General features: G+C 64.0%; 50 protein-coding genes (2 of these 50 running past the window's edge). 42 read left to right on the forward strand and 8 right to left on the reverse strand.

Going from position 1 to position 57,075, the window contains the following annotated elements:
* The 15 genes from KIO74_RS18535 to KIO74_RS18605 form a co-directional block, all read left to right on the forward strand.
* Positions 1-47, forward strand: the end of a protein-coding gene (locus tag KIO74_RS18535; protein WP_213333238.1) for a TetR/AcrR family transcriptional regulator. Its footprint begins 604 nt before the window's first position; 47 of the gene's 651 nt are visible here — the last part of the coding sequence; its start codon lies off the left edge, out of view; its stop codon occupies positions 45-47.
* A gap of 86 nt (positions 48-133) precedes the next feature.
* Positions 134-931, forward strand: coding sequence for an ABC transporter ATP-binding protein (locus tag KIO74_RS18540; RefSeq protein WP_213333239.1), 798 nt, complete (start codon positions 134-136; stop codon positions 929-931).
* Entirely contained in the window at positions 928-1,707 is a 780-nt protein-coding gene (locus tag KIO74_RS18545; protein WP_213333240.1) for an ABC transporter ATP-binding protein, read from the forward strand. The genes KIO74_RS18540 and KIO74_RS18545 overlap by 4 nt, the downstream gene beginning before the upstream one ends.
* A gap of 19 nt (positions 1,708-1,726) precedes the next feature.
* On the forward strand, positions 1,727-2,926 hold the full coding sequence (locus KIO74_RS18550; RefSeq protein WP_213333241.1) for an ABC transporter substrate-binding protein: 1,200 nt from the start codon (positions 1,727-1,729) through the stop codon (positions 2,924-2,926).
* A 2-nt stretch (positions 2,927-2,928) separates the two neighbouring features.
* Positions 2,929-3,792: a branched-chain amino acid ABC transporter permease gene (locus KIO74_RS18555; protein ID WP_213321598.1), complete on the forward strand. Its 864-nt coding sequence runs from the start codon at positions 2,929-2,931 to the stop codon at positions 3,790-3,792.
* A gap of 4 nt (positions 3,793-3,796) precedes the next feature.
* Complete coding sequence (locus tag KIO74_RS18560) at positions 3,797-4,696, forward strand: branched-chain amino acid ABC transporter permease (protein WP_213333242.1); 900 nt, start codon at positions 3,797-3,799, stop codon at positions 4,694-4,696.
* The gene (locus KIO74_RS18565; protein ID WP_213321596.1) at positions 4,693-5,187 is read left to right on the forward strand and encodes a GAF domain-containing protein; all 495 of its coding nucleotides are present in this window, start codon (positions 4,693-4,695) and stop codon (positions 5,185-5,187) included. Before KIO74_RS18560 ends, KIO74_RS18565 begins: the two co-directional genes overlap by 4 nt.
* A gap of 32 nt (positions 5,188-5,219) precedes the next feature.
* A complete protein-coding gene (locus tag KIO74_RS18570; RefSeq protein WP_213333243.1) occupies positions 5,220-6,458 on the forward strand; it encodes a metal-dependent hydrolase family protein in 1,239 nt (412 codons plus the stop codon).
* Between the two features lie 22 nt (positions 6,459-6,480).
* The gene (locus tag KIO74_RS18575) at positions 6,481-7,704 is read left to right on the forward strand and encodes an ABC transporter substrate-binding protein (protein ID WP_213333244.1); all 1,224 of its coding nucleotides are present in this window, start codon (positions 6,481-6,483) and stop codon (positions 7,702-7,704) included.
* Between the two features lie 37 nt (positions 7,705-7,741).
* A complete protein-coding gene (locus KIO74_RS18580; RefSeq protein WP_213333245.1) occupies positions 7,742-8,635 on the forward strand; it encodes a branched-chain amino acid ABC transporter permease in 894 nt (297 codons plus the stop codon).
* Complete coding sequence (locus tag KIO74_RS18585) at positions 8,635-9,522, forward strand: branched-chain amino acid ABC transporter permease (protein WP_213333246.1); 888 nt, start codon at positions 8,635-8,637, stop codon at positions 9,520-9,522. The genes KIO74_RS18580 and KIO74_RS18585 overlap by 1 nt, the downstream gene beginning before the upstream one ends.
* Entirely contained in the window at positions 9,519-10,277 is a 759-nt protein-coding gene (locus KIO74_RS18590; protein ID WP_213333247.1) for an ABC transporter ATP-binding protein, read from the forward strand. Before KIO74_RS18585 ends, KIO74_RS18590 begins: the two co-directional genes overlap by 4 nt.
* Complete coding sequence (locus KIO74_RS18595) at positions 10,274-10,990, forward strand: ABC transporter ATP-binding protein (RefSeq protein WP_213333248.1); 717 nt, start codon at positions 10,274-10,276, stop codon at positions 10,988-10,990. Before KIO74_RS18590 ends, KIO74_RS18595 begins: the two co-directional genes overlap by 4 nt.
* 168 nt (positions 10,991-11,158) lie before the next feature.
* Entirely contained in the window at positions 11,159-11,881 is a 723-nt protein-coding gene (locus KIO74_RS18600) for a haloacid dehalogenase type II (protein WP_213333249.1), read from the forward strand.
* 27 nt (positions 11,882-11,908) lie between these two features.
* Positions 11,909-12,403, forward strand: coding sequence for an Lrp/AsnC family transcriptional regulator (locus tag KIO74_RS18605; protein WP_213333250.1), 495 nt, complete (start codon positions 11,909-11,911; stop codon positions 12,401-12,403).
* Positions 12,404-12,443: 40 nt separating this feature from the next.
* On the opposite strand, the gene KIO74_RS18610 is transcribed toward KIO74_RS18605, so the two are convergent.
* Complete coding sequence (locus tag KIO74_RS18610; protein ID WP_213333251.1) at positions 12,444-13,916, reverse strand: NAD-dependent succinate-semialdehyde dehydrogenase; 1,473 nt, start codon at positions 13,914-13,916, stop codon at positions 12,444-12,446.
* Positions 13,917-14,202: 286 nt separating this feature from the next.
* On the opposite strand from KIO74_RS18610, the gene KIO74_RS18615 reads away from it, so the two are divergent.
* The 16 genes from KIO74_RS18615 to KIO74_RS18690 all read left to right on the forward strand — a co-directional run bounded on the left by KIO74_RS18615 (position 14,203) and on the right by KIO74_RS18690 (position 33,487).
* Positions 14,203-14,550 carry a tRNA-binding protein gene (locus KIO74_RS18615; protein WP_249731060.1) on the forward strand — a complete coding sequence of 116 codons (348 nt, stop codon included), beginning with the start codon at positions 14,203-14,205 and terminating at the stop codon, positions 14,548-14,550.
* 30 nt (positions 14,551-14,580) lie between these two features.
* On the forward strand, positions 14,581-15,876 hold the full coding sequence (gene gabT, locus KIO74_RS18620; protein WP_213333253.1) for a 4-aminobutyrate--2-oxoglutarate transaminase: 1,296 nt from the start codon (positions 14,581-14,583) through the stop codon (positions 15,874-15,876).
* A gap of 163 nt (positions 15,877-16,039) precedes the next feature.
* Entirely contained in the window at positions 16,040-16,798 is a 759-nt protein-coding gene (locus KIO74_RS18625; protein WP_213333254.1) for a FadR/GntR family transcriptional regulator, read from the forward strand.
* A gap of 74 nt (positions 16,799-16,872) precedes the next feature.
* Positions 16,873-17,856, forward strand: coding sequence for a substrate-binding domain-containing protein (locus KIO74_RS18630; protein WP_213333255.1), 984 nt, complete (start codon positions 16,873-16,875; stop codon positions 17,854-17,856).
* Positions 17,857-17,970: 114 nt separating this feature from the next.
* Positions 17,971-19,869 (forward strand): sugar ABC transporter ATP-binding protein, encoded by a 1,899-nt coding sequence (locus KIO74_RS18635; RefSeq protein ID WP_213333256.1) that lies wholly within the window; start codon positions 17,971-17,973, stop codon positions 19,867-19,869.
* A gap of 20 nt (positions 19,870-19,889) precedes the next feature.
* Positions 19,890-20,867: an ABC transporter permease gene (locus KIO74_RS18640; protein ID WP_213333257.1), complete on the forward strand. Its 978-nt coding sequence runs from the start codon at positions 19,890-19,892 to the stop codon at positions 20,865-20,867.
* A gap of 13 nt (positions 20,868-20,880) precedes the next feature.
* Positions 20,881-22,821: a D-apionate lactonase family protein gene (locus KIO74_RS18645; protein WP_213333258.1), complete on the forward strand. Its 1,941-nt coding sequence runs from the start codon at positions 20,881-20,883 to the stop codon at positions 22,819-22,821.
* Positions 22,822-22,871: 50 nt separating this feature from the next.
* A complete protein-coding gene (gene denD / locus KIO74_RS18650; protein WP_213333259.1) occupies positions 22,872-23,861 on the forward strand; it encodes a D-erythronate dehydrogenase in 990 nt (329 codons plus the stop codon).
* Positions 23,862-23,863: 2 nt separating this feature from the next.
* Positions 23,864-25,120, forward strand: coding sequence for a 3-oxo-tetronate kinase (gene otnK, locus KIO74_RS18655; protein WP_213333260.1), 1,257 nt, complete (start codon positions 23,864-23,866; stop codon positions 25,118-25,120).
* Complete coding sequence (gene otnC / locus KIO74_RS18660) at positions 25,117-25,764, forward strand: 3-oxo-tetronate 4-phosphate decarboxylase (protein WP_213333261.1); 648 nt, start codon at positions 25,117-25,119, stop codon at positions 25,762-25,764. The genes otnK and otnC overlap by 4 nt, the downstream gene beginning before the upstream one ends.
* On the forward strand, positions 25,761-26,549 hold the full coding sequence (locus tag KIO74_RS18665) for a hydroxypyruvate isomerase family protein (RefSeq protein WP_249731061.1): 789 nt from the start codon (positions 25,761-25,763) through the stop codon (positions 26,547-26,549). Before otnC ends, KIO74_RS18665 begins: the two co-directional genes overlap by 4 nt.
* Complete coding sequence (locus KIO74_RS18670; protein ID WP_213333262.1) at positions 26,546-27,310, forward strand: SDR family NAD(P)-dependent oxidoreductase; 765 nt, start codon at positions 26,546-26,548, stop codon at positions 27,308-27,310. Before KIO74_RS18665 ends, KIO74_RS18670 begins: the two co-directional genes overlap by 4 nt.
* Positions 27,311-27,750: 440 nt before the next feature.
* A complete protein-coding gene (locus tag KIO74_RS18675) occupies positions 27,751-30,081 on the forward strand; it encodes a TonB-dependent hemoglobin/transferrin/lactoferrin family receptor (RefSeq protein ID WP_213333263.1) in 2,331 nt (776 codons plus the stop codon).
* Between the two features lie 18 nt (positions 30,082-30,099).
* Positions 30,100-30,819, forward strand: a complete 720-nt coding sequence (locus KIO74_RS18680) for a ChuX/HutX family heme-like substrate-binding protein (protein WP_213333264.1) — start codon at positions 30,100-30,102, stop codon at positions 30,817-30,819.
* Positions 30,820-30,836: 17 nt separating this feature from the next.
* Entirely contained in the window at positions 30,837-31,751 is a 915-nt protein-coding gene (locus KIO74_RS18685) for a ChaN family lipoprotein (protein WP_213333265.1), read from the forward strand.
* Positions 31,748-33,487: an ABC transporter ATP-binding protein/permease gene (locus KIO74_RS18690; RefSeq protein WP_213333266.1), complete on the forward strand. Its 1,740-nt coding sequence runs from the start codon at positions 31,748-31,750 to the stop codon at positions 33,485-33,487. Before KIO74_RS18685 ends, KIO74_RS18690 begins: the two co-directional genes overlap by 4 nt.
* Before the next feature lie 97 nt (positions 33,488-33,584).
* Here KIO74_RS18690 and KIO74_RS18695 read toward each other — a convergent pair whose 3' ends face one another.
* Positions 33,585-34,961 carry an MFS transporter gene (locus KIO74_RS18695; protein ID WP_213333267.1) on the reverse strand — a complete coding sequence of 459 codons (1,377 nt, stop codon included), beginning with the start codon at positions 34,959-34,961 and terminating at the stop codon, positions 33,585-33,587.
* A 941-nt stretch (positions 34,962-35,902) separates the two neighbouring features.
* Between KIO74_RS18695 and KIO74_RS18700 the strand changes: the two genes are divergently transcribed.
* From KIO74_RS18700 to KIO74_RS18715, 4 genes are all read left to right on the forward strand, one after another.
* Entirely contained in the window at positions 35,903-36,934 is a 1,032-nt protein-coding gene (locus KIO74_RS18700; RefSeq protein WP_213333268.1) for an LLM class flavin-dependent oxidoreductase, read from the forward strand.
* A 168-nt stretch (positions 36,935-37,102) separates the two neighbouring features.
* Positions 37,103-37,423 (forward strand): hypothetical protein, encoded by a 321-nt coding sequence (locus KIO74_RS18705; RefSeq protein ID WP_213333269.1) that lies wholly within the window; start codon positions 37,103-37,105, stop codon positions 37,421-37,423.
* Positions 37,424-37,487: 64 nt separating this feature from the next.
* Positions 37,488-38,138, forward strand: a complete 651-nt coding sequence (gene msrA, locus KIO74_RS18710; protein ID WP_213333270.1) for a peptide-methionine (S)-S-oxide reductase MsrA — start codon at positions 37,488-37,490, stop codon at positions 38,136-38,138.
* Positions 38,139-38,247: 109 nt separating this feature from the next.
* A complete protein-coding gene (locus tag KIO74_RS18715; RefSeq protein WP_213333271.1) occupies positions 38,248-38,748 on the forward strand; it encodes a TIGR00645 family protein in 501 nt (166 codons plus the stop codon).
* A gap of 162 nt (positions 38,749-38,910) precedes the next feature.
* On the opposite strand, the gene mepA is transcribed toward KIO74_RS18715, so the two are convergent.
* Positions 38,911-39,891 carry a penicillin-insensitive murein endopeptidase gene (gene mepA / locus KIO74_RS18720; RefSeq protein ID WP_502762119.1) on the reverse strand — a complete coding sequence of 327 codons (981 nt, stop codon included), beginning with the start codon at positions 39,889-39,891 and terminating at the stop codon, positions 38,911-38,913.
* A gap of 304 nt (positions 39,892-40,195) precedes the next feature.
* Here mepA and KIO74_RS18725 point away from each other — a divergent pair, with 304 nt between their 5' ends.
* Complete coding sequence (locus tag KIO74_RS18725; RefSeq protein WP_213333272.1) at positions 40,196-41,287, forward strand: ATP-dependent DNA helicase; 1,092 nt, start codon at positions 40,196-40,198, stop codon at positions 41,285-41,287.
* Positions 41,288-41,523: 236 nt separating this feature from the next.
* Entirely contained in the window at positions 41,524-41,997 is a 474-nt protein-coding gene (locus KIO74_RS18730) for a DoxX family protein (RefSeq protein ID WP_249731063.1), read from the forward strand.
* Positions 41,998-42,070: 73 nt separating this feature from the next.
* Here KIO74_RS18730 and KIO74_RS18735 read toward each other — a convergent pair whose 3' ends face one another.
* Complete coding sequence (locus KIO74_RS18735) at positions 42,071-44,353, reverse strand: NADP-dependent malic enzyme (protein ID WP_213333273.1); 2,283 nt, start codon at positions 44,351-44,353, stop codon at positions 42,071-42,073.
* 155 nt (positions 44,354-44,508) lie between these two features.
* Between KIO74_RS18735 and mutS the strand changes: the two genes are divergently transcribed.
* A complete protein-coding gene (gene mutS / locus KIO74_RS18740) occupies positions 44,509-47,304 on the forward strand; it encodes a DNA mismatch repair protein MutS (protein WP_213333274.1) in 2,796 nt (931 codons plus the stop codon).
* A gap of 37 nt (positions 47,305-47,341) precedes the next feature.
* On the opposite strand, the gene KIO74_RS18745 is transcribed toward mutS, so the two are convergent.
* A complete protein-coding gene (locus tag KIO74_RS18745; RefSeq protein WP_213333275.1) occupies positions 47,342-47,911 on the reverse strand; it encodes an NUDIX hydrolase in 570 nt (189 codons plus the stop codon).
* Between the two features lie 213 nt (positions 47,912-48,124).
* Between KIO74_RS18745 and KIO74_RS18750 the strand changes: the two genes are divergently transcribed.
* The 3 genes from KIO74_RS18750 (at position 48,125) to olsB (ending at position 53,164) form a co-directional block, all read left to right on the forward strand.
* Entirely contained in the window at positions 48,125-49,663 is a 1,539-nt protein-coding gene (locus tag KIO74_RS18750) for a YifB family Mg chelatase-like AAA ATPase (RefSeq protein WP_213333276.1), read from the forward strand.
* 106 nt (positions 49,664-49,769) lie between these two features.
* On the forward strand, positions 49,770-51,866 hold the full coding sequence (locus tag KIO74_RS18755; RefSeq protein WP_213333277.1) for a response regulator: 2,097 nt from the start codon (positions 49,770-49,772) through the stop codon (positions 51,864-51,866).
* 359 nt (positions 51,867-52,225) lie between these two features.
* Positions 52,226-53,164 (forward strand): l-ornithine N(alpha)-acyltransferase, encoded by a 939-nt coding sequence (gene olsB / locus KIO74_RS18760; protein WP_502762120.1) that lies wholly within the window; start codon positions 52,226-52,228, stop codon positions 53,162-53,164.
* 19 nt (positions 53,165-53,183) lie between these two features.
* Here olsB and KIO74_RS18765 read toward each other — a convergent pair whose 3' ends face one another.
* The 3 genes from KIO74_RS18765 to KIO74_RS18775 are packed head-to-tail and all read right to left on the reverse strand — an operon-like array spanning position 53,184 to position 56,028.
* Entirely contained in the window at positions 53,184-54,092 is a 909-nt protein-coding gene (locus tag KIO74_RS18765) for a Rossmann-fold NAD(P)-binding domain-containing protein (protein WP_213333279.1), read from the reverse strand.
* Positions 54,089-55,438 (reverse strand): tRNA epoxyqueuosine(34) reductase QueG, encoded by a 1,350-nt coding sequence (gene queG, locus KIO74_RS18770; RefSeq protein WP_213333280.1) that lies wholly within the window; start codon positions 55,436-55,438, stop codon positions 54,089-54,091. Before queG ends, KIO74_RS18765 begins: the two co-directional genes overlap by 4 nt.
* A complete protein-coding gene (locus tag KIO74_RS18775; protein ID WP_213333281.1) occupies positions 55,336-56,028 on the reverse strand; it encodes a glutathione S-transferase family protein in 693 nt (230 codons plus the stop codon). The genes queG and KIO74_RS18775 overlap by 103 nt, the downstream gene beginning before the upstream one ends.
* 465 nt (positions 56,029-56,493) lie before the next feature.
* Between KIO74_RS18775 and KIO74_RS18780 the strand changes: the two genes are divergently transcribed.
* A protein-coding gene (locus tag KIO74_RS18780) for an undecaprenyl-diphosphate phosphatase (RefSeq protein WP_213333282.1) crosses the window boundary here: on the forward strand, positions 56,494-57,075 show its 5' portion. It continues 222 nt past the right edge of the window; 582 of the gene's 804 nt are visible here — the first part of the coding sequence; the start codon lies at positions 56,494-56,496; its stop codon lies beyond the right edge, outside the window.

A 57,075-nucleotide genomic window follows, 5' to 3' on the forward strand; every position in this document is an offset into this window, starting at 1 on the left:
CCGTCGTGGCCTCTTCGCCGGTCATACGGCGGGCGGCCCGAAGCTAGAAGTCTGCGCATACCCAAGCAGTGCACTTCGTGGGTGTCAGAGTCATAGCGCGTGTTTCGCGCGGTTAAGAACACGTTGGGGGACCATGCAAACACAGGAGCTACGAGGGCCGAGCGCGCCGGCGTATCCACTTGCCGTGGAGAATGTCCGGTTATCCTTCGCCGGTCTGAAGGCGTTGGATGGCGCCTCGTTCCACGTTACGCCCGGTATCGTGACCGGTCTTATCGGCCCCAATGGCGCCGGCAAGACGACGATGTTCAATGTCATATCGGGGCTTTATCGTGCCGATGCCGGGTCGATCTCCTTCATGGGTCAGGCCATCGAGACGATGAGCCCGCACCGGATATCGCGTCTCGGTCTCGTCAGAACCTTCCAGATCGCCCGCGGCTTTCCGAAGCTCACGGTGTTCGAGCATCTCATGGTCTATGGCGCCCGCCAGCCCGGCGAGCGGTTGCTGACGGCGGTTTTCGGCTCGGCTGAAGCGCGCCGGCGCGAGGCCGAGCTGTCCGAGAAGGCGCTGGCTGTTGCCGCGCGCCTGCGTCTTTCCCACGTCATCGACAACAAGGTCACCGATCTCTCCGGCGGGCAGAAAAAACTGCTCGAGATCGGCCGGGCGCTGATGGCCGACCCGCGCATGATCCTGTTCGATGAGCCAGCCGCCGGCGTCAATCCGACATTGGCGGAGGAGATCGGCGATCAACTTCTGCTTCTGGCCGAGGAGGGCCTGACGGTTCTGCTCATCGAGCACGACATGGCCCTGATCGAGCGCATCTGCCGCCGTGTCATCGTCATGGCGCAAGGCCGCACATTGGCGGAAGGCAGTTTCGAGGACGTCCGCAATAATGCGGAGGTGCAGGACGCCTATCTCGGAGGCCGGCGATGAATGCCCACAGGAGCCTGATCGAGGTCACCGGCCTCGTTGGCGGCTATGCCTCTGCCGAGCAGATCGTCAAGGGTGTCGCGATGGGGGCGGATGCGGGGGAACTCGTCACCATCATCGGCCCCAACGGCGCGGGCAAGTCGACCGCGTTGAAACTGATTTCCGGCCTGCTGCGTCCCGCGCAGGGGCATGTCTATATCAACGGCGAAGACGTCGCCGGGCAGTCCCCGCAGGCGATTGCGCGGGCCGGGCTTGGCTTTGTCCCGCAGGAACGCAACATCTTCGGTTCCCTCTCGGTTGCCGAGAATCTGGAGATGGGTTGCCGCTTCGAGCGTGGCGCGTTCAAGGAACGGGCGGCCGAGGCCTATGCGCGCTTCCCGATGCTGGCAGACAAGCGCCGCACGGCGGCGAAGAGCATGTCCGGCGGGCAGCGGCAGATCCTCGCGATGGCGATGGCGCTCATGGCGAAGCCGCGGGGCTTGCTGCTCGATGAGCCGACCGCGGGCCTCAGCCCGAAGGCTGCCCACGAATTATTCGACTATATCAGGCGTATCGCGGCCGAGGGCATCGCCATTCTGATGGTGGAGCAGAACGCGCTGGAATCGTTGTCGGTGTCCGATCGGGCCTATGTGCTCGTGGATGGCCGCAACCATCTGGAAGGCACGGCGGATGCCGTCGCGAATGATCCAGATATTCGCCGGCTCTTCCTTGGCGGACGCAGCACGAACGGAACGCAATCCGGTAACGACAAGCCGGCGGGCACGGATGCGCAGACGTAATTGTGGTGGAGGGTGAACCATGAAGATTGATTTCACGCGTCGTAGTTTCCTTGGAACGAGCATGCTCGCCGCCGGCACGGTGGCGATGCCGGGAATCCTGCGTGCGCAGGAGGGCCCGATCAAGCTTGGCACGTTGACGCCGCTGACCGGCTCGGGCGGCGCCTATGGGCCGGTGATGGCCGAGACCGTGAAGAAGGCCGCGGCCGAGATCAACAAGGCGGGCGGCGTGCTCGGCCGCGAACTCGTCATCATCTCCGAGGACGACCAGACCAATCCGGAAGCCGGGCTGCGCGCTGCGCGCAAGCTCATCGACGTCGACAAGGTCTCGGCGATCATGGGCACCTGGGCTTCGTCGGTGACGACGGCTGTAGCGCCGGTCTGCTGGCAGAGCGGCGTGTTCCTCACGACGGCGTCGGGCGCTGACTCCATCACCAAGCTGCCGCACCAGGGGTTCATCATCCGGACTCAGCCGAATACGACCTTGCAAGGTCGCAAGTTCGGCGAGTTCGCGCTCGAACTCGGTGCGAAGAACGTCGCATTCGTGTCGCCGCAGACCCCCTTCACCGATTCCCAGTATGCGGAGCTGAAGAGGGCGGTCGAAGCCGCGGGTGGCAAGACGTCGATCCTCATCTACGACGACAAGAAGACAACACTGCGCACCGAAGTGGACCAGGCGCTGCGGGGCAAGCCCGACGCGATCGTGATGGGCGGTTACACCACCGACACCGCGGTCTTGGTGCGCGATCTGTACAGGGCTAACTACAAGGGCAAGCTGCTTGGGTTCGGCTATGCGGTGAACAAGCAGCTGGTCGATGCTCTACCGCCGGATGTGAGCGAGGGCATCGTCACCCTGTCGCCGTCGGCCGCTGAGGGCACCAATGGCTACAAGCATGTGGTCAAGTTGCTGGGGATCGATTCGCCGGACACTTACAGCTGCCAGATCTATGATCACGTCAATCTTGTCTCGCTGGCCATGGCCGCGGGCAAGGGCACAACCGGCGCGGTCATCAAGGACAATGTTCGCAAGATCGCGCAAGGCGGCGGCGAGAAGGTCGATAACGCGGTCGATGGTCTGAAGCTCGTCGCTGCCGGCACTAAGATCGACTATGATGGCGCCTCTGGCCCGTGCGATTTCACCGATATCGGTGACATCCAGGATGCCCAGTTCCGTTACGAGCAGATCAAGGGCGGCAAGATCGTCCTCCTGAAGATCGCGTAACCATGGATGCGGTCCTCCAGGCGCTGATCAACGGCATCATCTCCGGGACGCTTCTTGCCGTCCCGGCGCTAGGCTTCAGCGCGATCTTCGCTGTGCTCCGCTTCCCCAATTTCGCCATTGGCGCATTGGCGACGGCGGGTGCCTATTGTGCCTGGGTGGTAAATGTCAGCCTCGGCCTCCCGATTCCGGTGGCGATTTTCGCCGCCTTTGTGGGGGCCGGGCTCGCCGGCGCCTTGCTGGAATATGGCGCGCTGGAGCGGCTCGGCCGCGGCGGCGCGCTGATGAAGGCCATCGGCTCGCTGGCGATGGGCATGGTCATCGAGAACATTGTGCGCTTCATCTTCGGCAATGATCTTCAGGCTTTCGACCTCCCGCTCGCGCGCGACATCGTTTTCGGGCCAATCCGCGTGGGCCCGCAGCAGCTCAATAATCTCGTCCTCGCGCTTGTGATCATGGCTGCGGTCTGGGCCTTTCTCTCGCTCACCAGCCTCGGTCGGTCGATGCGAGCGGTTGCCGACAATCCTGATCTGGCGCGTCTCAAGGGTGTCAATCCTCGCTTCATCGCGCTGGTGACGGTTGCCATCGGCAGCGGCCTTTGCGGCATCGGCGGAACGCTCATCGGCCTTGATACCGCGATCGATCCGCTGGTCGGCGGGCGTGTGCTCCTGTCCGTCTTTGCAGCTGCGGTCCTCGGTGGCCTCGGCAGCATTCCCGGCGCGGTGGCCGGCGCTTTCCTCATCGGCATCGTTGAGGAGTTCACGGTTCTCGCCCTTTCGCCCGCCTACCGACTGGCGGTCGGCTTCATCGTGATCCTGGTCGTTCTCACCGTGCGGCCGTCCGGGCTTCTCGGCAGCAAGGCGAACTGACGACATGCTCACCTACATCCTTTTTGCGCTCGTCATCGGCTCGGTCTATGCGCTGCTCGCGCAGAGCCTGATGCTGTCATGGGGGCTTGCGGGGCTGGTCAACCTGGGTCTCGCTGGTTTCTTCGCGGTCGGCGCCTATGCCTCGGCCATGCTCACGACCTGGGGCCACGCGCCGATCCCGGTGGGGGTGGCGGTTGCCATGCTGGCCGGAGGTTTTGTCGGGCTCATCGTCTGCTTCTCGACGCTCAGGCTGCGTGATGACTACCTTGCGATCGTCACGCTGGGCTTTGCCGAGATCGTGCGGCTCGTTGCATCCAACGAGGTGTGGCTGACCGGCGGCACAGATGGCATCTCCGGCATTCCGGTTCTGGTACCGCGCGATGCAGGCATCTGGTTCCATGCTGGCTCGCTGGCCATCATCGCGGCAGCGGTGGCCGTGGTCTATCTTCTCCTGCGCCGTCTCTTGCGCTCGCCTTGGGGGCGCAGCCTCAGGGCTATTCGCGAGGACCAGACGGTGGCTTCCGTCGCCGGCAAGAGCATCGTGCGGTTCAAGGCGCAGGCCTTCTCGCTGGCCGCGGCCATTGCCGGCCTAGCGGGCGCCTTCTATGGGCACTACACGAGCTACGTCGCGCCGGATCTCTTCCAGCCGCTCATCACGATCTACATCTTCCTGGCCGTGACAGCCGGCGGCAATGCACGCCCAGCGGGCGCCGTCATTGGCGCGTATCTGCTGGTCGCCTTCCTCGAGGCCACACGCTTCATCGCGGAACTGGCGCCCGGCGTGTCGGCCGTTCAGGCGGCCTCTCTCCGGGAAATTGTGGTTGGGCTCGGCCTGGTGCTCATCCTCAGCTTCCGACCGGACGGCCTCCTTCCCGAACGTTCACAGAAAGCACCCGCGCAATGACCGATACCCTCATCAAGGCCTATCTATCCGTCACAGATGCCATCGCCGCCGATGCGAGCCCTGAGGCCGCTTACCGCGCCGTCGACAAGGCCGTGGCGGATCTTCTCGGCCACCAGCTCTTCACCATTCTCGTCCGGTGCGAGAATGGCGAGGAGGTTGAACGCGTCTATTCCTCGCAGCCGGTCGCCTATCCAGTCCAGGGCCGCAAGCGCATGGGACCAACCCCGTGGGGCGACCTCGTCTTGAAGCGCAAGCAGACTTTCCTCGGGCCCGATGTCGCCGCTATCCGCTGGGCTTTCCCGGATCACGAACTGATCGAGAGCCTTGGCCTCGGCTCGGTCATCAACGTTTCCGTCCAGCAAGGCGGCGAGATTCTCGGGACGCTCAATGTCCTCGACCGTGAGGGCGCCTATACCAGCGAAGATCAGGTCGCGCTGGTTCGCTCCTTCACCGCCTTCCTCATTCCCGCATTGACCAAGGCGCGCGTCTGACGCCGCATCCTTAACGACGTTCGGAGTTTGTTATGAGCACGATCCTGTTCCAGAACGCTGATATTCTCGATGGGCGTTCTGACGAGGCCCTCGCCGGGCATCATGTGCTGGTCGAGAACGGCGAGATTCGTGAAGTGTCGGACAAGCCGATCCAATCGTCGTCGGCCGTGGTCGTCGACCTCGCCGGCAAGACGCTGATGCCGGGGCTCATCGACTGCCACGTGCATGTCATCGCCACCACGACCAACCTCGGCCTCAATGCCGAGCTCCCGAACACGCTGGTCGCGCTGCGTTCGGCCAAGATCATGCGCGACATGCTGATGCGCGGCTTCACCACCGTGCGCGACCTCGGCGGCGCGGAATACGGCCTCGTGCAGGCGATCGACGAAGGGCTGATCGAGGCGCCGCGTCTCGTGATCTGCGGCAAGGCGCTGTCGCAGACCGGCGGCCACACCGACTATCGCGGCCGCTATCATGCACGCAATGTGGACTATTACGCCGACCGGGCGGGCACGCTCGGCCGCGTCGTTGATGGCGTCGATGCGCTGCGCCGTGCCGCGCGCGAGGAGATCAAGGGCGGCGCCCAGTTCATCAAGATCATGGCGAATGGCGGCGTGTCGTCGCCGACCGATCCGATCGCCTTCCTCGGCTTCTCGGATGACGAGCTGCGCGCGGCGGTCGAAGAGGCCCATCATGCCCAGACCTATGTGGCCGCGCATCTCTATACCGACGAAGGCATCCGCCGCGCCGTCGAACTCGGCGTGGAATCGGTTGAGCATGGCAACCTCATCACCGCCGAGACGGCGCGGCTGGTGAAGGAGCGCGGCGCCTATGTCGTGCCCACGAACGTTACTTTCGACTACCTTGCCAAGGAAGGCGCATCCTATGGCCTGCCGCCCGAGTCCGTCGCCAAGATCGAGGACGTGCGCGCGCAGGGTCTGGCGGCGCTTGAGATCCTGCACAACGCCGATGTCATGATGGCCTACGGCTCGGATCTGCTGGGCGAGATGCACCGCCACCAATCGGACGAATTCCTGCTGCGCCGGGATGTGCTGCCGGCGATCGAGGTCATCCGCTCGGCCACCATCAACGCAGCCAAGGTCGTGCGGCAGGAGGGCAAGCTCGGTGTCGTGGCCGCCGGAGCGCATGCCGACCTGATCGTGGTCGACGGCAACCCGCTGAAGGACATGGCGCTTCTGACCGGCCAGGGCAAGCATATGCCGGCCATCATGAAGGCCGGACATTTTGTGAAGAACGAACTCGGCGTTTGAGCCGGCCCAAATGGAGGGGAAAATGATCAATCGTCGTACATTACTCACAGCTGTCGCCGGCACTGGAGCCCTCATGGCCGCTCCATCCGTTCTGCGGGCGCAAGGCGCGGGTTCCGGTCCGATTCGCATCGGCGCGCTCAATCCGGTGACTGGCTCGGGCAGCCCGTACGGCTCGGGCATGCAGAAGATGATCCTGGCTGCCGCCGAAGCCGTCAACGCTGCCGGCGGTGCCGCGGGGCGTCCCATCGAGATCACTGCCGAGGATACCCAGACCAATCCGCAGGCGGGCGTTCTGGCCGCGAAGAAGCTCATCGAGGCCAACAAGGTGCAGGCCATCCTGGGCACCTGGTCGTCGGGCGTCTCTCTGGCGGTCATCCCCCTCTGCAATGATGCCGGCATCCCGCTCTTCCACTGCTCGGGCGCGCCGGCCCTGTCGACGCCGCCGGCCAACGCCAAGGGTCTCGGGTTCCGCTTCCAGGCGACCAACGGTCGCTTCGGCCGCGCGTTTGCCGAGATCTGCGTCAAGGAAGGCTTCAAGCGGCCCGCGACGATGGCCTTCAACAACGCGTCGGGCATCGGCAACACCGAGGGGTTCCGCCAGGCGTGGGAAGCCAAGGGCGGCAAGGTCGTGGAGAGTGTCGTCTACGAACCGAACCAGGCTTCCTACCGTTCGGAACTCATGAAGGTGCTCGCGGCGCAGCCCGACGTCATCGTCACCGGCTCCTATCTCGCGGATACGACCATTTTGCTGCGTGAGTGGTTCCAGAGCGGCCAGCCGGTCCGGTGGATCATACCGGGATGGGCCGCCAACCCGGACCTCATCAAGGCCCTTGGCCCCGAGGTGACCGAAGACATCATCTCCGTCGACTCGGTCTCCAACGAGGGTTCCCCGGCCTATGCCCAGTTTGACGCCGCCTACCAGAAGGCGATGAACCAGCCGGGAAGCGCGAACGTCTATGCTGCGATGACCTGGGACATGGTCAATGTACTGGCGCTCGCCATCGAGGCGGCCGGCTCCTCCGACATGTCCGCGGTCGTGCCCAAGCTGCGCGAAGTCGGCAACCCGCCCGGAACCGTGGTCTCGTCTTTCGCCGAGGGCAAGGCGGCCTTGAAGAACGGCAAGATCAATTACGACGGCGCCTCGTCGGTCCTCGATTTCGACCAGTATGGCGACGTCACGCCGGACTTCGGCGCGTATTTCATCACGGGTGGCAAGCTGGAACGCCGCTACATCGTCAAGATCTGATCACGTCATATCCGGCGGCGAAGGTTCGGCGCCGGATATGTCCTTAGTCTACGCGAGGCACATAGCGTTGTTCTACGCTCAGCTTATCGTTAACGGGCTCGTCCAGGGGCTGATCGTCGGGCTTGCCGCGCTTGCGGTGACGCTCGTCTTCGGCGTGGCGCGGTTTGCCAATGCGGCAACCGGCGACACCATGACCTTCGGCGCCTATGCCGCTCTCATCGGCCAAAAGGCGACGGGCTCACTCGTCGTGGCCGGTGGGGCCGCGGTCGGAGCCACGGCCCTCTTGTCGCTCACGGTCTATGCGCTGGTGTTCCGGAAACTCGCCGGGCGCTCGGTGGTGGCGCTGCTGGTCACGTCGATCGGCGTCGGCTTCCTGCTGCGCGCCGCGCTTGGCATCATCTTCGGCCATAACCAGCAGCTCTTCACGGTGCCGCTGGTTCGACCGATCCGTTTCAACGGGCTCATCATCAATCCCTTCGACCTGCAACTCGCCGCGGTGGCGGCGGTGGCGCTGGTTGGGGTGTTCCTCGTGCTCTACGCGACGCCGATCGGCCGGCGCATGCGCGCGGTCGCCGACAACCGGGAACTGGCGCTTGTCTCCGGCATCCGGCCGGAGCGCGTCATGATCGCCCTGTGGATGCTGGTCGGCGCCGTGACCGGCGTCGCCGGCATGATGCTCGGGATGAAGACGGTGGTCTCGCCGGAACTCGGCTGGGAGATGCTGCTGCCGGCCTTCGCGGCCGCCATCCTCGGCGGCATCGGCAGCCCGGCGGGAGCTGTCATCGCCGGCCTGCTGCTGGGCGTGGTGCAGGAGCTTTCGACACCTTTCGTCGGTTTCACCTATAAGCTGTCGATCTCCTTCGTGGTCCTGCTTCTGGTGCTTCTAGTGCGTCCGCGTGGTCTTTTTGGCCGGCTTGAGGGAGTGCGCTGATGGAGGCCTATCTCGTCGCAATCGCCATCGTTGCCCTCATCTATGTGCTGCTCGCGCTGGGTCTGACGCTGCAATATGGCTTCACGGGACTGATCAATTTCGGCCATGTCGGCTTTTTCGCCATAGGAGCCTATACCTCGGCCATCCTGGCGATGAGCGGCGTGCCGCTCGTCCTGAGCTTTGCCGCGGGAACCATCGTCGCGGGCCTCGCCGCATGGCCGATCGGCCTGATCGCGCTGAGGCTCCGCGATGACTATTTCGCCATCGTGACGCTGGGCTTTTCCGAGACCGTGCGTCTCGTCATTACCAGCGAGAAGTGGCTGACCAACGGTGTGCAGGGCATTCCGGCCATCCCGCGCATGTTCGCGAGCATCTCGGTCGGCTCGCTCGCCTCCTTCGCGGTGCTGGCGGTGCTGCTGGTTGTCACGATCATCGCGGTTTTAGGCATGGGTCGTATCGTGAAGAGCCCCTTCGGCCGCATCATCGAGGCAATCCGCGACAATGAGGATGCGGTGAAGGCGCTCGGCAAGGATCCGGCGCGCTTCAAGGTGCAGGTGCTCATCCTGGGATCGGGCCTCGCCGGTCTCGCGGGCGCCTTCTACGCCCACTACATCACCTATATCGTGCCGGATCAGTTCATTCCCCTCGTCACCTTCTATGTCTGGATGGCGATCATCATCGGAGGGGTCGGGCGTGTTTCGGGCGCCGTTGTGGGCACGGTGCTGCTGATGGTCCTGCTCGAGGGCTCTCGCTTCATTCGCGATGTCATGCCCTTCATCTCGGACGTGGAGATGGCCTCGGTACGCCTTGGTGTCATCGGCCTCCTGCTGATCCTCTTCACCATTTACCGCCCGCAAGGTCTCATGGGAGATTTTACCCGGCGATGAGCTTGCAAATCACGGATATCCGCAAGGCCTTCGGCGGCTTCCAGGCCCTCGATGGCGTCACTCTCTCGGTGGGCGAGGGGCAATTGGTCGGGCTTATCGGCCCGAACGGCGCCGGCAAATCCACCCTCTTTTCGGTCGTGTCCGGCTTCATCGAGGCCGACACCGGCGAAGTGCGTTTCAAGGGCGTCGATCTGGACCGGCAATCGCCGGCCGCCCGTGCCCGCAAGGGCCTCCTGCGCACCTTCCAGGTGCCGCGCGAGTTCAGCCATCTCACCGTTCGCGACAATCTCAAGGCAGCCGCGCCCGGGCAGACGGGCGAGGGGCTCGTCGGCCTGTTTCTGCGGCCGGGCGAGGTGGCGCGCGAGGAAGCCGTCATCACGGCGAAGGCTGACGAGGTCATCGCCTTCCTGCGACTCGGACATGTCGCCGATCTGCCTTCCGGGCGGCTGTCCGGCGGGCAGAAGAAATTGCTCGAGCTCGGACGCGTGTTGATGGTGGAGCCATCGCTGATCCTGCTCGACGAACCCTTTGCCGGTGTCAATCCGGTGTTAATCGAGGAACTGGTCGAGCGTATCCGCGAACTCAACGCACGGGGCATCGGCTTTCTCATCATCGAGCATGACCTGCAGGCCCTCACGCGGCTCGTGCCCACCCTCCACGTCATGGATCGCGGCCGGATCCTGGCCTCCGGCACGCCGGGCGAGGTGCTGGAGGATGCCAAGGTCCGTGAAGCCTATCTCGGAGGCGCGGCGTGAGCGACCCAAAGGCAGTTCTCGAAATCCGCAACCTGTGTGGCGGCTATGGCGAGGTTGATATCCTCAACGGCATAGATCTCGTGCTGCGCGAGAAGGAAATCCTCACCGTCGCCGGCACGAATGGCGCGGGTAAGTCCACGCTGGCCAAGGCGATTGTCGGACTGCTGCCGCGCGTCAATGGCGACATCCACGTCGACGGGCAGGATATCCTCGCCGTTCCCGCCTATCGGCGCATGGCCCATGGCATCGGTTACGTGCCGCAGGTCTCCAATGTGTTCGCGGCCCTTTCGATCACGGAGAACCTGCAGGTTGTCGCCGGCGTTCCGGATCGCAGGCAGCGCATCGAGGAGATGTTCACGCTGTTCCCCCTGCTCGGGGAGCGCCGGCGCGCCCGTGCGGGCAGCCTCTCCGGGGGCGAACGTCAACAGCTCGCCTTCGCGCGCGCCCTGATGTCACGTCCCACGTTGATGGTGCTCGACGAGCCGACGGCGGCACTGGCGCCCGCCAAGGTGGCGGAAGCCTTCGCCCTCATCGCCCGCTTGCCCGCGCTCGGGGTGTCCACGCTCATCGTCGAGCAGCGCGCCCGCCAGTCGCTCGCCATATCCGATCGGGGCTGCATCCTCGATGGCGGCAAGGTGGCCCTGGAGGGGGCGGCTGACGCGCTTCTGGCGGATCCGCGCGCGGCAGAACTCTATCTCGGCCAGGCCGGATAGGCGGTCGCAGCTTTCTGCTGTCTGTTGCCCGCCGCGAGGCATCCGCTTTGGAAGCGGCAGGTTGAAACAGCAGACGATGGCGCCGGCTTGGTTTAGACAAAAACGATCCTGCGAGGGCTGCCTCGCGCCGTCTTTTGCGCTCAATCAACGACGTTCAAGGAGTTCACCATGCGCCTGACCGACTTCAAGGTTCTGACCTTCGACTGCTACGGCACGCTGATCGACTGGGAAAGCGGCATGGTCGAGGGGTTGAAGCCTCTGACGAGCAAGGTTCAGCGCCCGCTGACGCGCAACGAGATCCTCCAGGCTCACGCCCGGCATGAATCGACGCAGCAGCTTCACACCCCCGCGATGCGCTATCGCGACTTGCTAGCGATCGTCTACAAGCGCCTGGCCGAGGAATGGGGCGTGACCGTGAGCCATGAGGATTGCGTGGCCTATGGCCTGTCCGTTCGTAACTGGCCGGCCTTCCAGGATTCACCCGGCGCGCTCCAGTATCTCAAGAAATTCTACAAGCTCGTTATTCTGTCGAACGTCGATAACGAGACCTTCACCTATAGTAACAAGAAGCTGCAGGTTGATTTCGATGCGATCATCACGGCGGAAGACATCGGATCCTACAAACCGAGCCTGAAGAATTTCGAGTATATGATCGAGACGCTCGGCAATATGGGGCTTGGCAAGGGCGATATCCTGCATACCGCAGAAAGCCTGTTCCATGATCACAAGCCGGCGAATGCCATGGGGCTCGCCTCTTGCTGGATCCATCGCCGTCACCAGGATGAAGGCTTCGGCGCCACCATGAACCCCGGTGATTTGCCCAAATACGATTTCCGCTTTACGAGCATGGGTGAACTGGCGGCCGCGCATCAGGATCAGCTGCGCGCCTGACAGCGGGGCTAATAACAGGGTGGTGCGATGGCGGGGTTGCCCAAGCTGGATCGGATCGACATCAAGATCCTGACTCACCTGCAAAGGGATGGGCAACTCACCAACGTCAGCCTCTCGGAACTCGTCGGGTTGTCGCCGTCTCCCTGCCTCCAGCGCGTCAAGCGGCTGGAGGCGGCCGGCTACATCACCGGCTACAGCGCGCATATCAACATGCGCAAGCTCGCCGAATGCGTGACCGTCTTCACGGAAGTGACGCTCGCTGATCATCGCCGCGAGGATTTCGTGAAGTTCGAGGCGAGCATCCGCAGCATCGAAGAGCTGCTGGAATGCCATTTGCTCAGCGGCGGCTATGATTATCTGCTGCGCTTCATGGTGCGCAGTATCGCGCACTATCAGGAAGTCATCGAAGCGCTTGTTGACCGCAACATCGGCATCGAGAAATACTTCAGCTACATCGTTCTCAAGACGCCGCTGGTCAAGACCGAGCTACCCATACAGACGCTGCTCAGCGAAACGAAGTAAAAGAGGCCGGATAGTGTCCGGCCTTTTGCATGATGGAGGCTCAGGCGGCCGGATCGAGGCCGCCGACATGCAGCGTTTTAGTCTCCAGATACTCGTCGAGGCCATATTTGGAGCCCTCGCGGCCAAGGCCTGACTGCTTGATGCCGCCGAAGGGCGCGACTTCCAGCGAGACCGAGCCCGTATTGAGGCCGACCATGCCGAATTCCAGCCGCTCAGTCACGCGCCATGAGCGGCGGATGTCCTGCGTGAAGAAGTAGGACGCGAGGCCGAAGGGCGTCGCGTTGGCAATGGCGATGGCCTCGCTCTCTTCGCCAAAGCGGAAGAGTGGAGCGAGCGGCCCGAAGGTTTCCTCACTGGCAAGCACCATCTCGGTGGTCGCGCCGGTGAGCACGGTCGGCGTCGCGAAGAGCGTGCCGGGCCGCGCCGCGTCGCCGATGAGAATGCTGGCCCCTTTGGCGCGGGCATCGTCGACATGGTGCGCCACCTTGTCGACCGCCGCCTGGTTGATCAGCGGCCCGATGGTGACGCCGTCATCGAAGCCATTGCCCACCTTGAGCTTCGCTACTTCCGCGGCGAGCCGCCGCGCGAAGCGATCATAGATGCCATCCTGCACGAGGATGCGGTTCGCGCAGACGCAGGTCTGGCCGGCATTGCGGAACTTGCTCGCCATGACCCCCGCGATGGCGAGATCGAGATCGGCGTCGTCGAAGACGATGAAGGGCGCGTTGCCGCCGAGCTCGAAGCTCAGGCGCTTCACGCTGTCGGCGCTCTGGCGCATGAGAAGGCGGCCGACACGGGTGGAGCCTGTGAAGGACAGCTTCCGCACGGTCTCGTTGCTCGTGAGTTCCCCGCCGATACCGTCCGGCATGCCGGTCAGCACGCTGAAGATGCCCTTTGGGAGGCCCGCCCGCTCTGCCAGAACGGCGAGGGCCAGCGCCGAAAGGGGCGTGAAATCCGAGGGTTTCACGATCACCGGGCAGCCCGCCGCCAAGGCTGGCGCGCATTTGCGGGTAATCATGGCATTGGGGAAGTTCCACGGCGTGATGGCGGCGGAGACGCCGACAGGCTCGCGCAGCGTGATGATGCGCCGGTCTGTCGAGGGGGCCGGGATGGTGTCGCCATAGATGCGGCGGGCTTCCTCGGCGAACCATTTCACGAAGCCGGCTCCATAGGTGACTTCGCCGCGGGCTTCCGCGAGCGGCTTGCCCTGTTCGGCGGTCATGATGACCGCGAGATCCTCGGCATTCTCCAGCATGAGGCGATGCCAGACCTCGAGGAGGCGGCCACGCTCGGCGGAGGGCAGGGCGCGCCAGCGCGGCCAGGCCTCGTTGGCGGCTGCGATTGCGGCGCGTGTTTCGTCCGCGCCGAGAGCCGGCACATGGGCGATGGTTTCGCCGGTGGCCGGATTGAGGACGGGAAGTGCTTCCCCATTGCGGGCGTCCTCCCATTCGCCGCCGATGAAGGCTTTCTCGGCGAGGAGAGAGGGATCGCGGAGGCGCTGCTTGAGAGACATGGGATGCCTTTGCGAAAGGGTACGGAGCTGTAGTCTTGCAGCGTGCCTTTCGGCTCAAGGATTTGCTGCCGTAAATCGCCCTAGAACAGAGCAGCCTGCCGCGCCGGGCACGCGGAACAGCATCGCTTGTCGCTTGCGGAGCGCTTGAATGCGGACAGGTCACGCTGCTTTGGGACGAAACGCCCCAAGCGCAGATAACCCGATGAATTCGAAGAGCTTAGAGCCTGCCCTGGGCAGATGGCCGTTGCCCTATCTGGCAGTAAGCGCCAGCAGACGGAGAAAAAAGTTGTCCGCCCCCGTAAAGCCTGAAGCCGTCTACGACGATTTCGCGAAACTCGACATTCGCATTGGCCGTATCGTGCATGTGGAGCCGTTTCCGCGCGCCAGAAACCCGTCGTATAAGGTTGCGGTTGACCTTGGTGAGCTCGGTATTCGCTGGTCAAGCGCGCAGATCACGAGCTACACGCCCGACCAGCTCACGGGGACGGACGTTGCCTGCGTCGTCAACTTCGCGCCGCGTAACATAGCCGGCTTCCAATCCGAAATCCTGATCCTCGGCGCCCGCAACGCCCTCGGCCACGTCATCCTCCTGACGCCGCGCTCCGATGTCGCGCGCGGCGAGACCGTGTTCTGACCCCAATCCCCTGAGTATCTGGAGACTGCCATGAACGCCTCTGCGCGTAAGACCGAGCTTCTGCTGGCGGAGCGCGCGCGGCATGTGCCGCGCGGTGTCGCAACCGCGCATCCCGTGGTCATCGAGCGCGCACTCGGCGCCGAGGTGTGGGATGTGGACGGCAAGCGCTACCTCGATTTCGTCGGCGGCATCGGCGTGCTCAACGTCGGCCACAACCACCCGCGCGTTGTCGAGGCGGTCTCACGCCAACTGCAGAAGGTTTCGCACGCGGCCTTTCAGGTCGCCGCCTATGAGCCCTACATCGATCTCGCAGCCCGCCTGAACAAACTCATCGGGGGCGATGATCATTACAAGAGCATCTTCCTCACGACCGGAGCGGAAGCGGTCGAGAATGCCATCAAGATTGCACGTGGCTACACCAACCGTCCGGGCGTCATCGCCTTCCGCGGTGGGTTCCACGGCCGCACTTTGCTGGGCGTGACGCTGACCGGCTTCAGCCAGCCCTACAAGCAGAACTTCGGTCCCTTCCCGACTGACATCTATCACGCGGCCTATCCGGATCTGTATCGCGGCATCACCACGGACAAGGCGCTCGCCTCCCTGGAGGAGGTCTTCGCGACCGAGATAGCGCCCGACCGCGTGGCCGCGATCATCATCGAGCCCGTGCAGGGCGATGGCGGCTTCCTGCCGGCGCCGGACAACTTCCTCGTCGCGCTGCGCGAGATCACAAAGCGCCATGGCATCGTGCTCATCTGCGATGAGATTCAGACCGGCTTTGGCCGCACGGGTGACCTGTTCGGCTTCCAGCGTTCGGGCATCAAGCCCGATCTCGTGACGGTGGCGAAGAGCCTCGCCGGTGGTCTGCCCCTGTCCGGCGTCGTCGGCCGGGCCGAGATCATGGACGCGCCGACCCCCGGTGGCCTTGGCGGCACCTATGGCGGCAACGCGCTGGCCTGCGCGGCGGCGCTTGGTGTTCTCGACGCTTTCGAGAAAGAGGGCCTTCTGGAGCGCGGCGCGGCTGGTGGTGCCCGCCTGCGGGCCGGTTTGGAGGCCCTGCAGCGCCGATACAGCGACCGCATCGGCGAAGTGCGCGGGCGTGGCAGCATGCTCGCTGTCGAGATCGTGGCCGACGCGGCCAGCAAGCGTCACGACGCGGACTTCGCCCAGGTCGTCATCGACAAGGCGCGCGAGGAGGGGCTTCTGATCATCAAATGCGGCGTCCACCGCAACGTCATCCGCTTCCTTGCGCCGCTCGTGACCACGGATGCGCAGATCGACGAGGCTGTGGCGGCGTTCGGCAAGGCTTTCGCATCGGCTGCCGGCTAATCCTTCCAACGCCAGTTCCTGACGCATGAAAAGCGGAGCGCCTCGTCGCTTCGCCTTTTTTGTTGTGCTTGACAGCGGGGCGAAAACGCGGCTTTCTCATCTGGTCTTCTGGTTGGACCAGTAGATCAGCGAGAGGCATGAGGGAGGCCATAAGGGGGCGTTCATGGCGGTCTCGGCGAAGAGTTCGGAAGCCATTGTCCTGGCGGAGGTGCCGTCGTTTCGCGATGCGATCGTGAAGCGCTCGCTGAAGGACGTGATCGCCGACAGGATCGCCGGACTGATCGCATCCGGCATCGTCCAGGTGGGAGATGCGCTGCCGAGCGAGCGGGAGCTCGCATCCTCGCTCAACGTGAGCCGCGAGACGATGCGTGGCGCCATCCAGATCCTGGCCGCGCGCGGCATCCTCGAGATTTCCCACGGCGCTCGCACGCGGGTCGTGCGCGTCGACGTGGGGCCCGTGACCATCGGTGTGGGTCCGGCGCGGGCCATCAATGCCTATGATATTGATTCCGTTCATGCGGCCCGCCTTCTCGTCGAGCGCGAGGTGGTGGCCGGCGCCGCGCGGCGCGTCGACGACGAGACGCTGGCGACGCTGGAGGGGCTGCTCGCGGTGCAGAAGGAGGCGTTCGATGATCCCGTTGGCTTCCTGATCTGCGACAGGGAATTCCACGTCACGATCTATCGGGCATCGGGCAATGCCCTGCTCGCGGATTTCGCGGCGGATCTCTACAGCTACATGATGGAATATCGTCGTATCGCGGTGGCCCGCCCGGAGGCCATTGCGACGAGTTATGCGGACCATGCCGCGATTGTCGCGGCGTTGCGCGCCCATGATCCTGACGCTGCGGTCGCGGCCTTTGCAGACCACACGGACAGAATTTATCAAACAACGCAGACAGTAATGGGTATCGAAAAGAAGTAATAATTGCTCTGAATTGACATCTTATTGTCCTGACTACGCAAATAAAACGAATATAACATACGGAGGATAATGCTATGGAACGCAGGACAGTGTTGAAGCTCGCGTTGGGCGGCACGCTCGCGGCGAGCGCCGGTCTCGGCGGATTGCGCGCGGCGATGGCGGCTGGCAAGGACATTGCCTATCTCACGCCGGGTCTGGATCTTCCTTTCTGGCGCTACCTGTCGAAGGGTGTCGAGGCGGCGGCGAAGCAGAAGGGCTTCGGCTATCAGGCTCTCGATTCCCGGAACAGCGCGCAGACCCAGCTCCAGAACGCGCAGGATGTTATCGCGCGCGGCGTGGCGGGCATCGTGATCTCTCCGACGGATTCATCGACAGCGCCAAGCGTGCTCGAACTCGCGAAGAAAGCCAGTATTCCGGTCGTCATCGGTGATATCGGGACGAACAGCGGCGATTATTCTTCCTTCATCATCTCCGATAACTACAAGGGTGCTCACGGCGTCGGTTTGGCGCTGGCGGCGGCTTTGAAGAAAAAGGGCTGGCAGGACGGCTCTGTCGGCATCATCGCCATTTCCCAGGCGCGCAAGAACGGCCAGGCGCGCACCAAGGGCTTCCTGGATGGCCTGAAGGAAGGCGGTTTCACCGGCAAGGAGGCGGGCCTGCAGCAGATGCAGTCCTATACGGCTGATGAAACCTTCAAATTCACGCAGGACATGCTCACGGCCAACCCCGGCATGCGCGGTCTGTTCATCCAGACGGACCAGCCTGCTCTCGGCGCGCTCCGCGCCATCAAGGCAGCCCGCCGCGACGGCCAGGTGCTTGTGGCGGCCTTCGACGGCATTCCCGAATTCGTCGACCTGCTGAAATCCGGGCAAATCGTCGTGTCCGGCATGCAGCAGCCCTATCTGATGGGGGTGCGCTCCGGCGAAGCCTTGCTCGCGACCCTCGACGGCAAGACGCCTGAGAAGGAAATCACTGTGCCGATCCTGGTGATCACCAGTGAAAATATAGAAAAAGAATTGCCCACAGTGCGCAGGACGGTCTTCGCCGACGAGGTCTGATGTCTCCGTCGTGAGGCGTATTGTTGTCGAGGACTTCGCAATGGAACGCATGGTGCGGCGCTGTTCAAGCCCGCGCCATGCGAAAACTCTTCATCGTAAACGGCGGGAATCAGGATGAAACCAGCGCCATCCGCTGATCCGCTGCCGGTATTGCTGGCGGCCAGCAAGATCACGAAGACCTTCGACAAGACACGTGCCCTGGCGGGCGCGGATTTCGAGCTGCGCGAGGGCGAGATTCACGGGCTGCTGGGGGCGAACGGCGCGGGAAAGTCGACGCTCTCCAAGGTCATCTCCGGCCACTACATCGCCGATTCCGGCTCCATCCAGTATCGCGGGCATGACATCCAGCTCCGCAATACGCGTGACGCGCTGCGCGTCGGCATTGCCATCGTGATGCAGGAGACGAGCCTCGTTCCTGATCTCACGGTGCTCGAGAACATCTTCCTGCCGGAACTCGGGCGTCCCGGCCGGCTTGACTACGGTGCGCTGAAGGAGCGCGGCAGGCGCATTCTCGACAGCCTCGGACAGGGTGACAGCCTGCCCTTCGATTGGGAGGTCAGGCGGCTGTCCTCGGCGCAGAAGCAACTCGTCGAGATCGCCAAGGCGCTCGGTGTCGGCGCCAAGCTCATCATCTTCGACGAGCCGACCGCCTCTCTCAGCCCGGGCGAGGTGGACCGGCTGTTCGACGTGATGTCCCGCCTGCGCGACACCGGCCATGGCCTTGTCTTCGTCTCGCATCGGCTGGAGGAGGTGTTCTCCATCACCGACCGCGTCAGCGTCATGCGCGAGGGGCGGACGGTGATGAATGCCCGCCCGACGGCCGACTTGAGCCAGGCGGAACTCATCCGCGCCATGGTCGGGGCCGAGCTCGGCGCCATCTACACCGAGCCGCATGCCCTGGGCGAGGGGGAGGGCGGTCCGGTCATGCTCGAGGTCAGCCATCTCGCCGCCGCGCCCGTGGTGAAGGACGTGTCCTTCGCGGTGAGGGCAGGAGAGATCCTCGGCCTCGGCGGGCTTGTGGGGGCCGGACGTTCGGAGGCCGTCGAGGCGATCTTCGGCCTGCGGCCGCGCGAGGGCGGCGAGGTGCGGCTGGCGGGCAGGCCATTGAAGGGCGACAATCCGCAAGGGGCCATTCGGGCTGGGCTCGGCTTCGTGGCCGAGGACAGGCGGACGCAGAACATCGTGCCCGATCTCAGCGTGAAGGAAAACCTCCTGCTCGCTCATCTCGGCGCGCATCGCGGTTTCTTCTGCGGCTATCAGGCGCGGGAGCGCAAGGTCAGGGAACTGCTGCAGCGCCTGGGCCTGCCGGAAGACCGGCTGATGGACGCCTCCATGCTGAATTTCTCCGGCGGGATGCAGCAGAAGATCATCATGGCGCGCTGGCTCCTGCTTGAGCCGAAGGTGTTGATCCTCGACGAGCCGACCAAGGGTGTCGATATCGGCACGCGCGCCAGCATCTATGCGATGCTGCGGGACATCGTCGCCGAAGGCGTCGCGGTGGTGGTGGTGTCGTCGGACTTCGAGGAACTGCTCGGAATCAGCGACCGTATCGTCGTGATGAGCGACGGCCGCAGCATCGCGGACCTGCCGAGCGCCATGCTCGACGAGGCGAAGCTGACGCTGCTCGCCGCGCCGCGCACCTCGATGGCGCGCAATACGGCCCTTCTCAACCAGCTCGCCCACGAGCACGGTGGGGCGGGCTTCTGGGCGCTCATCGAGAAAGACAACCTCATCTGCCTGAACACGGTGGTCACCGATGCCGCGCTCGATCCCGGCTTCAGGGCCGGCGAGGCGCGCGGGCTCGCTGATACGCTGATCCCCCGGGCACTGAGCCAGCGCGAACTGATCTTCGTGCCGGAGGCGGACAAGAGCCGAACCACTCTGCTCGTTCCCATGCACAGCCCTCGTGGCCATGATCTCGGTTGGGTCGGCCTCACGCTGTCGCCCGGCACGGCGCTGCCGTCGCCCGAGGCGATCAAGGCCCGCATCGACACCATGGCGGCCACGCTGTGACCATCAAGGAGCCCTCTTCCATGGCATCCATCACCGCTTCCGGGCCTGCGCGCGGTTTCCGCCTCAAGACGCTGGCGCAGCGGCTCGAAGTGCGCATGCTGGCACTGGCGCTCATCATCGGCCTCTGCCTGTCGCTGCTGTCGCCTTATTTCCTCACGCAATCGAACATCTTCAACATGCTCGATCAGTCGGTGGTGATCGGCATCGTTGCGGTCGGCATGACCTTCGTGATCTTGACCGGTGGCATCGATCTCTCGGTTGGGTCTGTAGCTGGCCTCACCGGCATCATCCTCGGCCTGTCATTGCAGCAGATGCCGATCGTGCCGGCGATCGCGGTGGCGGTTCTTGCCGGGGGCGGCATCGGGCTGGTCTCGGGCCTGCTCATCAATGTCTTCGGCCTCGCCGCCTTCGTGGTGACGCTGGGCGTCATGGCCATCGGGCGCAGCCTCGCCTATATTCTGTCCGGACAGACGGCCATTTCCGGTATACCCGACGCGATGCAGAATATCGTCTACACGAATATTCTCGGCATCCCCTCGAACGTCTTGTTCCTGATCGTTCTCTATCTCGTCGCCTGGGCCTATCTCACTTATACCAAGGGCGGCCGCACCATCTACGCGGTGGGTTCGAACAAGGAGGCGGCGCGCGCCGCTGGCCTCAACACGCTGTTCTATTCCGTGCTGCCCTATGTGCTGTCGGGTGCGCTCTCGGCGGTGGCCGTGACCTTCTCGATCAGCCAACTCCTGTCCGCCGACCCGCTGATGGGCAATTCCATGGAGCTCGATGCCATCGCCGCCGTCGTCATCGGCGGCGCCAGTCTCTATGGCGGACGTGGCTCGATGATCGGCACGCTCATCGGCGTGTTCATCATGGTGATGATCCGCAACGGCCTCAACCTCATGGGCGTGTCGCCCTTCTGGCAGGGCTCGGCCATCGGCACCATCATCATCGTGGCGCTGCTCGTGGAGCGTCTCGTCAGCAGCCGCGCCAGCCGGTAGGAGGGACAAGCCTATGACATCCGCACCTTCGCCCGCCGTCATTCTTTTCGGCACAGACGAGCCGGTGCCCCCGCAACGCATCCTCAAGGCAGGCAAGCTCTCGGCGGAACTCGATGCCGGCAACCTCCGCCATATCCGCTTCGGCGGTGTCGAGATCATCCGCGCCATCTCCTTTATCGTGCGGGACCACAACTGGGGCACCTACAACCCTGTCATCACCGATCTCGCCATCAACGGCACGGACGCGGGGCTGACCGTCACCTATAAAGCGGTGACACGGGATGAGCGCCAGAGCTTCAGCTATGCCGCCGAGATCACGCTCGGCGAGGACGGTACGCTCGCCTTTGCGGCAACGGGGACGGCCGATACCGCTTTCCTCACCAATCGCACGGGCTTCGTGGTACTGCACCCGAGCGCTGCTTCCGGCCTGCCGGTCACCATCGAGCACGCTGACGGCGTGGTTGAGGAGCGAAGTTTTCCCGAGATCATCGACCCGGTCCAGCCCATGATGAACCTGCGCGCACTCATCCATGAGGCAGCGCCCGGTCTGCGCGTGAGCTGCCGCATGGAGGGCGATGTCTATGAAATGGAGGACCAGCGCAATTGGACGGACGCCTCCTACAAGACCTATGTGCGTCCGCTGGCGCTGCCCTGGCCCTATACGCTCGCGGAGGGCGAGGTGCTCGAACAGGCGGTCCACTTGCGAGTCTCCGGGCAGCCGGCGCAGGCGGCAGCGGCCGATGCGGGCATCACGGCCCATATCGGCGAGGCTGTGGGCGTCGTCCCGCCTCTCGGGCTGGGGCTCGATCCCGACGAGATCGAGGCGACGCGGGAAGAGGCCGGGACCTTGGCGCGCATCGGCGCCCGGCATCTCGTCGGCTTCCACGATCCCCGGCGTGGCCACGATCGCGAGACATTACGAGGACTGGCGGCGGCGGCCCAGGCCATCGGCGCCGAGCCCTGGCTTGAGGCTGTTATCGCCGATGTCGATGGTTACGCCGAGGAGATCGCCGCGCTCGGCCGCGAGGTGGCGACACTCGGCTCGCCTTTCCCGGTGGTGCTCGTCTCGCCCGCGCCCGATCTCAAATGCACCTTGCCCGGCAGCCCCTGGCCACCCGCGCCGCCGCCGCGTGACTTCTTCGCCGTGGCCCGCAAGGCCTTTCCCGGCGCCCGGCTCGGCGGCGGCATGTTCAGCTATTTCACCGAGTTGAACCGCAAGCGCCCGCCGAGCGACCTGTTGGATCTCGTGAGCTTCACCACGACGGCGATGCTTCATGCCGGTGATGACCACTCTATCACCGAGGGGCTTGAGTCCCTGCCAGCGATGGCGTTGTCGGCGGAGGCCATCGCCGCGGGCAAGCCCTGGGCCGTGGGGCCGAGCGCCATCGGCATGCGCATGAACCCCTATGGCGAGGCACTGATGGCCAACCCCGGCAATATCCGTCAGGCCATGAATTTCAACGATCCCCGCCAGCGCGGCCTGCTCGGCGCGGCCTGGACGCTCGGCTTCTTCGCCCGTTTCGCGGCCGGTGGTGCCTCCGCGATCACATTGGGCGGGACCACCGGCGCCTTCGGCGTGCTCCACAGCCGCCACTCCTGGCCGCAGCCGTGGTTCGATGACCATGGCGGGCTCTTTCCCGTCTTCCACGTTCTCAAAGGGCTCGCCGGCCTTGGTGGTGCCACCATGCGCCGCGTCGTCCTGTCCGAACCCTCGGCCGTGCAGGGGATCGCGGTAGAGCGCGCGGACGGCATCGAGCTGTGGCTCGCCAATCTCACCGGCGCCGATCAGGCTGTGCAAGTAGAGGGAACCATTGCGGAGCGGGCTGTTCTCGATGCCGGGACTTTCGTCGCCGCGACGAAAAATGCCGATGCGCTTGCCCTCATGGCGGAGGGCACTGTCAGCTCCACTTGCACACTCGCGCCCTATGCGGTTGCGCGTTTGCGATTGAACTGATCAACCCTTTTGTCATCCATCACCTCAGGCGGATTCGCGAGGACGGTCTCATGCATATTCTGATTATCGGTGCCGCCGGCATGGTTGGCCGCAAGCTCACGGACAAGCTCGTCGCCGAGGGCCAGTTGGGGGGAAAGGCGATCACACAGTTGACGCTGGCCGATGTCGTCGCGCCTTCCGCGCCGGAGGGCTTTCGGGGCAAGTCTTCGACCCTGACGGTCGATCTCTCCGCGCCGGAAACGGCCACACAACTCGCCGCAGCCCGCCCCGACGTGATCTATCATCTCGCGGCGATCGTCTCCGGCGAGGCCGAGGCGGATTTCGACAAGGGCTACCGCATCAATCTCGATGGCACGCGCTACCTGTTCGAGGCGATCCGCCAGGAAGGCCTGCGCCAGCCATACAAGCCGCGCGTGATCTTTACCTCATCGATCGCCGTCTTCGGCGCCCCCTTCCCGGACAAGATCGGCGATGAATTCTTCACCGCACCGCTAACGAGCTACGGCACGCAGAAGGCCATCGGTGAATTGCTGCTGTCGGACTACTCCCGGCGCGGCTTCTTCGACGGCATCGGCATCCGCCTGCCGACCATCTGCATCCGTCCCGGCAAGCCGAACAAGGCGGCGTCCGGCTTCTTTTCCAACATCCTGCGTGAGCCGCTGGTGGGGCAGGAAGCGGTGCTGCCGGTCTCGCCGGATGTGCGCCATTGGTTCGCCAGTCCGCGTGCGGCGGTCGGCTTTCTCATCCATGCCGGTGCGCTGGATCTGTCCCGCCTTGGTTGGCGCCGCAATCTCAGCATGCCGGGGCTGTCCGCGACCGTCGCCGAGGAAATCGAATCCTTGCGCCGCATCGCCGGCGAGAAGGCCGTGAAGCTGATCCGCACCGAGCCGGACGAGACGATCATCCGCATCGTCGATGGCTGGGCGCAGGATTTCGAGGCGAAGCGCGCGCTCGAACTCGGCTTCAAGGCGGACGCGACCTTTGATGATATCATCCGCGCCCATGTCGAGGACGAGCTCGGCGGACGCATCGGAGGTTGATGATGCTGCTCGGCGCAATCGCGGACGATTTCACCGGCGCGAGCGACCTTGCCAATACGCTGGCCCGCAACGGCATGGCGACGACGCTGTTCGTCGGCGTGCCGGACGGCAATGTCGCGCCAGCCGAGGCCGGTGTCGTGGCCCTCAAGACACGGTCCATCGCGCCGGCGGAGGCCGTCCGCCAGTCACTCGATGCGCTGGCCTGGCTCCGGCGCCAGGGGGCCGGGCAGATCCTCTTCAAATATTGCTCGACCTTCGATTCGACGCCGGAGGGCAACATCGGGCCAGTGGCGGAGGCGCTCAGCGCGGCGCTCGGCGCCGGCGTCGCCGTGGTCTGTCCCGTCTTTCCTGCGACCGGGCGCACGCTCTACCAGGGCCATCTTTTTGTCGGTGACCGGTTGCTCAACGAATCCGGCATGGAGAAACACCCGCTCACGCCGATGACCGATCCGGATATCCGGCGCTGGCTCAGGCGCCAGACCAAGGGCGAAGTGGGGCTCGTTCCCTATGCGATCGTGCGGCAAGGGGGGGAGGCTATTCGCGCGGCGCTGGCGGAGATCGACAAGAGCGCAAAGCTCGCCGTCGTCGATGCCGTCACCGATGACGACCTCAAGGCGATCGGCGCCGCGATTGCGGATGCCCGGCTGATCACGGGCGGCTCCGGCATCGCCGTTGGCCTGCCCGACAATTTCCGCAAGGCGGGCAAGCTTGGCACGGGCGACGTTGCCTATAGCGGCATCGTGAGCCCGGGCGTGGCGCTTTCCGGTTCCTGCTCGCGGGCTTCGCTGGCGCAGCTCGCGCGGCACCTCGAAGGTCACCCCGGCTTTGCGCTGCGGCCGGACGCTGTCATGGCGGGGGAGGTCACCGTGGCGGCGGCGCGGGATTTCGTGCTGGCCCATGCCGAAGAAGCGCCGATCGTCTATTCCAGCGCCGAGCCGGAAGCCGTAAAGGCCGCGCAGGCGCGGTTCGGCCGCGAGGCGGTGGCGGGTGCGATCGAGAGCTTTTTCGGGGCCTTGGCCGCCGAGCTTGTGGCGGCCGGCGTCACGCGTATCGCTGTTGGCGGCGGAGAGACGTCCGGGGCTGTTGTAGCGGCGCTTGCCCTGCAACAACTGGCCATCGGGCCGGAGATCGACCCGGGCGTGCCGGCGCTCGCCGGCAAGGCAGAAGAGAAGCCCATCCGCCTTGCGCTGAAGAGTGGCAATTTCGGTGCCCCCGATTTCTATGCGAAGGCGCTCGCTATCATGGGTGTTTCGCGATGAGCGGGCTCGAGGCGGAAGCCGATCTCCGGGAGCGGATCGTCCTGTGGGGCCGCTCGCTGTTCGAGCGCGGTTTCACCGTGGGTTCATCCGGCAATATCTCGGTCAAGCTCGCGGACGGCTTTCTCGTCACACCGACCAATTCCTGCTTCGGCTTTCTCGACGCGGCGCGCATCTCCAAGCTCGATACCGGCTGGCGGCATGTGGGTGGCGACGCGCCGACCAAGGAGTTGCCGCTGCATCGGGCCTTCTACGAGGCGCGGCCGGCGGCGGGCGCCGTGGTGCATCTGCATTCCACCTATGCCACGGCGCTGTCCTGCCTCGCCGATGTCGACCCGGAGGACGCGATCACGCCGATCACGCCCTATGTCGTGATGCGTGTAGGGCGTGTGCCGGTGCTGCCCTATACCGCGCCTGGTTCGCCCGATGTGGCGCCGCTCGTCGCCGCGCGTGCCGGGGCGCATGCGGCGGTGCTTCTCGCCAATCACGGGCCGGTCGTGGCCGGCGCGACGCTTGAGAGCGCCGTCTTCGCGGCGGAAGAACTGGAGGAGACGGCCCGGCTTCTCATCGTCACGCGCGGGCTTGCCGTGCGCAGCCTTGATCAAGGCCAGATTGACCAGTTGAACGCGAGGTTCGCCCTGAAATGACGGTGCTGCGCTATTCCGCCAATCTCGGCTTTCTCTGGCCCGACCGGCCGCTTCTGGAGCGCATCGACGCGGCGGCAGGGGCCGGCTTCAAGGCGATCGAGCTGCATTGGCCCTATGACACGCCGGCCGCGGAGGTGAGGGCGCGCTGCGAACGCCATGGGCTGAAGCTGCTCGGTATCAATACGGTGCGTGGCAACCTCGCCGCCGGCGAGAACGGGCTCGGCGCCCTCGCTGGCCGCGAGGCCGAGTTCCAGGCCGCCGTCGACCAGTCCATCGCCTATTGCCTGGAGGCGGGCGGCACGGCCATCCATTGCATGGCGGGCTTCGTCCCGGCTGAGGCCCGGGAGGCGGCGGCGCGTGTCTTCGTTAAGAACCTGCGCGAGGCCTCTGACAAAGCTGCCCCGCACGGCCTGACGCTGCTTCTTGAGGCGCTCAACCCTCATGACGCGCCAGGCTATTTTTATTCCACGCAGGCCGAGGCCGCGCGCATCCAGGAGGAGGCCGGCCGGGCGAACATCAAGCTGATGTTCGATGTCTACCACGTCGGCGCGGCCGAGGGAGACGTGCTGCGCAGGCTCACTCGCTACCTGCCCGCGATCGGTCATGTGCAGATCGCCGCGGTGCCGAGCCGCGCTGAACCCGACGAAGGCGAGATCAATTATCGCGCCGTCCTCGATCATCTCGCCAGCATCGGTTACGGCGGCTGGGTGGGGCTGGAATACAAGCCCCGCGCCGGCACGGATGAGGGAATGGGATGGGTGAAAGCGCTGGGTATTAGCCTATGACCGACAGGATGAAACCGTTGGAGGGGCGCGTCGCGGTGGTGACCGGGGGCGCAAGCGGCATCGGTCTCGCCACTGCCAGGGCGCTGGCCCAATCCGGCGCCACGGTCGCGGTGCTCGATCGCGCCTCCGTCGATGCCGATACGCTGACGAGCCTTGGTGCCGGTGGGCATTTTGCCGTTGAAGCTGACATCGCCGATGAACGGCGGGTGGATCAGGCTTTCGCGGAAGTGACGGCCAAGGCCGGGCGGGTCGATATCCTCGTCAATAGCGCGGGCCTTGCCATCCGGCAGCCGGCCGTCGATCATACGGTTGCCGATTGGGACAAGGTGGTGGCCGTCAACATGACCGGCACCTTCCTCTGCGCACGGGCAGCAGCCCGCCATATGATCGCGGCGGGCATCGCGGGCGCGGTTGTCAATGTCTCGTCGATCATGGGTTTTTCGGGCGGCGGCCTTTATCCGAATATTTCCTATCAGACGACAAAGGGCGCCATCGTCAACATGACGCGCGCGCTGGCCGTGGAATGGGCGCCCCACGGTATCCGTGTGAATGCGGTGGCGCCGACCTATGTGAACACGCCCTTCATCGCGCCGCTTGTCGCGCAACCCGAACTCGTGGCGCGCATCGAGGCCATGACACCGCTGAAGCGTCTGGCGGAGCCCGAGGACGTCGCGGCGGCGATCGTTTTCCTTGCGGGACCGGGCGCGGCGATGATCACCGGCCATACCCTGCCGGTGGATGGAGGCTTCCTCGCGCAGTAAGACACGGAGTATTTCAGCGCGGCGTGCAGCCTTACAGCTCAACTATATTAGAATTTTTAGAATGTAAGCTTATGGTGAAAGCGTAAGCCGATCTCATAAGTTTGTTTGATCATCGCAAAACTTGCATTGCCTTCCAGGGGGGGAGGTGGCTGTCCGCCCCCTCCGTAAACCGTGCCGCCGCGACGCGTCTAGCTAACGAATTCGTTGCTCAATTTCGTCTTCGGACATGGATTTTCCGGCCGATTTCTCTCCGGAAATCCGGCTGCTGTCGTCGAATTTGATAAAGTTTTTGACTATTCTAAATTCAAAAATAAAATAAAATAATTAAAAAGAATAACGATTCAAAAGTAAATATTTAGGATATAATAGATATTTTTCTTGAAGAATCTTCTTTTGCTTGGTTAAAGCCGGCCAGTTGAGATTCGAATTGGCTGGGCATCATGGGCACAACGTCTCGTCTTCTCGCCAGCGTCAGCGCGCTGGTGATTGTTCTTGCGGCAACGAGCGCGCATGCGCAGCAGGCACAACCTACATCGCGGGAAGCGCGCAACGCGCAGGCCGGTGCTGCCGTGTCGGTGCAAGAGCCTGCGGCTCAGGCGAATACGAACGACGACTTCATCGCCGCGCCTGGCACGATCGAGCTCGACGCCATTTCAATTACAGCCACGCGCCAGCCGACCAACGTTCTCGACGTGCCGGGCACGGTGACAGTGACGACCCGGCAGCAGCTGGATCAGACCATGACGCGTGACAACATGGATCTCGCGCGTTACCAGCCCGGCATTACCGTCGATCGCCAGACATCCGGTACGGACCCCTTCGGTAATTTGGGCGGCTTTACCATCCGTGGTGTTGGCGGCAACCGCGTGCAGATGCAGGTCGACGGCACGCGCATCCAGGAGCGCATCACCGACGGCAACCGCAACTTCGTCGATTTCCCAGGGCTCAAGGCCGTCGAGATCGTGCGTGGTCCGGGATCCGTGCTCTGGGGCGCGGACGCCCTGGGCGGTATCGTCGCCTATCGCACGCTCGACCCGGATGATCTCCTCAGGGGCAAGGACAAGCCCTATGCCGGTCGCATCCAGACGACATACGACAGCTTCAACAAGTCCTTCTCGAAGACCGCGATGGCGGCCTTCCAGCTGACGCCAACATTGCAAGGCCTCATCCTCGTCAACCAGAACACCTTTAACGAGGGCAATCTGGGCAAGGCGCGCGCGGATGGCGGCATCTGGGGCTGCCCGCGCGTGCCCATGGCCATTCGCTGCGACACGCTCAATCCGCTCGACGGTACGACCTGGAACATGCTGACAAAGCTGGTGTTCCGCCCATCGTCCGACCACGAGTTCAAGCTGACCGGCGAACTCTATGACAGCTCGAACAAGATCCGTCAGATGTATGACTACGGATTGCAGTCGACGGGTGCCTTCAATGGAGCCTATCCGCGTAACCAGGACCAGACCCGCAAGCGTGTTTCATTGTCGCATGACTGGAACGTCGGGCTGAACTTCCTGGATAATCTGCATTGGCAGGTGTCCTATTCACCCCAGAGCCGCGATATGCACAGTGAGCGCCTGCAAACGCTGGCGACAAAGCAGAATCAGCTCGCGATCGACAATCTCGGCTATTCCGAGGAATTCTGGCAGGCCGACCTTCAGCTGACGTCGAAGTTCAATATTGGCGCGAGCAGCCATACGCTCACCTATGGTTTCCAGGGGGACTACACGCAAGCTGAGTACTATCGCGACAGCTTCGTCAGGAATTTCACGACGGGCCGCACGACGTATACGCGGAGCGCGTCCTTCACGAATGCCGACACGACGCGTGCCGACCTCTATATCCAGGACGAGATCAAGCTGTTCGGCGATCGGCTGATGATCACCCCCGGTGTCCGCTGGGCCAATTATTCGATCGACCCGAAGGTGAATTCCTACTACGTCCCGGCGGATGGAATAACGCCGACGAAGTCCGACTCCAGCAAGCTCATTCCGCAGATCGGTGCGATCTTCAAGCTTACGGATGTCTACTCCGTCTATGCTCGCTACGCGGAAGGCTTCAAGATGCCGACGGCGCAGCAGCTCTATACGTCGTCGCCGGGCACCACCATCAATCTCATTCCCAACCCCAACCTGAAGCCGGAAAGCGTCAAGTCCTACGAGGCGGGCTTCCGTGGGCAGTTCGACCGCGCCTGGTTCTCGATCGGCGGCTTCTATGCGGATTACAAGGACTTCATCCAGAACTTCTACAACCCGCCCGGCACGAACGACTACACCTATCGTAACCTGTCTGCGGTCAAGATCTGGGGTATCGAAGCCTTTGGTGAATGGCAGTTCCACGACAACTGGGCGGTGAACGCTTCCGCCTCCTATCAATATGGCGACCAGCGCTATCAGGCGGGCGATCCGATGGTGGCCTATGACGGCGCAACCCCGTTCAATGGAACGCTCGGCCTGAAGTGGATGCGGCCCGATTGGGGATTGCAGGCTGAAGTCATCAGCACCTTTGGTCAAGGTGTGAACCGCTCGAGCTCCGCCGATCTCTATCAGCCGTCGAGCTATATTGTGTTCGACAGCTATGTGAACTGGAAGCCGACCGAATTGGTCACGCTGCGCGCTGGCGTCCTCAACATCTTCGATCAGCGTTACTTCAAGGGCCCCTTCGGCTATACGTTCTCGCGCAACCCGGCGGACAATGTGAAGGTTACCAATCCCCTGGAGTTGCAGACCGCGCCGGGACGTACCTTCAAGCTCAGCGCCCAGGTCGACTTCTGATAGAGGCAGGCTCCTGACATGACGACAGAAACTCCCGTCCGCGCCGAAATCAGCCGCGACGCATCGGCTGTCCTCCATTGCTTGCCCCAGATGGGCAGCGTGATGCTGACGACACGCCATGGCGGCGCGACGCACGAGCGCATCGGTCCCGTCGAGACGGTCTCCGCCGAGGGTGACATTGTCCGCTGTCGCGGCGCGGCGCATGACTCGCGCATCGCGGTCGGCGAGGTCGCCTCCGTGGTGGTCGACCGTTCGGGACGCATGAAGGACATGGTTCTGCCGCGTCTCGACTTCCAGAATGCCGAGGGTGAGGCTTTGTTCAGCATCATCGGCATGGCGGGCCTCGAGCCTTTCGACACGGGGCTCGCGCCGCTCGGCGCGGGTAAGCCGCTGCCCGAGCCGGAGAAGCCGGCGCGCGAGCCGGCGACCTTCGAGGAAGGCGATCCCGGCATGCTCGCCTTCGAGGCCGCCCGCGAGGGCGGGGAGCCGATCTCGATCACGCTCACGCGCCCCGGCGTCGTGCAGAGCTGGCAGGGGGTTGTGGCGGCGGTGAAGCCCGGCATGGGCTTCATCAACGTGATGCAGCCCGATTTTCATCTGCATTTGCGCGGTGGCTCGGTCGCGGGCTGGCGTCGTCGTGACGAAAGCGACGCGATCGTGCTGGAGGCGGAGAATGCCGGGGGCGAGCTGATCGGTCTCAGCGTGCGTGGTCCGGCAGCCGTCTTTTCCAAGTTCTGAGCATTGGGTCGACGGCGATGGCGACCTCTGAGGCAAAGGTTGTTCCCCACCCGCGGGGGACATGGCTCGATCCGGCGACGGGGAGCCTTGTGGATCAGCGGCCGGTTCTGCAGAAGGCCGCCTTCCGGCGTGCGGTGCTGCTCGGCGAGACGCATGATGTCGCGGAGATCCATCGCTGGCAGCTCCACGTCATTGCCTTTCTCAACGTCCTCAATCCTGCCATGGCGGTCGGGTTCGAGATGTTTCCACGTCGTCTCCAGCCCGTACTTGATGCCTGGGTCGATGGTGAAATGGATACGGATAGCTTTCTGGTCCGGTCGGAATGGTATGATGTATGGGGTTTCGATCCCGCGTTATACCTGCCCATCTTCCATTTCTGCCGCCAGCAGAAAGTCCCCATGCTCGCGTTGAACTGCTATCGCCCGCTGGTGACGCGGGTCGGCAAGGAAGGCTGGGACGCTATCCCCGAGAGTGAGCGCGACGGGTTGACGCCTTCGGCCCCCGCGACCTCCGCCCACCGGCAGTATCTCTTCAATCTCGTGGGACGCGGGCGCGCGGGTGGACCGGGTGGAATGGCGGAGAGCGCCGACGATCCCGCTTTCGACCGTTTTGTCCGTGCCCAGCAGACATGGGATCGCGCCTTTGCCTGCAACATCGCCAGAGCGCTTGCCGAGCGGCCGGTTTCGCTCGTCGTGGGCATCATCGGGCGGGGCCATCTCGAGTATGGCCATGGCACGCCTTATCAGCTGCGTGATCTCGGCATCAACGACGTGTCCGTGCTGCTGCCTGGCGAGAGCGACACGCAGGATGTCGGGACGGTTGGCGGGATCGCGGACGCCATCTTCCGCCTGGACCGGCCCGAGCCTCCCAATTCATGGCGCGCCAAGCGCCAGACGGCCCCGCAGCCCCCCGCGGAGGGTTCGCAATCGTGATCCGCTTGCTCCGCCAGATGGCATGGCTGGTCAGCCTCGCCGTCAAGGGGCCGGGCGGCAAGATCGGGCTTTTCTTCTTCGCCTGCGTGTTTCTGCTGAACATCGTTGCCATTCAGATCAATCTGAAGTTGATCGCCTGGAACGCGGCCTTCTATGACGCGCTGCAGAAGCTCGATGCCGGCGAGGCGGTTCGTCAGGTTGGTGTCTTCTTCCTGATCATCGGCTCGAACGCCGCCGTCTTTCTGGTCGCGAGCTACCTCCGCAAGATCGTGCAGATCCGCTGGCGAAGGGCCTTGACCTCGGCGTCGCTCGATCGCTGGTTGTCGAACAAGAGCTATTGGCACCTGGCCGGGGATGCGAGGATCGACAATCCCGATCAGCGCATCGCAGACGACTGCCGCATCTTCGTCGAGAAATTCACGCAGGAAGGTCTCGACGTCGCCGGCAATATCATAGCCCTCTTCTCCTATGTAACTTTGCTCTGGACGCTCAGCACATTTCCGATCGCCCTTGTGCTCGCCGGGATGTCCGTCGAAATTCCGCGCTATATGGTGTGGGCAGCGCCGATCTACGTCGCCATCGGCAGCGTGGTCGCGCATCTACTGGGCCGTCCCCTCAAGAGGCTGACTTTCGAACAGCAGAAGCGGGAGGCTGATTTTCGCTTTTCACTCGCGCGCATGCGTGAGGCCTATGACGAAGTGGCGCTCGCCGGCGGCGAGGCCGCGGAGAGGCGCCATTTCGACGGCCGTTTCAGCCGGATCATCGACAACTGGCGGCGCCTCATCGGGCGGGAGTTCATACTGGGCATTTTCACACGGCCCTATATGTCGACCGTGCTGCGCATTCCGCTTTTTCTTGCGCTGCCGGCCTTCCTCGCGGGCAAGCTGACGCTTGGCGGCCTGATGCAGATTGCCAACGCATTCTCCAATGTCGTGACGACGCTGTCCTGGTTCATTTTCTCCTACCGGGACCTGGCGGAGCTCGCCGCGACGACCTCGCGCCTCAGCAATTTCCTGCGGCTCGCGGAGGAGCAGGCGGGGCGACAGTCCTCCTTCGAGCATGTGCGCGAGCCGGGGGACACGGTCGCTCTGCAAGAAGTGATCGTGCGCAACCCGGAAGGCCGACCGCTCGTCCACCTGCCGGAACTTCACATCAGGCGGGGCGAGTGCATCTGGCTGAGCGGCGTCTCCGGCGCCGGAAAGAGCACGCTTCTCAAGGCCATCGCCGGTCTTTGGCCCCACGGGGAGGGGCGGATCGCGACGCCGGTGGACCTGCCCTTTTTCCTGCCGCAGAAGCCCTATCTGCCACTCGACGATCTCGCCGCGGCCGCGGTCTATCCGCACGATCCACGCGATTTCCCGCCGGGATGGATCGAGAACGTGCTGGCCAAAGTGGGCCTGTCGCACCGGCTCATAGCCACGGGCGGGGTGGCGGAGAGCGGGACGGCGGAAAAGCCTCAGGGCCTGTCGGGCGGGGAGATGCAGCGCCTGATGATCGCCAGGCTGCTCGCGATCCGACCGGACTGGGCTTTTCTTGACGAACCCACCAGCGCGCTGGACGCGCAGGCCGAACGCGACCTGTTTGCCTTGCTTCGCGAGATGTTGCCGCTGACGACCTTCGTGGTCGTGGCGCATCGCGAACCCGCAGGGCTCGGGCCGCTGCGGCGTGTGAATATCGCGCCGGGGAGCGCGGAGGTCGACGACCTTTCGCCGACCATGAATGTGCTGACAGCCTGATCGTGCTCCATCATCAGCCGGCGGCTGCCTCCGGCTGCCTCCGGCTGCCTCCGGCTGATGATGGCGTGAGGCGAGGCTGCTAACGCGCGCTTGCGGCTCAGCCCGCGGCTTCGGCTTGCAGCGCGAGCGGCATGCTCGCCATCTCGCCCTGGACCTGTGCGCCGAGGGGCGGGACGCGATCGTCGAGTTCATCCGTGGTCAATGCCGCGCTCTCGCGGAGCAGCATCACGCAGCCGGCGCTGATAATGGCGACAGCGACGACGTAGATCTGAACAGCGGTTATTCCGCCGACGGCATTGAGCTGCACCGCAATCATGGGCGCCATGCCGCCGCCGAGGATAGATCCAAGCTGCTGACCCACGCCCGCGCCGGTGTAACGGACCCGGGTGTCGAACTGCTCGAGCATGAATGCGCCAAGCGGGCCATAGGCAGATGTCATGAATGTGCCGATGGCGATGGCCGTGATGAAGGCCATGGGCGTGCCGAGATCGATCAGCCAGAACATCGGCCAGATCCAGAGCATCCAGCCGAAATAGAAGGGCAGGATGACCCGCTTGCGGCCGACGCTGTCCGACAGCCAGGAGAATGCCACGACACCGACCGCGAGTGTCAGACCGCCAACGAGTTGTGCGATCAATGCGATCTGCGTTGTGTCGCCGAGGGATGGCAGCCCCTTTGCGTGCGCCAGCGTGTAGGTGGTCACGATGAAAAAGACGGTGTTGTTCAGGATATAGGCGCCGGCCACCAGAAACAGCGGCCTTTTGTAGCGGAGCATGATCGTCATCAGCGGCTGCCGCTCGATACGCCCTTCCTTCTGCGCTTTCTCGAAGGCGGGCGTCTCGTGCAGCGTCTGGCGGATCACCCAACCGACAACGATGAGAACAATGCTCAGCAGGAAGGGAATGCGCCAGCCCCAGTCGGCGAATTGCTCCGCGCTCATCATCCCCCGCACCGCGAGGAATACGCCGTTCGCCATGAGCAGGCCGGCGGGGCTGCCGAACTGAGCCCAGCTCACATAGAGACCGCGCCGCTTGTGGGGTGCGTATTCGGCGGTCATGAGGGCGGCGCCACCCCATTCTCCACCGATGCCAAGCCCCTGTATGAAGCGGAGCGCCACGAGGACGAGCGGGGCCGCGATGCCGATACTTTCATAGTTGGGGAGAAGGCCGACGGCAAAGGTGCCGATGGCCATCAGCATCAATGAAATCACCAGTGCCTTTTTCCGCCCTACGCGGTCACCGTAGTGCCCGAAGAGCGCCGCGCCGATCGGCCTCGCGATGAACCCGACGCCAAATGTGGCGAAGGCGGCGAGCATCGCCGATGTATCGGACATGCCGGGAAAGAATTGCGGGCCGAGAACCAGTGCAGCCGCTATTCCGTAGATGTAGAAATCGTACCACTCGATCGCTGTGCCTACGAGGCTGGCCAGAACGACATGCGTCGGCCTGGAGTGGGGGGCTAGCGCTACAGCCATATATCCCTCTTTCATCGGTTGATGCGCGGTCCAGACCAAGCAAGAGGGCATGAGCACTCGAGCCGCAGATGAGTCATTCAGCGGCGGGCGTATCTTGCGTGTCCATTGCGCGGCATTATTGCGAGGATCGGGCGCAAATCCTTGTCCACTGCGGCGCCCCATTGGCGCGATGCAGTACGCGTCGCGACGTCATGGCGCGTTGCATCCTGCGCCATTCGCCGTGCAGCTATTGACGGATGTACAGCGGAAATATGTAAAGAGGAGGGATCAGATACTTTCGGAAAATTAAGATTCGCGGAGAATGGCTTAGTTTCTTGTTTCGCGCAATTTTCTGTGGGTAATAGTTGCCCCGCTTCGGCAGCGGCGCTGCTATATATATCAGCAATTTATACGCAATAATATCGTATATTTGTCCGAATATGAGATATAACGCGCCGTTCAATGGCTTCTGCAGTGGTAGAGTGGACGTGCAGGCGGAAAACAGGGGACGCTGAGCGACATCGGCCCATTTGGAGCGCGAGTGTGGTCGCATCAGATCATGGCAGGCGCCGTGCTGCCGCGAACGACAAGACGAATGGATAATTCTCGCAGCTGTAGATGGCGGCGTCGCGTGGGGATGCTGTGCGTCTTCCGAAGGCTCTGGCCGCGACGTGCGGCAACGGCGGCGACAAAGGTGGGCTCCTGTCGCATTCCACCGCAGATCTGCCCATGGGCTCGGCATCGACGAAGCTACGATGTGCGGCGACTACTATTATCTGAAGTCGCTCGCTGCATTGCGTGGGTGCAAACTCATTTAAGCAGGAGCGCAAAGTCGTGGTGCATTCCGGGGCTTTACTTCAAGCCGATTGATATTAACTGCATTGCTCGACGGAGCGCGCAAGCCGCATGGCTTTCCGCCGTACGAAAAGGTCCAGTGAAGCGGAACGATCGGCAGGCACGACATGGCAAAGCATCTGGAACTCGGGCTTGACACTTTTGGTGACGTGACGCGTCGGGCGGACGGCTCTTTTTTGCCGCAGGCCGAGGTCATCCGTAATCTCGTCGACGAGGCCGTGCTCGCTGACCAGCTCGGCATCGACTTCATTGGTGTGGGTGAGCACCATCGCGCCGACTTCGCGGTCTCCGCGCCGGAGGTGGTGCTAGCGGCGATTGCCGCGCGCACCAGCCAGATCAGGCTCGGGTCCGCGGTCACGGTCCTGAGTTCGGACGATCCGATCCGCGTCTTCCAGCGCTTCGCGACAGTCGACGCGCTCTCGAAGGGCCGTGCGGAGGTGATCCTCGGCCGGGGCTCCTTCACGGAGTCTTTTCCGCTGTTCGGGTTTGAACTCCGCGACTACGAGCGGCTGTTCGAGGAGAAGCTTGATCTCTTCGCGGCGCTCCTGAAGCAGGATGCCGTGACGTGGCAGGGGACGACGCGTCCCCCGCTCAGGGATCAGCGGGTCTATCCGCAGGTCGAACACGGTACGCTCAAGACCTGGATCGGCGTGGGGGGAAGCCCCGAATCGGTCGTTCGCGCGGCCCGCTACGGCCTGCCGCTGATGCTCGCCATCATCGGCGGAGATCCCGCGCGGTTCCGCTCCTATGTGGACCTCTACGGGCGTGCCTGCCAGCAACTTGAGCAGCCCCTGCCTCCGATCGGCGTGCATTCGCCGGGCTATGTCGCGGATACGGACGCCAAGGCGCAGGAGGAGCTGTTTCCCGACTACAAGCGCATGCGCGACCAGATTGGTGCGGAACGCGGCTGGCCGCCTATGGGTGAGGGGGAGTTCAAGCAGGAGGTGGCGCGTGGGTCGCTCTATGTGGGCTCGCCGGAGACCGTGGCGCGGAAGATCGCGGCGACCGCCAAGGCGCTCAACATCACCCGCTTCGATATGAAATACAGTGCCGGACCCCTGCCGCACGATAAGATGATGCGAAGCATCGAACTCTATGGGAGCAAGGTTGTGCCCATGGTGCGCGACATGCTGGCGTGATGCGCGCCGCGAGCCTCTTGCGACCCTCGTCGTGCATCGTTAGATCTGGACGCTGAGCATCCGGTCGCGCAGATGAGCCTCGCTCCTGTGCGACCGGATGGAGCTATTGGATCGGTGGCGGGAGGCCGGCTAATCGCGTCGGGCCGTCTGGAGGATGATTTCGCGCGAATGCGTGCACTGCTTCGCTTCATCGGCTTTATCCTCCTGACCGGTGGCTTCGTCGCTTTCGTCATTGACGGGGCGCGGGGCATTGCCAATAGCCAGTTCGTCTCCACCTCTCTGGCCACCACGCTCGAGGCGGCGCTGCCGTCCCTTTTCCCGCACTTCCTGCCTTGGATGAGCGCGCATCTGCCGGAGACGGCGCAGCGGCTTGTTACGGGCAGCATACTGACCTTGCCGACCTCGGCTGTTGGAGCCATTCTTGGCATCCTGCTGTTATGGCTTGGTCGGCGACCGGCGGATCCGTTCCTGTTCAAACCCTTGCGATGAGGGGCGGCAGGATCTCGCGCCGCGTCGCGGGCCTTCCCACATGTCCGGCATGAGGAGAAGCATCATGGGATTGTTCCGCAGATCATCGGCTCTGCCTGGTGCCAACGAGGCTCTTCCGGGCCGCTCGGAGCCCATCGCCACCGCCCAGACGCATTTCGTGAGTGGACATTTTCTGGCCGGTCCCCATCCGGAAGGCAGCAAGCAGGTGCTGTTCGGCATGGGCTGTTTCTGGGGGGCGGAGCGGAAGTTCTGGAGCCTGCCCGGGGTCTATGTGACGGCCGTCGGCTATGCGGGCGGGGTCACGCCCAATCCGACCTACGAAGAGGTCTGCAGCGGCCTTACCGGGCACACGGAAGTTGTGCAGGTCGTCTATCAGAGGGGTGTCGATCTCGCGGACCTGCTGCGCGTGTTCTGGGAGAATCATGATCCCACGCAGGGCATGCGGCAGGGCAACGACATTGGTACCCAATATCGTTCGGCGGTCTATGTGAGCGGGGAGGCCGAGCTTGCGCTCATCGAGGCGACACGGCGGACCTATGGCGAGGCGCTCAGGCTGGCGGGTTATCCCCCGATCACGACGGAGATAGCGGACCGTCCGCCCTTCTATTTCGCGGAAGCCTATCACCAGCAGTATCTGGCGAAGAATCCCGCCGGCTACTGTGGCCTCGGCGGGACCGGCGTGAGCTGCGCCATCGGCACGGGTATCGCAGCCTAGCGTCACGCGGATTACATATAGCTGGCGCAACCCATGGATTGGGCCGGGTGGGTTTGATGGTCAAGGGGCACCACGCTTATGTGGCGGCCCCTTTTGTGATGGAGACCTTATGATCGAGAGAGTGCTGGAGCGCTTCCTGTTCGCTAGCCGGTGGCTGCTCGCGCCTTTTTACGTCGCGCTGGTGTTGGGTCTTGCGGGGCTTCTCATCAAGACGATGCTGGAACTCGTGCATTTTCTGCCGATGGTGTTCTCCGGCAAGGAATCCGACATCATCCTCGGTATCCTGACCCTGGTCGACCTGACCTTCACCGGTTCGCTCGTCGTGATCGTGATTTTCTCAGGCTACGAGAACTTCGTGTCGAAGATCGACGCGAATGATCACAAGGACTGGCCGGAATGGATGGGCAAGATCGACTTTTCTGGCTTGAAGCTCAAGCTGATGTCCTCGATCGTCGCCATCTCCGCGATCCAGCTTCTCAAGGCCTTCATGAATGTCGCCAATGTGAGCGATCGCGAATTGATGTGGCTTGTCGGCATTCACGTCGTCTTCGTCGGCTCCGGTGTCTTCCTCGCGCTGACGGATCGCATCGCCGGTGAAAAGGCGAAGTGACTTGGCATTCAGGCCCCGACGGGGCCTGATTTGCGGTTCCCGTTTTCTATCCCTCCCCTGACAACGGCAAAAGGAATGGGCTTTCCCGGACGCGGCGCTCTAACCTCTTTTATTTCAAGCATAATCTTATCGATCCTCGTTTCACTCCGGTCGGATTATGCTCTAGTTCCGGGCTGACGCTGCCGCGCTATCGATCACCGCGCGGCACTGGGCGGGCAAGTCCGCCACCATCAGGGGCGGCGCGGGCTTGTATGGCTTCGGCCGGCGGGCTTCGGCGCTGAACCACCAGTCGAGTTCCGCCCCGCAACCGTCGCTCGTCGGCGGCGGTGCCTGCCGGCGGCACGCCGTCTCGCCCGCCGGGCAGGCGAGACGGATGTGGAAATGGTAGTTGTGCCCGGGCGTCGGCCGGATCTTCGAGAGCCAGCGGCGGTCTGAACCCGCGTCACGGCACAGCGCGCGCTTGATGGCGGGATTGACGAGCACCCGCTCCACCTGCCGATAGGAGGCGGCGGTTTTCAAGAGCGCCATATGGCTGGGCGTCCAGCGTGACGGATCGATGTCGTTCCAGTCGCTTCTCACCACGTTGATGGCGGAGACTTCCTCGCGGGCGCCGGCACTGAGACGGCCCGCCGGCATGCCAGTCAGCCAGATGTCGGCGTCGAGGCCGATCTGGTGGGAGGCGTGGCCCGTCAGCATGGGGCCGCCGCGCGGCTGGCCCATATCGCCGACAAGAATGCCCGGCCAGCCGGTGGTCGACGGCACCTTGGCGGCGAAGTTCTGCAGGAATTCAACGAGCGCGGGGTGGCCCCAGTTGCGGTTGCGCGACAGCCGCATGACCTGCCACGTCGGGCCGTCCGGCGGCAGCATGACGCCGCCGGAGAGGCAGCCGAGAGAGTAGAAGCCGAAAACGGCGGCCTGCCCAGCCGACGGTAGAGGGATGGTTCCGAAGCGCCTTTGGGCTGCATCCGCGGGCAGCTTGGACAGGGCAGCCTTCCGGCGGGCGGCCTCTTCGGCCGCATTTTCCTGGGCATGGGAGGTTTGATGGCTCACGACAGTGGTAAGTGCCATGATAAGTCCGGCGAGCGCCAACCGCCTGAACGTGCGGCCTGCCCCTGTGCCACCCACGGGCCGAAAAGGCGTCATCGTCATTCGCAAGCACTCCCTCTCTCAGCCTGTTCCCAAGGCGAAACGACGTTTTCCCAAGCCGAAACGAGGTGGGCCATACCGAATCAGCCATCTCCCCCGGCCGCCACCACCTGCGGCGGCCTTTCGGCAATTGCCTGATAAATATGCCTTTTCTTCGATCGTAAGGCGTGGGCTTTTCTGCCGGCCGCCCGCATTCTATGACGATTGGCTTCGATCTTTCCAATTGCTCCGGGCGATGCACCGTTTCCCCGGCCTTCACCACAGACATTGTTCGGCATAAGCCATTTGCTGCGAGCCCATTATGAGCTGGTCCCCCCAACAAGATGATGCCCTGAAAGCGGTGGCCGCATGGCTGAAGCGGCGGGACGCGCAGGTCTTCCGCCTGTTCGGTTTCGCCGGCACGGGCAAGACGACGCTTGCCCGGCATATCGCGGAGGGCATCGACGGGGATGTCGCCTTCGGCGCCTTTACCGGCAAGGCGGCCTCGGTGCTGCGTTCCAAGGGCTGCGAGGGGGCGACCACCATCCACAGCCTGATCTATCGCTCGCGCGGCTCGAAGGAGGAGGGGCCTTCCTTCGTCATCAACCGGCAGAGCGCGGCCGCGGACGCCGAGCTCATCATCATCGACGAATGCTCGATGGTGGACGAGGAGCTGGGGCGTGACCTCCTCTCCTTCGGCGTTCCGGTGCTCGTGCTCGGCGATCCCGCGCAGCTGCCGCCGGTGAAGGGCGGCGGCTTTTTCACCGAAGCCGAGCCCGACCTGATGCTGACCGAGGTACACCGGCAAGCCCGAGATAACCCGATCATCCACATGTCGATGGTGGTGCGCGAGGGTGGAAGCCTCACGCACGGCCAATTCGGCGAGAGCCGCGTGATCTCGCGCCGCGACATTGACGCGCCGGCCGTGATGCGCGCCGATCAGGTCTTGCTGGGCATGAACAAGACACGCCGGATGTATAACGCCCGCATGCGATCGCTTCTGGGCTTCCGGGATGCGATGCCCGCCGCCGGTGAGAAGCTCGTCTGCCTCAAGAACAACAAGACCAAAGGGCTTTTCAATGGCGGCACCTGGCTCATCAAGCAGCTCAAGGGCGAGCAGAAGGGCCTGGTGAAGATGGACGTCACACCGGATGATGAGACCGCGCGTCGTACGACAGAGGTCAGCGTGCCACGGGAATTCTTCGAGGGCGAGGAGGAGAACGTTCCGTTCGCCATCCGTCGCAATGCCGATGAATTCACCTATGGCTATGCGCTTACGGTGCACAAGGCGCAGGGCTCGCAGTGGGATGAGGTGGTCCTCTTTGACGAAGCCTTCGCCTTCCGCGAGCACGCCAGCCGCTGGCTCTATACCGGTCTCACGCGCGCGGCGGAGCGCATTACTATTGTTTCCTAGAATTGTTCAATAATGTGACGCGTGCAGCGCCAACTGTATAGAAACTCTCCGCATCAATGCTTTTCAGATTGGTTTCATTTAAATCTATATGCGAGATTGGATGAATTGATGGCGTCTTCACACCATGGTGATGACATAGTGTTGAAAGCCATGTGATCGTGGCTTGCAAATTCGGCACCTCACCGCAGTTATGCTTCTCCATATCTTTCATGGGCAGGCGCGCAGGAGGCGCTTTCATGGCTGTTGACCACATGTCGCGAACGAATCCATCACGGGCCGGTGCTGGCGGGCTTGTCATTCCAGCGCTCGGTGGTCTCTGGGCCGCTCTTACGGTTCCGGCGGACGTCATTCTGCGGATCGTCACGGGCATCGCGCTGGTGGCCCACGGCTGGGGCAAGGTGATCAACCCGTTCGGCGCGGTCGACATGGTCGAGCGTATCGGCTTTGTCCCAGGAATGCTGTGGTCGCCTCTGCTGTCATTCAGCGAGTTCGGAACAGGCGTGCTGCTAATTCTTGGCTTCCTGACGCGTCCGGCCGCCATCGTGGCACTCATCATCCTGTTGGTCACCATCTACTTCCATTGGATCATCCTGGGTCAGGGCTACATGGGCTCGGAAAAGTCCATCCTGTGGTCGGCGATGCTGCTTGCTATCATCGCGCGCGGCGGCGGCGCACTGTCGGTCGATCGCGCCATCGGCCGCCAGGTTTGAGAGCTCTCGCTCCGCGCAAAAAACAATGGCCGGGCATTGCCCGGCCATTTTTATCGTGAGTGGGAATGCAACTTCACCCGCCGATATTGTAGGCCGCAAGCGCCGCCATATTGACGATGTCGCTGTCCTTGGCGCCAAGCGGCACGATCTGGACAGCCTTGTCGAGGCCGACGATCAGCGGGCCGAGCACGGTCGATCCGCCGAGTTCCTGCAGCATCTTCGTAGAGATCGACGCCGAGTGGAATGCCGGCATGACCAGCACATTCGCGGGGCCGGTGAGACGGCAGAACGGATAGACGGACATGAGGTCACGGTTGAGCGCGACATCGGCCGCCATCTCGCCGTCGTATTCGAAGTCGCAGCGCCGCTTGTCGAGAATGCGCACGGCCTCCTGCACGCGCTCGGAGCGCTCCCCCTTCGGATGACCGAAGGTTGAGAACGCGAGCAGCGCGACCCGCGGTTCATAGCCCAGGCGTTTTGCGACGCCGGCCGCCTCCACCGCGATATCAGCGAGTTCCTGCGCGTTCGGCATTTCGGTGATCGCGGTATCGGCGACGAGGACGGTGCGGCCGCGCGCCAGCGCGATCGAAACGCCGATCACCCGATGTCCCGGCTTCACATCGATGACGCGGCGCACATCCTCGAGGGCGATCGAGTAGTTTCGGGTTACACCCGTCACCATCGCGTCGGCATCACCCATCGCGACCATGGCCGCGCCGAAATGGTTGCGGTCCTGGTTCACCAGCCGCTGGCAATCGCGGAACAGATAGCCCTCGCGCTGCAGCCGCTCGTAGAGGAACTGCGCATAGACCGCGTTGCGATGGGACAGGCGCGCGTTGTGGATCTCGATGCCGTTGCGGCCGCTGAGATCGATGCCGGCGAGCGAGGCGGTCTCCCGCACACGGTCCTCACGTCCAACCAGGATCGCGGTACCCAGCCCCTGGTTGACGAAGGAGGCGGCCGCGCGGATGACCTGCTCCTCCTCGCCCTCCGCGAAGACCACGCGCTTCGGGGAGCGTCGCACCCGCTCGAACACGCGGTTGAGCGTGCCGGCGACGGGATCGCGCCGCGCGGACAGTTGAGCCTTGTAGACGCGCATGTCGGTGATCGGCCGACGGGCGACACCGGTTTCCATTGCCGCTTTTGCGACCGCCGGCGGGATGACGTGGATGAGGCGCGGGTCGAACGGCACGGGGATGATGTAGTCACGCCCGAAACGCGGACGCGCGCCCTGATAGGCGGCGGCCACCTCGTCCGGCACGTCCTCACGCGCCAGGGCCGCCAAGGCCTCGGCCGCCGCGATCTTCATCTCCATGTTGATGGTCGTCGCGTGCACATCGAGCGCGCCGCGGAAGATGTAGGGGAAACCGAGGACGTTGTTGACCTGGTTCACATAATCGGAGCGACCGGTGGCCATGATGGCGTCGTCGCGGATGGCGGCGACTTCTTCCGGCGTAATCTCCGGATCGGGGTTCGCCATCGCGAAGATGATCGGGTTCGGGGCCATGCTGGCCACCATCTCCGCGGTGAGGGCGCCCTTGGCGGAGAGGCCGAACACCGCGTCCGCGCCACGCATCGCATCAGCGAGCGTGCGGTCGGAGGTTTCGGCGGCGTGGGCGGATTTCCACTGGTTCATCCCCTCGGTGCGGCCGCGGTAGATGACGCCCTTGGTGTCGCAGAGGATGACGTTGTTGGGCGCGAAGCCCATGGCCTTCAGGAGCTCGATGCAGGCGATGCCCGCAGAGCCCGCGCCATTCACCACGAGCTTGGTGTTCTTGACGTCGCGGTTGGTGAGATGGAGCGCGTTGACGAGCCCCGCGGCCGCGATGATCGCTGTGCCGTGCTGGTCGTCATGGAAAACCGGGATGTCCATGAGCTCCCGGAGCTTCTCCTCGATGATGAAGCATTCCGGGGCCTTGATGTCCTCAAGATTGATGCCGCCGAAGGACGGCCCGAGATAGCGCACGCAGTTGATGAAGGTCTCGGCGTCCTCGGTGTCGACTTCGAGGTCGATGGAATCGACATCGGCGAAACGCTTGAACAGGACAGCCTTGCCTTCCATCACCGGCTTCGAGGCGAGCGCGCCGAGATTGCCGAGGCCGAGGATGGCGGTGCCGTTGGAGATGACGGCCACGAGATTGCCGCGCGTCGTGTAGTCGAAGGCAAGGCTCGGGTTCTCGGCGATGGCCCGCACGGGCACCGCGACGCCGGGCGAATAGGCGAGTGATAAATCGCGCTGGGTCGCCATGGGCTTCGTGGCGACAACTTCGAGCTTGCCGGGACGCCCCTGGGAATGGAACTGCAGTGCTTCCTGATCGGTGAATGTGGGGCGCGACACGCGCTTCTTGTCATTCATGGATTTATACGGACCTCCCGTTCGATACTTATCCCGGCTGGAGCGCGACCTTACGCAGGTGAGGGGGCGCGCTCAAGGCGCGTTCTCCACTGTTTCCTTCAAAAGTGTTCTGCCAAAGCGATGAAAGCCGATCGCGGCTTTGCTACGGTCCGGCCATGAACGGGCCGTTTGAACACCAAGCAAAGCCGAGTGACACCACCAAGCCGGGGCCGGCCCCGGCCGACGGGCGTGTGACGCCGATGATGGCTCAATATACCGAGATCAAGCTGGCGCATCCCAATTGCCTCTTGTTCTACCGGATGGGCGACTTCTACGAGCTGTTCTTCGAGGACGCGGAGATCGCCTCGCGCACCCTCGGCATCGTCCTGACCAAGCGCGGCAAGCACCTCGGCGAAGACATCCCGATGTGTGGCGTGCCGGTGGAGAAGGCGGAGGACTATCTCCAGCGTCTCATTGCGGCGGGCCACCGCGTTGCCGTCTGCGAGCAGACCGAGGACCCGGCCGAGGCCAAGAAGCGTGGCGGCAAGTCTGTCGTCGCACGCGGCGTGGTGCGCCTCGTGACGCCCGGCACCATCACCGAGGACAGCCTTCTTGATCCGGCGCGCGCCAACCTTCTCGTCGCGGTCACCCGTCGCCGCGCCGGCGACCAGGCCTATCTCTACGGGCTCGCGGCCATCGATATCTCAACGGGCCGCTTCACCGTGGCCGAGGTGGAGGCGGGCCAGCTCGCCGCCGACCTCGCGCGCCTCGACCCGCGCGAGCTGCTGGTGCCGGATACGCTCATCGACGATCCGGATCTCGCGACGCTGTGGCGTGAGATCCGGACGTCCATCACGCCGATGGCTCGCGATGGCCTCGATGCGGCGTCGGCCGATCGACGTCTGAAAGACTATTTCGGCGTGGCGAGCCTCGATGCTTTCGGCGTCTTCACGCGGACCGAGGTGGCCGCGGCGGCGCTCGTCCTCGGCTATGTCGACCGCACCCAGCTCGGCTCGCGGCCGCCGCTGTCGCCCCCGGCTAGGGAGGCGGCGGGCGGCACGCTTCTCATCGATGCCGCGACCCGCGCCAATCTCGAACTCTCCCGGACCTTGTCTGGAGAGCGCGGCGGGAGCCTCCTGGCGGCCGTCGACCGAACGTTGACCTCGGCCGGCGGGCGGTTGCTCGCGGAGCGTCTGGCGGGCCCTTCGACGGATCTCGCCGTGATTCGCGCGCGCCACGATGCAGTTGCCTATCTCGTCGATCGCGCCTTCCTGCGTGAGGGGCTGCGCGCCCGCCTGCGCGCGGCGCCGGACATGGCGCGCGCCCTGTCGCGCCTCGCGCTGGGCCGTGGCGGGCCACGGGACCTCGCCGCCCTGCGCGATGGTCTCGGCGTTGCCGGTGTCGTGGCCGGCCTCCTGACCGAGAGAGACGGCGAGGAAGCCGGCGACTTGCCGAAAAAGGCCGACTTGCCGAACACCGCCGACCGGCCGGCGGAACTCAGCGGCGCGGCAGCCGCCCTCTCCGATCTCGCGCCTGAACTGGCTGGCCAGCTTCAGGCCGCCCTCGCCGATGAGCTGCCACTCCTGAAGCGCGATGGCGGCTTCGTCCGGCCAGGCCATCTGCCCGCCCTTGACGAGGCGCGGCTGCTTCAGGCGGATTCACGCCGCTTCATCGCCGCTCTCCAGGCGCGCTACGTCGGGGAGACCGGATGCCGGACGCTGAAGGTCAAGCACAATAATGTGCTCGGCTATTTCGTCGAGGTGCCGCAGGCGGCGGGTGAGGACTTCCTCAAGCCGCCTTTGAATGAACTCTTCGTGCACCGCCAGACGATGGCCGGCACGATGCGCTTCTCCACGGTGGAGCTTGGCGAGCTCGAGGCCAAGATCGCCTCGGCCTCCGACCGCGCGGTACGCCTGGAGCTCGCGGTCTTCGACGAGCTCGTCGGCATGATCGCGGCCAGTGCCGAGCCGATCAAGCGCGCCGCGGACGCGCTCGGCCTCATCGACGTGACGGCCAGCCTCGCGGATCTCGCCGCCGATCTCGGCTGGAGCCGGCCGGAGATCGAAGACAGCCTTGCCTTCCGCATCGAGGGCGGGCGCCATCCGGTCGTCGAGGCGGCCCTGAAGGCAAGCGGCGGCACCTTCGTCGCCAATGATTGCGACCTTACGGCACCCGGCGGCAAGAGCGGCGCCGTCACCCTGATCACCGGCCCCAACATGGCCGGTAAATCGACCTATCTGCGCCAGAACGCGCTGATCGTCGTGCTGGCGCAGATGGGCGCCTTCGTGCCCGCGCGGGCGGCGCGCATCGGCATCGTCGACCGCTTGTTCTCGCGGGTCGGCGCCGCGGACGACCTCGCGCGCGGACGCTCCACATTCATGGTGGAGATGATTGAGACGGCCGCGATCCTCAACCAGGCGGGACCGCGTGCGCTTGTCATCCTCGACGAGATCGGCCGCGGCACGGCAACTTTCGATGGGCTGTCCATCGCCTGGGCTGCCGTGGAGCATCTGGAGGCGGTCAACCGCAGCCGCGCCCTGTTCGCGACCCATTATCACGAACTGACCGCGCTCGCCGACCGCCTCGATAATGTCAGCAATGCCACCATGCGCGTCACCGACTGGCATGGCGACGTGGTCTTCCTGCACGAGGTGGTGCCGGGAGCGGCCGATCGCAGCTACGGTATCCAGGTGGCGAAGCTGGCGGGACTGCCGGCCCCCGTCATCGCTCGGGCGCGCGAGGTGCTGGACCAGCTCGAGAAAACCGAGCGGGAGAAGCCCGTTTCCGCCTTGATCGATGATCTGCCGTTGTTCGCCGCGACGCTGAAACCGGTGACGCCACCGCCGGCCGTCGCTGCCGCCGGTCCGGATCTCCTGCGCGAGGCGCTTGGGGGGATCGATCCGGACGACATGACGCCGCGCGAGGCGCTGGAGGCGCTCTATCGCTTGAAACGGCTTTCAGCCAGCGCGTGATCCGCCGACGTCCTGGCATCACGCGGTTACGTGGGGCTCAGGCGGGAGCCAGGGCGCGAAGTCGGCGCGCCGCCCTCGGCGCGATGCCGTCAAGCTCGGCGATGGGCTTCCAAAGCGCCGCATGCACTTCATCCTCCTGGGCGATCAAGGGCAGGGAGGGATCGGCGAGAAAGAGATATTGCAGGTCGTGGTGGACGTGGTCGGGTTCCGCGCGCGCCGGCTTTCCGGGCACGTCATGACTATCTATGGTGAAGGGGATGTCCGCTCCCCGATGCCATGGATGCAGGGCAAGGCCGTGCACGGCGGTTTCCTCGATGGCTTCACGTGCTGCCGAGAGGCTGAAGGAGGCGGCAGGTTCGTAGTGCCCTCCAGGCTGCAGCCAGCGGCCTATCGTCTTGTGGTCGATCAACAGGATGCTGGCATGATCAGGCGACACGACGATTGCGCTCGTCGTCACATGGCCGGGCATGGTTGTGCGCTCATCAAGGGCATGTCGCTCCGCAATCTGCCAGCGCAGCAGCGCCAGATGCTCACGGGGCTCCGCAATCTCCGCCCGATAACGGGTGACGAGGGTTGCGAGGCGGTCAAGGAAGGGCAACTCTTGCATGGGGGCGGAAATCTGTCGGCATGAAGTTGCGCGGATGCGGCTGGTTGTAGGGGGCTGTCGATTGTTTCCCAAGTACAAAAGATCACATCCGGCGCGTGTCTAGTCCGATCCGCTCAGCGAGCGGTTGTCACGAAACTTGATGCGGCCTGCAGTCCTGCTTAGGATCGCCTGAAGGACGTCGGGGGCGTCCATGCGGCCACGGGGGAGCGTGGAATGGTGACGCGGGTCGCGACTGTCGCGCTCGAGGGGATCGAGTCGCGCGCGGTCGATGTGCAGGTGCAGATCGCGCCGGGGACCGTGGGTTTCACGATTGTCGGATTACCCGACAAGGCTGTCGCCGAATCCCGCGAGCGGGTGCGCTCCGCCCTGATCGCATCGGGTCTGGCGCTGCCGGCCAAGCGCATCACCGTCAATCTGGCCCCAGCCGATCTTCCCAAGGAAGGCTCGCACTACGACCTGCCGATCGCGCTCGGGATCATGGCGGCGATCGGCGCGATCCCGGATGATGTGCTGCCGGGCTTCACCGTGCTCGGGGAGCTCGCCCTCGACGGCAGCATCACAGCGGTTTCCGGCGTGTTGCCCGCCGCCATCGGTGCCTATGGCCGCGGACAGGGACTGATCTGTCCGGCGGCCTGCGGCCCGGAAGCCGCCTGGGCCAGCCGCGACGGCGACATCGTCGCGCCGCTCTCGCTCATCCAGCTCGCCAACCATTTCAAGGGCACGCAGGTCTTGTCGCGCCCGCAGCCCGCTGTCGCGAAGCCCCCAGGGACGCTGCCGGATCTGCGCGACATCAAGGGGCAGGAAACCGCGAAACGCGCGCTCGAGATCGCGGCTGCCGGTGGCCACAACATGCTGATGAGCGGCCCGCCGGGAGCCGGCAAGTCGATGCTGGCGCAGCGCCTCCCATCGATCCTGCCGCCGCTTGGTCCCCGTGAATTGCTCGATGTCTCCATGATCCACTCCGTCGCGGGCCTTTTGGCCGGGGGCAGCTTGACGGATCGGCGCCCTTTTCGGGCGCCCCACCATTCGGCCTCCATGGCCGCGCTTGTTGGAGGCGGGCTGCATGCGCGGCCCGGCGAGGTCTCGCTGGCGCATCAGGGCGTGCTTTTTCTGGACGAATTGCCGGAGTTCCAGCCGCAGGTGCTCGACAGCCTGCGCCAGCCGCTGGAAACGGGAGAGGTTCTGATCGCGCGCGCCAATCATCGTGTCGTCTATCCCGCCCGTTTCCAGCTGATCGCGGCCATGAACCCCTGTCGCTGTGGCCGGGCGACCGAGCCGGGCTATGCGTGCAGGCGCCAGCCCAACGAGCGTTGCATGGCGCAGTATCAGGCGCGACTGTCCGGGCCATTCCTCGATCGCATAGATCTCGTCATCGAAATGCCGGCAGTAACGGCGGCCGACCTTATCCAGCCGCCTGCCGCGGAGGACTCAGCCGCGGTGGCCAGCCGCGTCGCCGCGGCCCGCCGGATCCAGGAGGAGCGTTACCAGGCGCTCAAGCTCGACGGGATTTTGACGAATGCCGCCTGTCCCGCCGCCGTTCTCGATGACATCGCGCGGCCCGATGCGGCCGGCCTGGCGCTGCTGCGGCAGGCGGCCGACACCATGAAACTGACGGCACGCGGCTATCACCGGGTTTTGAAACTGGCTTTAACGCTTGCTGATCTCGACGGCGCCGCTCATTTGAGGCATGTTCATCTTGCGGAGGCACTATCGTACCGCTCAGCCCTCGATCGCGTTCCGGCCGCAGCATGACACATTTGATTGATAAGCTTAATTGCGCATTCAGCAATTATGACAATGCATTATCAATGCCCCGCAGCAATACTCCGCCGAATTCCCCTCGGAATACGGCAGCGGTATGAGCAACGACGCGTTTAACACGATCTGGCAAAGCCCATGGCTGGTCGGGGGCATACTGGTCGCCGCAGCCACGTTGATAGGGCTGGCCTATCATGCGCGCCAGGTCATGGCACGACGCCTTGCGGCCGTCGAGGCGGAGCTTTTGGAGCTCGTCAGCCGCAACCAGGCGCTGCTTGCCTCCGAGACACGTTACCGCAGCCTGGCCGAGGTCAGGAGCGAGTTCATCCTTCGCTATGACGGTAACCGCCGAATCACCTATGCCAATGAGGCTTTCGCGAAGCTCATGGGCCGCGAGCGGGAAGACCTGAAGGGTGCGCCTCTCAATACCGTCGTGAAAGACATAGCCCCGTCCGTCAATGGCGCGATGAGCGGCGAGCGGATCGACGAGGAGCTCGATACGGCGCAGGGAATGCGATGGATCGCTTGGGAGGAGACAGTCATCGAGACGTCTCGCGGCCCCGAATGGCAGCGCATCGGCAGGGATATCACCGACCGTGTGACATCCGAGCGGGCGCTCGAGGACGGACGGCGCAAGGCCGAAACCGCGAACGTGGCCAAATCCCGCTTCCTGGCCACGGTCAGCCATGAGGTCAGAACACCCTTAAATGGCATCCTCGGCATGGCGGACCTCTTGGGGGAGACCCAACTCGACCCTGAGCAGGCGACCTACGTCCGCGCTATCCGCACATCAGGCGATGTGCTGCTGTCACTCATCGACGAGATCCTCGATTTCTCGAAAATCGAGGCCGGGAAGCTCGAGCTGACCCGGGCGCCCTTCAACCTCAGGGCGCTGGTCGAGAGCGTTGTTGAGCTGCTTGCGCCGCGTGCCCAGGGGAAGAATGTCGAAATCGCTACCTATATCGCGGAGACTGTGCCGGCGCGCATCATGGGAGATGCCGATCGTCTGCGCCAGGTGCTCATGAATCTCGCTGGCAATGCGGTGAAATTCACGGACAAGGGCGGTGTGGGCATTCGCGCGGAGCTGTTCGGGGAGGGGCGTCTTCGCCTTAGCATTCTTGATACCGGCACTGGCATCCCGGCGTCGCGGCTTCAAGACATCTTCGGCGAATTTGAACAGGTCGACGAGCCGACAGGCCGGCGCCAGGGCGGCACAGGCTTGGGTCTCGCCATCAGCCGCCGGATCGCAGAGGGCATGGATGGCACCATTACCGTCGAAAGCGTGCTCGGCAAGGGCTCGACCTTCTCTCTCGACATCCCTCTGGAGGTGGCGCCGAACAGTGACCCCGCCGACGTGATCGAGCGGCCCGATCTGACAGGGCAACGCATCTTGATCGCGGCGGACTCCCCCTTCGAGGCCCCATTCCTTGCCACCCAACTCCGGGCCGCGGGTGGAGCACTGACGGTCGTCGCGACCGAAGAACAGGCGATAGCCGCGATGGCGCAGGGAGTCGACATCGCGATCATTGACTGCGCGCTTGGAGACGAGCGGGCTCGCCGGCTAGCTGCTGAGGCGCGCAAGGCAGGCGCGTGGCGGACCATCATTCTGCTCTCGCCCTTCGAGAGGCGTGATTTCGGGCTGCCGTCGGCGGCAGGGTTCGACGTTTTCCTGATCAAGCCCGTACGCACCCGTTCGCTCTTCCAGCAGATCGACGGATGGGTCGGGGGCGAGCTCGTTCAACACCAAAGCGCGCTGGCGGCGGAACGGATGCTGGCGGGGCTCCAGACGACAGGCCAGGCCGCGCGCGTTCTCCTTGCCGAAGACAACGAGATCAACGCGCTGCTGACCCTGAAGGCGCTGGAGCATTTTGGCGCAAAGGTAGACTGGGCGCGCGATGGTCGCCGGGCGCTCGGCTTTGCGAAGGGCATGCTGGCGGGTCGCATGCCGGCTTATGATCTCGCCCTGCTCGACGTCCGCATGCCGGAACTGGATGGACTTGAGGTGGTCAGGCAGATCCGCGCCTTGGAGGGCGAGGGACAGAAGCGCTTACCCATCGTGATGCTCACGGCGAATGCCTTTGCCGAGGACCGCCAGGCGGCGCTCAGCGCCGGCGCGGATGGCTTCCTCGCCAAACCGTTGGACCGCGCCAAGCTTAAGGCCTGGTTGCCGGTGCAGCAGCAGCGCGAAGTCATGTGAGTTAGCTGGAGTTGATGTCCGATTGGCCAGCGCTTTCCAGCCAGGCCGCATGTAGCCAGCCAAGGGAATGATGCGCCGGCTTTTCCGCCGCGTGAGTGCCATGCGGCAAGCTGCCCTCGCCATTCACATGAAAGATTCGGCAACCGGTATCGCGGCAGCCGCAAGCCAGCTGTTTAAAGGCTTTAATCCGTGCGGCCCCCGCGGCCGACACGTCATTGTCACAACACTGTAGAAAGCATAGCATGCGTCGGTTTGGTGGGACTTCAGTCGCCCGCGAATCGTCGGCGGTGTCGGATGCAACCGAGGATTATTGGATGGTCCAGGGTCCCCTTCAGTCGAAGAAGGCATGGGTGGACAAAGTGCCAGCAGGTGCTTTGGGTGCCATAGCCGGCAAATTTTTGCCGTCAACCTGGACACCGTCCAACTGGGCGCCGGGCAATTGGAGTGTAGGGCGCTTGGCATCCGCGTCACTATCTGACCACGGAGAACCCGTTCTGGGTCGCATGGGCTCACTGGAGGTGAGACTGGCGACGACCAAGAAGGAGTTGAAACAGGCACAGCGCCTGCGTTATCGCGTCTTCTATGACGAGATGTCGGCCATTCCCAATGCCGCCTCGATGATCGCCCGGCGCGACGTGGACGACTACGACGCCATCTGTGACCATCTGCTCGTGCTCGACCATGATGCGCCACGCCGGCCTTTCCGCGCGGCGACGCCCCAGGTTGTGGGAACATATCGCCTCCTGCGCCAGGAGGTCGCGGATCGCAATTTCGGTTTCTACACGTCGGGCGAATTCGAGATCACGAAGCTCACGGACAGCAACCCGCATCTGCGCTTCCTGGAACTCGGCCGGTCCTGCGTGCTGAAGCCTTACCGCAACAAGCGCACAGTCGAATTGCTGTGGTATGGGATCTGGAACTACATCCGCAATCACCGCGTCGATGTCATGTTCGGATGTGCGAGCCTTGAGGGCACGGATCCGGACCGGCTCGCGATGCCGCTGAGCTTCCTGCACCACCACGCATTGTCGCCGGAGCCTTGGCGCGTGCGTGCCCTGCCGGAGCGGTTCGTCACCATGGACAGGATGCCGGCCGCGAGCCTGGACACCAAGGCGGCGCTGCACAGTCTGCCGCCGTTGGTGAAGGGATATCTGCGGCTCGGCGCGACATTCGGCGAGGGGGCGGTCATCGACCGACAGTTCGGAACAACGGATGTCTTGGTCATGTTGCCGGTTCCGACCATCAATCCTCGCTACATCGAGCATTTCGGCGCGACGGCCAATCGGCAATCGGCCTGAGGTTGGCGTTAGCTTTTCCCTATGAAGGCGTCGCACGTCCCTCGCCGGCCGCGAGCAAGGCATCGAGACCCGTGCGATAGTCGGGGTAGGCGAGGCTAATGCCAAGCTCGGTCTTGAGCCTGGTATTGGCGATCCGCTTGTTCTCCGTCCAGAAGCTCAGGCCCATAGGTGAGAGGCCCGCCTCCTCAAGCGTTGTTTCGGGGGGCGGTGCAATCCCGAGAAGGCCCGCGGCATAGGTGATCACGTCCGCCTGAGGCGCGGGCTCGTCGTCACTGACGTTATAGATGCCGACGTGGTGCGCGGCCGTTTTTCCGGCCGCGCGGCCGGTGAGGGCCGCGAGCGTCGCGGCGATGTCATCCACATGGATACGGTTGAAGACCTGGCCTTGCCTGGCGATGCGGCGCGCGCGGCCGGCCGCCAGATCGACCAGCGCGTTGCGGCCGGGGCCATAGATGCCGGGCAGGCGCAGAATGTCGAGCGCGTGACCCGCCGACGTGGCCAAGGCCGTCCACGACTTCTCGGCCTCTATGCGCAGGAGCGAACGGGCGTTGCGGGTCGCGAGCGCTGATGTTTCATCCACCCAGGCGCCTCCGTGGTCGCCATAGACGCCGACCGTCGAGAGATAGCCGATCCAGCGGATATTGCGGGCCGCCGCGATCTGCGGCCCGAAGGCGCGCAGCGCGGGGCAACCTTCCGGCCCGGGCGGGACACTGACGAGTACGCCGTCAGCCTTGGCGAGCCAGTCGGAAATCGCCGGGTCGGCCATTTCGGTGCCCGTGAAGCTGAACATTTCGATAGAGAGCGGCTGCTCGGACCCCACAACGCCGCTCTTGCTACGGTAGGTGCCCGCGAGCGCGGCGAACTGCGAGCCATGCAGCCTGATGAAAGCCCGCGCGGAAAAACCAAGCCCAAATATGAAAAGTCTCATGGTTCTTCCCCGGACAATCCGCTGGGTTTGCTGCAGGATGCGGAACTTTCCACCGCCCGGTACGCGTCCGCGAGGCTAAGACCCGCTAGCCATTCGGCCCTGACGCTCTCGTCCGCCTCGCCAGTCGCGCAGTGGGGAACGAGCGCGGCGAAGGCCTCGGCGGACAGGAGGCGGGACAGCGCCCATACCGCGGCGCCACGCACCAGCGGATTCTCCTCCGCGAGCTTGTCCCGGGCGAGTGTCGCCATATCGGGATTGCCGGAGTTGCCTATGGCGATCAGCACGTTGCGCATGAAGCGATCACGACCCGTGCGCTTCACTGGTGATCCGGCAAAGCGCAGGCGGAAGGCGGCATCGTCCAGCGCCGCCAGATCGGCCAGGGCGGGGGCCTCGTAGTCCGCGCCGGCGACGATCTTGGCCTCGCGTCCAGCCTCCGCGAACTTGTTCCAGGGGCAGACAGCAAGACAGTCGTCGCAGCCGAAGACGCGGTTGCCCATCAGAGGGCGGAGGTCGCGGTCTATCGGTCCTTTGTGTTCGATGGTGAGATAGGAAATGCAGCGCCGCGCATCCAGCTGGTAGGGTGCCGGGAATGCTTCCGTCGGACAAATCGTGAGGCAGCGTCGGCAGCTGCCGCAAAGCGGCGAGCCGGGCTCGTCGGCAGGCAGATCGGCGGTGGTGAAGATAGCACCGAGGAAGAGCCAGCTGCCGAACGCGCGTGACACGAGCACGCTGTGTTTTCCCTGCCATCCGAGCCCGGCCGCCTCCGCGAGTGGCTTTTCCATCACCGGCGCGGTGTCGACGAAGACCTTGACATCGGCGCCGCCGGAAGACGCGAGGAAGCCCGCCACCTGCTTCAGCTTGCCCTTGATGACGTCGTGATAGTCGCGATTGCGAGCGTAGACCGAGATTGTCGCGTGGCTTTCCAAAGCCAGCGAGGCGAGCGGGTCACTCGAGGGCCCATAGTTCATGCCAAGCATGACGACCGAACGCACTTCAGACCACAGTGCGCGCGGATCCGCCCGCCGATCGGGCGTCTCACCCATCCAGGTCATGCTGCCAGCGTAGCCCGCTTCAAGCCAGGCCGCGAGGCGTTCAGGCGCGTCCGGGATGGCGTCGGGACGCGTGATGCGCACGTCGTCGAAGCCCATCTGGCGGGCGCGGTCGATCAGGGCGCGTTTCAGGCTTGCCGCCGAACGAGAGGTGGAGTTTCCCCGGCCGCCGGTGGCGACTTGAGGGGGAGCCTCTAAAAGTCGAGATCCTCGTAATGGGCCGCCGGTGCCATGCCCGGTACCCGATCCGTCAGCAGAGCGCGGAACGATGGCCTCGATTTGACGCGCGCGTACCATGCCTTGGCGGTTTCATCCTCTTCCCACGGCACATCGCCGAGATAGTCGACACAGGACAGGTGAGCTGCGGCCGCCAGATCCGCATAGGTCAGATCCGGCCCGGCAAGCCAGTTCCTTTTGCCGATCAGGAAGCCAATATATTGCAGGTGGTAGCGCACATTGCTACGGCCGGCGCGAATCGCACCCATATCGGGCGGGCCACCACCCAGTTCTGCCTTCATGAAACGCTTGTAGATCTTCTCGGTGACGAGATACGCCGAGACTTCCTCGTAGAATTTGACCAGGAACCAGTCCATCAGGCGGCGAACTTCGACGCGGTCAGCCGGATGATCCGGCAGGAGGCGCCGGCCCTCGAGCCCAAGGCCACGTGTTTCGTCGAGATATTCGGCGATCACGGCGGCGCCCGGGACCGCAAGGCCCTGTTCCTCGACAAAGATGGGCAGGTTCCCTGCTGGATTGATCATCAGCAGGCCATGGCTGTGCTCCCAGGGCTTTTCCTCAACCGTGGCAGGCGCGATGCCCATCTCGCCCAACACAAGACGGATGAAGCGCGACTGAGGGCAGAAAGGATAGTGGTGGAAGGTCGCCATGGAGTGTGTCACGCAATCAGCAGATGGGGCAGCGATAACGATGTGTGGGGTCGACAGCGTGATAGCGCATGAGGCGAGAAACCGTTGCGCAAATTGGCTTGGAGGGCATTCGCATTCACAACATGTCCCGTATAAAACCCCGAAAAATGGCAAACAACTCGTTTTGCCTGATGTACCGGGCTTTCCGGCGTTGTCATTAAGGCTTCGCTAACGACAGCAGGCCCACAACGCATGCGAGCGTGGACCAAGGTCCTGTCGTGATTCCGAACCGCTTCCGTCATTCACATGCCATGAAGCCGCCCCATGAAGCGAAATTATGGCATCAGCACGAGAGTGTTAGCCGCGACAGTGCGGTGAAATGACGTCTTGCGGGGATTCGATCGAGCAGGTCCTTGAGACTTTGGAGCGCCCGGTTCGCCTGCTTCGGGGGCGGGCGGCGCGCAGTCTCGGATCGTGGGATCAGCGATGAATACATTCGATGTCGTGTCGGCGGCCATCCTTGGCCTTGTCGAGGGTCTGACAGAATTTCTGCCCGTCTCCTCGACCGGGCATCTTCTGCTTCTCGGCCACTTTCTCGGCTTCGAATCGAAGGGGCGAACCTTCGAGGTCCTGGTCCAGCTTGGCGCCATTCTCGCGATCGTGTCCGTCTACTTCCACCGCCTCGTCACGATCGCGAAGAAACTGCCGTACGATCCCGCCGTGCAGCGTTTTGTCCTCGGCGTGCTTGTCGCCTTTCTGCCGGCGATGGTCATCGGCGCCTTCGCGCATAGTTTCATCAAGGAGGTGCTGTTCAACCCCTGGATCGTGTGCGTCAGCCTTATCGTGGGCGGTTTCATCCTGATGGTTGTGGATCAGCGGGGGCTTGGTGGCCGCTATCGCGATATCTCGGAGTTTCCGCTCAGCATGACGCTGAAGATCGGTTTCTTTCAGTGCCTCGCCATGATCCCCGGTGTCTCGCGCTCCGGCGCCACGATCGTCGGCGCGATGCTGCTGGGCTCCAACAAGCGCGCGGCCACGGAGTTCTCCTTCTTCCTGGCGATGCCGACC

Origin of the sequence: Chelatococcus sp. HY11, assembly GCF_018398335.1 — a bacterium.
GTDB lineage: Bacteria > Pseudomonadota > Alphaproteobacteria > Rhizobiales > Beijerinckiaceae > Chelatococcus.

Bases quoted from the DNA above. Each gene is read 5' to 3' on its own strand.
- KIO74_RS18540 (WP_213333239.1), top strand. From the start codon at position 134: ATGCAAACACAGGAGCTACGAGGGCCGAGCGCGCCGGCGTATCCACTT.
- KIO74_RS18545 (WP_213333240.1), top strand. From the start codon at position 928: ATGAATGCCCACAGGAGCCTGATCGAGGTCACCGGCCTCGTTGGCGGC.
- KIO74_RS18550 (WP_213333241.1), top strand. From the start codon at position 1,727: ATGAAGATTGATTTCACGCGTCGTAGTTTCCTTGGAACGAGCATGCTC.
- KIO74_RS18555 (WP_213321598.1), top strand. From the start codon at position 2,929: ATGGATGCGGTCCTCCAGGCGCTGATCAACGGCATCATCTCCGGGACG.
- KIO74_RS18560 (WP_213333242.1), top strand. From the start codon at position 3,797: ATGCTCACCTACATCCTTTTTGCGCTCGTCATCGGCTCGGTCTATGCG.
- KIO74_RS18565 (WP_213321596.1), top strand. From the start codon at position 4,693: ATGACCGATACCCTCATCAAGGCCTATCTATCCGTCACAGATGCCATC.
- KIO74_RS18570 (WP_213333243.1), top strand. From the start codon at position 5,220: ATGAGCACGATCCTGTTCCAGAACGCTGATATTCTCGATGGGCGTTCT.
- KIO74_RS18575 (WP_213333244.1), top strand. From the start codon at position 6,481: ATGATCAATCGTCGTACATTACTCACAGCTGTCGCCGGCACTGGAGCC.
- KIO74_RS18580 (WP_213333245.1), top strand. From the start codon at position 7,742: ATGTCCTTAGTCTACGCGAGGCACATAGCGTTGTTCTACGCTCAGCTT.
- KIO74_RS18585 (WP_213333246.1), top strand. From the start codon at position 8,635: ATGGAGGCCTATCTCGTCGCAATCGCCATCGTTGCCCTCATCTATGTG.
- KIO74_RS18590 (WP_213333247.1), top strand. From the start codon at position 9,519: ATGAGCTTGCAAATCACGGATATCCGCAAGGCCTTCGGCGGCTTCCAG.
- KIO74_RS18600 (WP_213333249.1), top strand. From the start codon at position 11,159: ATGCGCCTGACCGACTTCAAGGTTCTGACCTTCGACTGCTACGGCACG.
- KIO74_RS18605 (WP_213333250.1), top strand. From the start codon at position 11,909: ATGGCGGGGTTGCCCAAGCTGGATCGGATCGACATCAAGATCCTGACT.
- KIO74_RS18610 (WP_213333251.1), bottom strand. From the start codon at position 13,916: ATGTCTCTCAAGCAGCGCCTCCGCGATCCCTCTCTCCTCGCCGAGAAA.
- gabT (WP_213333253.1), top strand. From the start codon at position 14,581: ATGAACGCCTCTGCGCGTAAGACCGAGCTTCTGCTGGCGGAGCGCGCG.
- KIO74_RS18625 (WP_213333254.1), top strand. From the start codon at position 16,040: ATGGCGGTCTCGGCGAAGAGTTCGGAAGCCATTGTCCTGGCGGAGGTG.
- KIO74_RS18630 (WP_213333255.1), top strand. From the start codon at position 16,873: ATGGAACGCAGGACAGTGTTGAAGCTCGCGTTGGGCGGCACGCTCGCG.
- KIO74_RS18635 (WP_213333256.1), top strand. From the start codon at position 17,971: ATGAAACCAGCGCCATCCGCTGATCCGCTGCCGGTATTGCTGGCGGCC.
- KIO74_RS18640 (WP_213333257.1), top strand. From the start codon at position 19,890: ATGGCATCCATCACCGCTTCCGGGCCTGCGCGCGGTTTCCGCCTCAAG.
- KIO74_RS18645 (WP_213333258.1), top strand. From the start codon at position 20,881: ATGACATCCGCACCTTCGCCCGCCGTCATTCTTTTCGGCACAGACGAG.
- denD (WP_213333259.1), top strand. From the start codon at position 22,872: ATGCATATTCTGATTATCGGTGCCGCCGGCATGGTTGGCCGCAAGCTC.
- otnK (WP_213333260.1), top strand. From the start codon at position 23,864: ATGCTGCTCGGCGCAATCGCGGACGATTTCACCGGCGCGAGCGACCTT.
- otnC (WP_213333261.1), top strand. From the start codon at position 25,117: ATGAGCGGGCTCGAGGCGGAAGCCGATCTCCGGGAGCGGATCGTCCTG.
- KIO74_RS18665 (WP_249731061.1), top strand. From the start codon at position 25,761: ATGACGGTGCTGCGCTATTCCGCCAATCTCGGCTTTCTCTGGCCCGAC.
- KIO74_RS18670 (WP_213333262.1), top strand. From the start codon at position 26,546: ATGACCGACAGGATGAAACCGTTGGAGGGGCGCGTCGCGGTGGTGACC.
- KIO74_RS18675 (WP_213333263.1), top strand. From the start codon at position 27,751: ATGGGCACAACGTCTCGTCTTCTCGCCAGCGTCAGCGCGCTGGTGATT.
- KIO74_RS18680 (WP_213333264.1), top strand. From the start codon at position 30,100: ATGACGACAGAAACTCCCGTCCGCGCCGAAATCAGCCGCGACGCATCG.
- KIO74_RS18685 (WP_213333265.1), top strand. From the start codon at position 30,837: ATGGCGACCTCTGAGGCAAAGGTTGTTCCCCACCCGCGGGGGACATGG.
- KIO74_RS18695 (WP_213333267.1), bottom strand. From the start codon at position 34,961: ATGGCTGTAGCGCTAGCCCCCCACTCCAGGCCGACGCATGTCGTTCTG.
- KIO74_RS18700 (WP_213333268.1), top strand. From the start codon at position 35,903: ATGGCAAAGCATCTGGAACTCGGGCTTGACACTTTTGGTGACGTGACG.
- KIO74_RS18705 (WP_213333269.1), top strand. From the start codon at position 37,103: ATGCGTGCACTGCTTCGCTTCATCGGCTTTATCCTCCTGACCGGTGGC.
- msrA (WP_213333270.1), top strand. From the start codon at position 37,488: ATGGGATTGTTCCGCAGATCATCGGCTCTGCCTGGTGCCAACGAGGCT.
- KIO74_RS18715 (WP_213333271.1), top strand. From the start codon at position 38,248: ATGATCGAGAGAGTGCTGGAGCGCTTCCTGTTCGCTAGCCGGTGGCTG.
- mepA (WP_502762119.1), bottom strand. From the start codon at position 39,891: ATGACGCCTTTTCGGCCCGTGGGTGGCACAGGGGCAGGCCGCACGTTC.
- KIO74_RS18725 (WP_213333272.1), top strand. From the start codon at position 40,196: ATGAGCTGGTCCCCCCAACAAGATGATGCCCTGAAAGCGGTGGCCGCA.
- KIO74_RS18730 (WP_249731063.1), top strand. From the start codon at position 41,524: ATGGCTGTTGACCACATGTCGCGAACGAATCCATCACGGGCCGGTGCT.
- KIO74_RS18735 (WP_213333273.1), bottom strand. From the start codon at position 44,353: ATGAATGACAAGAAGCGCGTGTCGCGCCCCACATTCACCGATCAGGAA.
- mutS (WP_213333274.1), top strand. From the start codon at position 44,509: ATGAACGGGCCGTTTGAACACCAAGCAAAGCCGAGTGACACCACCAAG.
- KIO74_RS18745 (WP_213333275.1), bottom strand. From the start codon at position 47,911: ATGCAAGAGTTGCCCTTCCTTGACCGCCTCGCAACCCTCGTCACCCGT.
- KIO74_RS18750 (WP_213333276.1), top strand. From the start codon at position 48,125: ATGGTGACGCGGGTCGCGACTGTCGCGCTCGAGGGGATCGAGTCGCGC.
- KIO74_RS18755 (WP_213333277.1), top strand. From the start codon at position 49,770: ATGAGCAACGACGCGTTTAACACGATCTGGCAAAGCCCATGGCTGGTC.
- KIO74_RS18765 (WP_213333279.1), bottom strand. From the start codon at position 54,092: ATGAGACTTTTCATATTTGGGCTTGGTTTTTCCGCGCGGGCTTTCATC.
- queG (WP_213333280.1), bottom strand. From the start codon at position 55,438: ATGGTACGCGCGCGTCAAATCGAGGCCATCGTTCCGCGCTCTGCTGAC.
- KIO74_RS18775 (WP_213333281.1), bottom strand. From the start codon at position 56,028: ATGGCGACCTTCCACCACTATCCTTTCTGCCCTCAGTCGCGCTTCATC.